Raw genomic sequence first — 57,671 nt, forward strand, 5'->3', positions numbered from 1 at the left:
ATATCCGGCCGCGCAAACGTTTCGACTTCAAGTGCCCCATCGAAATGATGGAAGAGCTGATGGCGAAGTGTCACGAAGGGCCATCATCAATCCAATGACTGTGTTGCACTCAGAACCTGCATCCGCCCACCTTCGGCCCCTTATTATCACAGAACCCTTTCAGCAAGCCGGAAGGGAAATGCTCCGGCGCATGCCCATTGGATGTCATAGAAATCCTGCCATTTTCGTGCGCACTTTTGACATTTTCTCTTTGTTGGCCCCAAGAACGCAGCAACTAATGTCGCAGCGTGCGCCGTATACTGATTTTCGGTATAGCGAATATCGGGTGGGCTGCTACAGGCGATCGGGCAGTGACCGGAGAGATCGCATTGAGGGCCTGGAAGAGTATCTGGAGGCCTGCGTCCTCCTCGGCTTCGACCGACGCTCGATAATCCCGAAATCACATAAGGTCACCTGCCGTGTCACCATCGATAAAGCGCATCCCAAGCGATGAGAATCTTCCTTCCTCGGCTGACGTCGTCATTATCGGCGGCGGCATTGTCGGCGCGACCGCCGCCTATTTTCTGGCCAAGAGGGGCCATTCGGTCGCCCTGATCGAGAAGGGCTATGTCGGCTGCGAGCAGTCGAGCCGTAACTGGGGCTGGTGCCGACAGCAGAACCGTGATGCCCGTGAACTGCCGCTCTCCGGTACAGCCATGCGGCTATGGGGCGAACTCACGACGGAGATTGGCACGGATCTCGGGTTTCGCCGCTGCGGCCTCAAGTACGCCACCGACGATGCCAAGCAACTCGCCGAATGGGAAAACTGGCTGGAGACGGCGCGCCAGTTCGACATCAATACGAGAATACTGAGCCCGGCGGAGGCGACCTCCGCAATCCCGGCCGTGGGGCGCAATTGGCTGGGCGGCGTCCATTCCGTTGACGATGGCAAGGCGGAACCCGCCATCGCGGCGCCGGGGATTGCCGAGGGTGCGCGCGCGCTCGGCGCCAGCATCCACCAGAACTGTGCCGCCTACGGTCTCGATGTGACCAATGGCGCGGTGACGGGCGTGATCACCGAAAAGGGGGTTATCCGGACCCAGTCGGTCCTGTGTGCCGCCGGCGCCTGGGCATCGGCGTTCCTTCGGCGGCACGGGATTCGCTTCCCCCAGGCGAGCGTGCGCCAGACCGCGCTGCGTACGCGCCCGATGCCGAATATCGGGGAGGTGATCTACACGCCGGACTGCGCGCTTACCCGCCGCCTCGACGGCAGTTATACGATGGCCATCAGTGGTAAGGCACGGCTTGAAATCACGCCGCAGGGCCTGCGCTATGGGAAGGCCTTTCTGCCCATGTTCATCAAGCGGTTGGGCGCCATGGAGTTCGGCATCGGCAAATCTTTCGTTCACGGCCCGGAAGGGCTGGCGGGCTGGGATTCGGATAAGCCGTCCTCGTTGGAGCGCATCCGCGTGCTCGATCCCGCGCCCAGGTCCGAGGCCATTGCCGAGATCCTGAAGCGGGTCAGAAAGCGGTACCCGGCTCTGGCGAACGTCGAAGTGGCCGAGTCCTGGGGTGGCTATGTGGATTGCACACCCGATGCCGTGCCGGTGATCTCCGCCGTGGATGGGATGTCGGGTTTCTTCCTTGGGGCGGGTTGTTCCGGACATGGCTTCGGTCTGGGTCCGGGAATCGGCCATTTGGCGGCTGACCTGGTCGCCAACGATACCCCCTGTGTCGACCCCAAACCCTACCGCCTCTCGCGTTTGATCGATGGCTCGAAGGTGGAAGTAGGCGCGCTTTAACTCGGGTCATCCGTGACCAGCGACGCTCTTATCGTCGGCAACGCTATACCAGCGCGGCGTTTTAAACAGGCTGTCAGGCAGCGAAATGTAGAATCAGGAGAGTCAATATAATGGTTAATCAGGCTTCCGTGGAGAAAGCCACGCTTCAAACGATCGAAACCCCATGTCTGATCGTTGATGCGAACCGCATGGACCGCAATGTCCAGCGTCTGAAGTCCCACCTGGCCACCCTCGGGCCCAGGTTGCGGCCGCATCTGAAAACAGCGAAATCGGTGGGGGTGGCCCGCAGGGTCATGATGAGCGACGCGGGTCCGGCAACGGTTTCGACGTTGAAGGAGGCGGAGCAATTCGCCGCAGCCGGTGTGCGTGATCTCATCTATGCCGTCGGTATCGCACCCGGCAAATTGGGCCGGGTGCTGGCCTTGCGCGCCGAGGGTGTGGATCTTGCCGTCATACTCGACAGTGTCGAGCAAGCGCGCCTGGTTGCCGACGCTTCTAGCGAATCGAACACCCGCATTCCCGCGCTGATTGAAATCGATTGCGACGGCCATCGTTCGGGCGTGTTGCCGGACGACGCCGAAAGACTGGTAGAAATCGGCCGCGCCCTCCACGAGGGGGGTGCTGAGTTGCGCGGGGTGCTCACCCATGCCGGCGGCAGCTATTCCGCTCGGGGTCGAGCGGCGCTCGAGCAGTGCGCCGAAGAGGAACGCGCGGGTGCGGTCAAGGCGGCACAAGCCCTGCGTGAAGCCGGGTTGCCATGCCCTGTTGTCAGTGTCGGGTCCACGCCCACGGCCCATTTCAGTCGGGACCTCACCGGCGTTACCGAAGTCAGGGCCGGCGTTTTCGTCTTCTTTGACCTGGTCATGGCCGGCATCGGCGTCTGCACGGTCGACGATATCGCCCTCTCGGTACTAACGACGGTTATCGGGCACCAGCCGGACAAGGGATGGATTCTCGTCGATGCGGGCTGGATGGCCATGTCCCGGGATCGTGGTACCGCGAAACAGGATGTCGACCAGGGTTACGGTCTGGTCTGCGACGTGCACGGCAAGCCCTATAACGACTTGATCGTGGCGGATGCCAATCAGGAGCACGGCGTTATCGCCCTGCGCTCCGGATCAAAGGGCACCCTTCCCGATCTGCCGATCGGCACTCGGATCCGCATCCTGCCCAATCACGCCTGTGCCACCGGTGCCCAGCATGGCAGCTATCATGTGGTTCGCGACGGTTCCGATGTCATTGAGGCCGAATGGCCGCGATTTGGAGGCTGGTGATGAGCGATAACAACCCCTCCGATATTGCGACAGTCCTGACTGATCAGGCCCCTGTGCCGGCCGGCCACTATGTCCAGGCCACGGTCTGTGGCGGGATGGTCCATGTGTCGGGCCAGTTGCCGGTTCGCCCCGACGGTACCCACGCTCCCGAAGTCTCTTTCCAGGATCAGGCACGGCAGGCGCTGGACAATCTGCTGGCGGTGGTAAGGGCTTCCGGCAGTTCGCCGGAACGACTTTTGAAGGTAACCGCGTATATTGTCGGCGTGGAGAATTGGCCACAATTCAATTCGGTCTATGCCGAAGCTCTCGGCGACATCAAGCCAGCCCGCGCCGTGGTTCCCGTTCCCGAACTTCATTACGGCTATCTGGTGGAAATCGATGCCGTCGCGGCCGTCGATTCGACATAACCGGTGAAAGCGGGTTATCCCAACGAGTTGGCGTAACAATGCAGAGGGCCGAAGGTATGACTCGTACCTTCGGCCCTCTGCATTGTCACAGAACCTTTCAGTGCGCCGGAACAAGGCGATGCTCCGGCGCGTTGCGTCTCAGTCGTGGACGGCTTGGACGACATAGAACTTCGCTACTCGCTCTGTGCTTTCCCATCCGACGGATGTGCCCTTGGGCACGAAGAGCGCATCGCCAGCGCCCGCCGTCAGCACGCCGCCGTCGGAGAGGGCAAATTTCACACGACCAGCCACCAGATGCATGAACTCATTCTTGCCGTGAGGTCGAATGATCCGGTGATATCCCGTGGAATCCCAGGTGCCTGCGAGATACTGCGCCTGGTCGTCGGTAAAGACGTTGTCGCTGCGGCATTCCGGGGCCGGGCCAAGCAGGACTTCTGCCGGCAGCGTCGCGGACGGCTTGAAGTCAGCGTCCGGGCTGAGCGGGGTGAGGCCAGGCATCGGCGAAGCGGCCCCGGCAGCCGTACAAAACACGAAGCGGGTGCCGGACTGGGCCTGGATGTGAACCTCCGTTCCGCGTCCCACAACGACGCCCCACCCTGGAGCGACGACCAATGGCTCCGCTCCGGCTTCGGTCAGCGTCAATTCGCCAGTGACGACCACGATCGTTTCAAGGTGCGGGAAGCTCGAAACACTGAGCTCTCCAGCGAAGCTGACACGGCCCGCGGCCATGGCGTCCGGTCCGTCCCAGGCAATTTCACGATGCTGCGCGAAGGGGTCCGCCTTCCCGAATGGCGTCTTGCGAAATGCGGTGTCGATGGATGCGCCGTCGGCGCGATGTAGCATTACGGCTAAGGTCATGATGGCTCCCGTGCTCGATCACACGTGATGATGATGGGTTGATGACCGGCATTGCGCCGGTGCTGTAGTGGTCGTCAGGCCTACTGGAAACCGAGGACGGATTTCGTCTCCAGATACTCTTCCATGCCCTCGATCCCGTATTCGCGACCATTTCCCGAACGCTTGTACCCGCCGAAGGGTGCGTTGGGGTCCCAGGCCGGGTAATTGATGTGTACCTGTCCGGAGCGGATCTGAGCCGCCACTGACCGTGCCACCTCGAGATCCCCGCCTTGGACATGGGCGCCGAGGCCGTAGATGGTGTCGTTGGCAATCGCCACCGCCTCATCGATACTGTCATAGGGAATGACACAGAGGACCGGCCCGAAAATCTCCTCCTGAGCGATCCTCATGTGAGACTGCACGTCGGAGAAGACGGTGGGGCGTACGTAGAAGCCGCGGTACAGACCCTCGGGTCGGTCAGGGCCGCCACAGACGAGCCGTGCGCCCTCGGCGATCCCCACGGCTATCATGGCCTGCACCCGCTCGAACTGGGCGCGGTTCGCCACGGGGCCATGGGTCGACAGCTCTGAACGCGGATCGCCGACGACCATCTCGGATACCGCGGCGCAGGCGAGACGCTCGACCTCCTGGAGGTGCTGGCGGGGCACGATCATGCGCGTTGGCGCGCTGCAGGACTGCCCGAGGTTGCGGAAAGCGGCCGCCACGCCGGGGGCGATGGCACGGCTTAGGTCTGCATCCGGCAGGATGACGTTGGGGGACTTGCCCCCGAGCTCAAGAGCCACCCGTTTCACCGTCGGGGCGGCCGCTTGGCTCACCAGGACACCGGCCCGGGTCGAGCCGGTCAGCGAGATCATGTCCACGTCGGGATGGGCCGACAGGGCAGCGCCAACCCCCGGGCCATCACCGTTCACGAGGTTGAATACTCCCGGCGGTATGCCAGCATCCTGCATCACCTCCGCGAAGAGCAAGGCGCTAAGGGGCGACAGCTCACTTGGCTTTAGCACCACCGTACATCCCGCTGCCAAGGCGGGGCCCACCTTGGCGGTGATTTGGTAGAGCGGCCAGTTCCAGGGGGTGATCAGACCGCACACGCCGATCGGCTCGCGCAGGATGGCCGTGGTGCCGCGATGGGTGATGAAGGGATAGGTGGCCAGATTGTCCCGGGCCACGCAGATGTGCTCCGCCGCAAGCTTTACCTGAGTGCTGCGCGCATAGCCGATGGGCGCGCCCATTTCCAGCGAGAGGGCATGGGCGAACAGTTCCGTCCGCTCGAGGATCAGGGCGTGGATGCGATCCAGAAACTGGGCCCGGCTCTCGGGCGAGGTGGCGGCCCAGCCCGCGAACGCGCGCTTCGCCGCGGCCACCGCCGTGTTGACGTCCGTGCTGCTGCCCAGGACGATCTCGGCGACGGACTCCTCCGTCGAGGGGTCGATGACACCGGTTCGGGCCAAGGGTTCAGATAAGGTCCACTCGCCGCCGATGAACATGCGATCAAGACGGTCTGCGTTCCTGAGATGTGCAATGGGTGAGATCATTGGAATCGATCCTTTAGACGGTAGTAGGCTCCCACGATGGGCAAGAACCACGGAGTGCCGAAGTGGCCGGGTATGGCCGGCCAGTGGAAGTCTTTCCACGGGTTAAGCTCGGCGCGTCCGTCCATCACCTCGGCCATCACCGTCCCCATATAGGTCGACATCTGGGTACCGTGGCCGCTGTAACCCATCGAATAATAAATCCCGTTGCGCTCACCGGCCCGAGGCAGGCGATCGCGAGTCATGTCCACCATGCCGCCCCAGCAATAGTCGATACGCACATCGGCGAGTTCCGGGAACATCTCGCACATCGAATTGCGCAGGATAGCGCCGCTCTCGGCATCCGACTTCGGATTGGAGACGGCGAAGCGGGCGCGACCGCCAAACAGCAAGCGGTTGTCCGGGGTCACCCGGCAATAGTTCACCAGGTTCTTCGTGTCCACCGTCATGCGCCGGGTCGGCAGGAGCCGGTCCAGCACGTCGATCGGAAGCGGCTCGGTCACGATAATGAAGGCCCCCACCGGAACGATGCGGCGTCGGATCCAGCCCAACGGGCCGACATTCGAGGTGCCGCTGGCGAGCAGCACCTGAGATGCGGTGATGCGTCCTTGGGGTGTGGTGACCTCGTGTCCCCCGCCGGGCAGTGGGCGCAGCCCCATGACGGGGGTGTGCTGATGGATCTGCGCGCCGCGACGGGCAGCGGCCTCCGCAAGGCCCGTCACGTAACGTCCGACATGCATGCCGGCGCTCTTCTCGAAGATCATGCCTCCGAAGTACCGCTGCGAGCCCACCTCAGCCGGCAGGTCCGCTCGAGACACCATGCGCGTGTCGGGATCCACCTGGGCGGCGAGCAACTCCTGGGTGCGGGCAAGCTTGTCGTAGTGCTCGGGTTTTGCGGCCAGCTTGAGCTTGCCCGTCCGGGCGAAGCTGCAGTCGATGTCCTCTTCCCGCACCAACCGCTCCACGGTGTCCACTCCCGCATCGAAGGCGCGATAGAGGCGGTTGGCCGTTTCCATGCCCAGCTTCGCCGACATGACGGCGTAGTCCTGAGCGAAACCATTGTTGCACATGCCGCCGTTGCGGCCTGACGCGGCGCTACCCACGGTTTCCGCCTCGCAAAGCACGACGCGCGCGCCTTTCTTCGCCAGGGCCAGCGCGGCCGAAGAGCCGGTGAGTCCGCCCCCCACTATGACCACATCCGCCTTGCCCGCGACCGGCTCTTTCGAGACGCCGGTGAATGCGGGGGCGGTATCCAGCCAGTACGACTTGAGTTTCATAAACCCCTCACTTTCTTTCCGCTGTCAGAGGACACCGCCTCGATCGCGATCAGATAGCCGTGGTGAAGTTCCGCAATCGGCACGACGCTGCGCGCGGGGCGATGTGCGGCGCTCATTTTGAGGTCGGTTCGGAAGCAGTAGGCGCCAATGCGCGTTCCGCAACCGTACAGAACCAGCGCACGCCAAGCGGCAGCGCTTCGTCGTTGAAGTCGTAGCAGGGATGGTGCAGCGCACATTCACCCCCCTGCCCGAGCCAGAGGTAAGCACCCGGCCGCTCACGCAGGAAGAAGGCGAAGTCCTCCGACGTGAACGCCGGTCGCGCCGCGAGGCTCGCCTGCAGCCCCACGGATGCGGCCGCTTCGATCGCCAGCAGCGCTTCGGCCTCGCTGTTCACCGTTGCCGGATAGTAGCGGAGATAGTTCACATCGGCTTCGACACCGTGCGCGAGGGCGATACCTGCCACGGCGTCGCGCAGCGCGCCTTCGATGCGATCCTGCGCCGCAGGGTCGAAGCTGCGGACCGTGCCGGTCAAGGCCACCTCGGCCGGCAGCACGTTGTGGCTCGCCCCGCCGCTCACATGCGTGACCGACAACACCGCCGACTCTGCCGGATCGATGCGCCGCGCGACTATGGTGTTCAGCTGCCCGACGAGCTGGCTTGCGGCCAGCAGCACGTCGGGAGTGAGGTGCGGCTGAGCCGCATGGCCGCCGCGGCCACGCAACACGATATCGAAGCGGTCGGCCGCCGCCATTATCGGACCAACGCGCGTCTGCGCGTGGCCGAGCGGCAGGTCCGGCCAGTTGTGCAGGGCATACACGGCATCGCAAGGAAAGCGCTCGAACAGGCCCTGCTCAACCATTACGCGCGCACCGCCGTGCCCTTCCTCAGCTGGCTGGAAGATGAAGTGCACGGTGCCGTCGAAGCGGCGCGTGCGCGCGAGTTGTCGCGCCGCGCCGAGCAGCATTGCGGTATGACCATCGTGGCCGCAGCCGTGATGCACGCCGGCGTTACGGCTCGCATGTGCGAGACGCGACTGTTCGGTGATCGGCAATGCGTCCATGTCGGCACGCAGACCGATGCTGCGCGTGCCCTGGCCGTGCCGCAGTGTACCGACCACACCGGTGCCCGCGATGCCTTCGTGCACCTCGAGCCCAAGCTGATGCAACTCCGCCGCAACGATGCCGGCAGTGCGCTCTTCCTTGAAGGCCAGCTCCGGATGCGTGTGCAGGTCGCGCCTCAACGCGACCAACTCGGGCAACAGGTCGTCGATCATGTCGGCCGCCATCACTGCCCAGCCTCGACCGCATCGGCGAACGCTAGAGTAGACAAGTTCTCCAACGAATCTCTGGGTTCTGCCCCTTTGACGAGAGGCGACTGAGACGTAACGGTGCTCATTTGGAGTGCTCCTAACCTAATGATTGACTGCAAAGCGCAAACAGACGGGCGTTTCCAGAAGGCTGCGGTGGCGCTCCCCGCACCATGGCCGTCACCGTGTCAACGCGCTTCAAGCCTCTTGTTTCCAGCCATGAACCGAGGTCGGGGGTGGTGGAGATGTCCACCCGTATGAAGGTGTCCGGCAGTTTGGAGATGGCGTCCTCTATGAGGGCCTGTGCGTGCGTAACATCTTCCGCGACCACAGGACCGATCACATGGCCGCGGCCGAAGCGTCGGCAGGCGGCGTAACCAGTCACGACACCGTTGCGGACAATGACGCTCAGCCGCCCTGCCTGCGCCAGACGCTGCAAGAGACGGCCCCTCGGCATGCCAACTGTCTCGCTATCCAGCTTATCGATCATTGGCAGGTCGCAGACCCCGGCGGCCCGGACCCAGCCCAACTCTGGGGAAGACAATCCCGGCGTAGGCACACCTTGATGCTGATACACCTCTCCAATGGGCAGGAACCCGCAGCGACTATATAGCCCCAAACCCTCCCGTGTGGAATTGAGAAGGAGGGTCTGCGGTCCCGCGTCATCCAGAAGCGCGTCGAAGAGGCGTGCGCCATATCCGCGCCCCTGGGACGCGTTCGCGACGATGATCATGCCAAGCGTGGCGAATGCATGACCATACTGCCACCGCATGGCGGTACCGATCAGCCTACCAGCCTGCTCGAGCGCCCAGCCCTCTCCCAGTCCTTGGGCGAAGGCCCAATCCTCCAGCCGATAGGGCCAACCCAACTCGGACGATAGCCCCAACGCCTGTTGCAGGTGCGCGGAAGTGAATCTTGTCAGCTCCGGAGCCCGCACTTCCACTGCCTCGTTAGTTCGCTCTGACATCTCACCGCATCTCTGCCGTTCATTTGTTATCAGTGTACGTGGCCCGGCGATGTCAGTTGTGCTGTACTCGTCCGGATCCGACATATTTTCCGCTGAATTGCGCAATGACGACGAAACAAGATGCCGGAGCATGAGGACAAGACCGAGGCTGTTGCAATCATCCTCGTCCTGTTGCATCAGCGCACGGATCACATACCCCATACTTCTCGATCATGCGACCGAAGCGACTGTTGTTCGGATAGCTCGGCACGCCCTCGAACATCAGGGTGGTGGAGCCGAATGGCGCGTACGGAACTTATTGAGCTGCGGCTTGCATGCAGCGTGTTCTGTACTGACGCGGCGTCATTCCACACAGGCGTTTGAAGTGCCTCGCCAAATGACTTTGGTCGAAAAAGCCGACCTCGCTGGCAACCTCCGTAGGCCGCTGTCCCTGCTCCATCATGAACTGCGCCTGCCGGACCCGTACCTGACAGACATAGCGATAGGGGGAAACCCCGACACGCTGACGGAATTGCTTGGCCAGACTGAAACGCGTCATCCCTACACATTCCGCCAGATCGTCGAGGTTGATCGGCTCGTAGAAGTACTCATCGATATATTGCTTGGCCATCGCGACCGCCAGCGCCGTGTCTTCTTCGGCTCCCGTCCCGTCGGTCACAGAGCCGCCGTCATGCCATGCAGGTGAGCCTCTCCGATTCACGTTCATGTTCAGCACTCTCAAACCAAAGTCACCGGAATCTCCCGTGCGACCGGAAACGGGCACAGTTGCAGCGAAGACCTCAGTGCCCGCGCCAGGTTGTGTCTCAGGCCGCGATCAGAGCCCGACCAGTGCCGGCAGACCGCCGAGATCGCTAATCTCGTGATAGTTGTAGTAGGGAGTCGACGGCTCATGGCCTCGGGCGACAAAAACCTTGTTCTTGATGCCGATATCGTGGGCCGACATCAGGTCGTAACGCAGGCTCGAAGACACATGCAGAATGTCCTCCGGGCCGCAGCCGAGTTGGTCCAACATATATTCGAACGCTTTCAGATGAGGCTTATACGCCTGCGCCTGCTGTGCGGTATAGACGCGATGGAAGGGGGCGCCCAGCTTCTCGATGTTGTGCGGAATCTGCACGTCCATCGCATTGGTCAATGCCACCAGAGGATATTCTTGGGCCAGGCGCGCCAGGGCTTCCGGAACGTCCGGATGCGGCCCCCAACTCGGGACTGCGTCATAGAACTTCATACCTTCGTTGTCGCGGTATTCGATCCCCCAGCGACGGCAGGTGCGCCGTACGGCGTTGCACACCACCTGATCGTAGGGCTTCCAATCGCCGAGGACTTCGTCGAGCCGGTAGGCCGCGAAATCGCGGGTGAACTGATCCATATCGGCCGCCGCGATGCGGTCGGCGAAGATTTCGCACGCTGTAGGGGCCATCTGAAAATTGATCAGCGTGCCATAGCAGTCGAAGCTGATGTATTTGGGCCTCAAGGTGGTCATCTTGGTATACTCCGCTTAATCCATGGGTTAGTGTTCATCCGAAATCCGCTCGCCCGGATTGACTGAATGCTGAAGAGACCCTTCCCCCGGAACCCCGTTCGGTACAGGCCTGCTCCTGTAACAATTACACCACCCTTGAAGAGCGACTTTGCCTCGATTTCACCTCGCTCGGACACAGAAACATTGGTATTCGCCGCACCACACGGCAGAAACTGCCGCGCAGAAAACAAAGGCTATCGATTGCCCGGCTATCTCGCACCAACCCGGCAAGAACGTCCTAGTATTGGTGCCACTCCAATGCCAGACTAAAATCCCCACGGTGGAACCTTTTACACATCACCATCAGTGCCAGTCGTACACCCATAGCCGATCACCGGTGCTGCTATGCCAGCCTGGCAGTCCCAGAAAAGAACTCGTCGAGGAAGTCATGTCAGTGTCCAACGAGATGTCAAAGCGCCTGCAGACCTACGAGCTGACGATAAGAGACATTCAGGAAGCCGATATCGACAAGCTGCATCAGTTGTCGGTGGGTGTCGGCTGGCCGCACAGACCCGACGATTGGCGCCTGCTGCTGCAACTCGGGAAGGGCTATGTCGGTTGCGACGAGATCGGCCGGATCGTCGGCTCGGCGATGTGGTTCCCGATGGGGGACAATTTCGTCACGATCGGAATGGTCATCACATCGCCGCGGCTCCAGGCGTTGGGAGCCGGACGCTGGCTGATGGAACATGTGATGCGAGAGTGCAGTGGCCGCCACATCCAATTGAATGCGCCCCAGGCAGCCCATCGCCTCTACGAATCCCTTGCGTTCAAGCCTGTTGCCGTGGTTCACCAGCATCAGGGCGAGGCGGTCGATCCCGGCGAGGTCCCAATGCCGGCCGGCGCGCAGATTCGCACGCTTGCCGCAACGGATCTGGTGGACATGGCCCAGCTCGACAAAGCAGCCTTCGGAGCAGACAGAACCACCATTCTCGCTGCGCTTCTCGACCGCTCCAACAGCACGGTGCTGATACGCGACGGGGGCATGGCCGGCTTTGCACTGTGCCGCAAGTTTGGCCGCGGCCATGTCGTAGGTCCGGTTGTCGCGAGAGATGCCGCCGACGCCATCGCCCTGACCGCTCCCCATGTGGCGGCTCATGCAGGAAGCTTTCTCCGGGTCGACACGGCCCAGACCATGGGCGGATTCACGGACTTCCTCAACCATTGCGGCCTATCGGAGTTTGACAGGGTGACAACGATGTCCCGCGAGCCAAGGCCACAGGAGGATACCGGAGTCTACACGTTTGCACTCGCGGGCCATACCATTGGCTAGGGCGTGACACGATCACAACGGCCAAGTGTCACTCTGTACATGGCTGATGACAGGGCGAGCCGAGCGCAAACTGATCACCTCGGTTGCAAGTCATCGCCCGCCGAATTTTGTGCCGGAAAGCTGGATGACACTGGCACTATCTGCGCTTCATCCCTCTTCTGCAAAGGTTGCTGCCGAATTGCGCCCAATCCGCGCCATTAAGCAAGAACGTCCTAGTATTCGCTGTTCTCAAACGCCAGAGTAACAAGGGATACGGAGGAACTTGTCATGGAAACCCAAAACTCTAAAACTGAAATTACCTACCGGCGCATGTTGGAAAGCGACCACCCTGCCGCTTATCAGTTGTCGCAGGCGGTGCGCTGGCCGCACCGCCTGGAAGATTGGCAATTCCTGCATCGGGTCGGCAGCGGCTTTGTCGCCGAGCGTAACGGCCAACCCATCGGCACAGCGCTATGCTGGAGCCATGGCGACGACTACGGCTCGCTCGGTATGGTGATCGTCTCACCAGAGGCACAAGGTAACGGCATCGGTGGCGAACTGATGAACCGGCTATTGGTGGAACTCGGCGAGCGCAACACCCTGCTCTGCGCCACCCCTGCCGGGCAGCCGCTCTATGAACGGCTCGGTTTCAAGGCGATCGGCAGGATCCATCAACATCAGGGAACCATCGTTCAGCCCGAAGTCGTGGCACCTCCCGCAGGTGAAAGTATCCGTCCGATCGAGAGCGATGACTGCCCCAGACTGGCAGAACTCGCTGCCCGCGCCTGCGGTATGCCGCGTGCTACACTGCTCAATTCGCTGCTGAACGTCTCCGAAGGTATCGTCCTCGACAATGACGGCGAGCTAACCGGTTTCGCGTTGATGCGCCGTTTTGGACGCGGTTATGTGATTGGCCCGGTGGTCGCGCTCGATGCTGATCGCGCCAAGGCCATGATCAGTTACTTGATTGGCCTCTGTGTCGACTCTTTTGTGCGTATCGACGTGCCTGACTCATGCGAATTGAGCCCTTGGCTCAACGAGATTGGACTCGTGCAGGTGGATACTCCCGTCGTCATGGTACGCGGTGAGCCCCCGCATGCGGATCCCAGCATGCGCCAGTTTGCCGTCAGCGGCCAGGCGATTGGCTAAGGATTATCCCAAAGCTGGGAATGGCCGCAGCCCTCTACCCTGATGACATGGAACTTCGAATGGATGTCGATTATCGACGCCTGCCTGAGAACAATGCCCATGGTGCCCGCATGCCATATCCTCAATCAGGCTATTAGCGAGTCCCTTAGTAAGGAACGATGAGAAATGAGTTTTCTCTACAAGTCCGAGCCAGTCCGCGGCGCCCGCTGGGCGGAACTGTTCGCGGCACAGGCACCGGAGATCGATTTTCATATATGGCCATCCACCGGCGACCCGGCCCAGGTCCGCTATCTAGCCGCCTGGCAGCCGCCGGAACACCTTGCAGATACCTTTCCCAACCTGGAACTGGTGTTCTCGATTGGAGCCGGTGTCGATCAGTTCGACCTTTCCTGCATACCGGCCCATATACCGGTCGTACGTATGGTCGAAGCCGGCCTGGTCGCCGGCATGATCGAATATGCCACGCTGGCCGTACTAGCCGCTCATCGCGATTGGCTTACCTATATCGCCCAACAACGCGAGGGCGTCTGGAAGCCGATGCCGGTCCGCACTGCGAGCTCGCGACGTGTCGGGGTGCTTGGCATGGGCGTCCTGGGCAAAGCGGTGCTCGAGAAACTGCACGGCTTCGGCTTCCAATGCGCAGGCTGGAGCCGCTCCGAGAAAGACATGCCTGGCATTGAATGCTTCGCCGGCGAAGACGGACTGCAGAACTTCCTTGCGCGTACCGATATCCTGGTATGCCTACTACCGCTGACTGCCGAGACTCGCGGCATTCTCTCGCATCAGTTGTTCCGTCACCTTCCGCAAGGCGCCGTTCTGATCAATCTGGGACGAGGCGACCACCTGGTCGAAGCCGACCTGCTGGACGCCCTCGACAACAATCAGCTCTCGGCAGCGATTCTCGATGTCTGTCGCGTCGAACCTTTGCCGCAGAATCATCCTATCTGGCGTCATCCACGCATCCTGTTGACACCCCATATTGCCAGCATGACCCAGCCGGATACGTCCGCCGAGGCCGTGCTCGACAACATCCGTCGCCACCGCGAAGGGCTTCCGCTGATCGGCCTGGTGGACCGAGAACGTGGTTACTGAGTCTGTCGCATCGCCCGGCTATCATCATCGATTCCGTAGTAATTGCAGTATGGCGTTTGTCCAGCGCAGGCGTGCTGCGATACCAGTCGTGAGCGACGCACCGGGTTAATGGTGCGTCGCGCTATCACCTGTTACTATCCGTCTGATCGACTGAACCGACCGGAGTTCTCGATGAGCAGCGCACCTAAACTGGATCGCCTCGATATACGTATTCTGAGCCATCTGCAGCGTCACGGTCGGATTTCGAATGTCGATCTGGCCGATGCTGTCGGCCTCTCCCCCAGTCCCTGCCTGACCCGCGTCAAACGCCTCGAGAAGGCTGGGTACATCACCGACTATAGCGCCAATATTCAGCTCGAAAAGCTGGGCAGCATCCAGAGGGTCTTCGCCCAGGTTACACTGTCCGACCACAGGCTCGAGGATTTCTCCCGGTTCGAGTCCTACATTCGCAAGGTGGACGAAGTCATGGAGTGTCATCTGGTAAGCGGCGGCTTCGATTATCAGTTGACGTTCCTGACCCGCAATGTCGTCCATTACCAGAATGTCATGGAAGATCTGCTCGAGCAGCGCATCGGCATCGATAAGTATTTCAGCTTTATCGTGATCAAATCCCCCATCGTCAAGAAGTACTACCCGATCGAAAACCTGCTCAGCACCAATGAGTGAATATGCGATACGCTGGGTTCCCCCCACCGACCCGGCCACGGCATAAGCTTCCGAATCCTCCCTGGAAAACGCACGATCCTGCGATTTCAACCTCCCATTTCGACAGCCCCAGTCGAGTGGAAATGCCTACCATAGTGTCAACGCTACGGCCTTCACGACCGGGCTGAAACCGGAGGCAGCGACATCCCGCTGCCCCAGTTATCGACTCCCATCCGACATTACAAGGCAGCAGACATGGCTCTCAATCTCGATCGTCCCGACCTCCTGCGCACCAATAACTTTATCGGCGGGCAATGGTGTAGCAGTGTCGTCGGCGCAAGCTATCCCGTCTGCGACCCGGCGACCGGTGAAGCCATAGCGACCGTTGCCGACAGCACAGCAGCAGATGCACAGGCAGCCACTGTCGCGGCACACCGTGCGTTCGACTCCTGGCGTCAGCAGCCGGCAGCGGTGCGTGCGCAGCTCCTCAAACGCTGGCACGCGCTGATCCTGGAACATACCGAGGATCTCGCGCGACTGATTTCCCGCGAGCAGGGTAAGCCGATGTCGGAAGCGCGCGGAGAAGTGGCCTACGGCGCCTCCTACGTGGACTGGTTCGCGGCCGAAGCGGTGCGCAGCTATGGCGACATCATCCCCGCGCCGGTGCGCAGCAAGAAAATGCTGGTCACCAAGGAGCCGGTCGGGGTGGTGGCCGCGATTACGCCCTGGAACTTCCCGCTGGCGATGATCGCCCGCAAGATCGCACCGGCACTCGCCGCCGGCTGTACCGTTGTCGCCAAGCCGGCCGAGGATACGCCCCTGACCGCTCTCGCGCTGGTCGCACTGACCGAGGAAGCCGGGCTGCCAGCAGGCGTGCTGAATATCGTCACGTCCTCGCGCGAACAGGTATCCGAGGTCGTAGGTGCATGGCTGGACGATGCCCGGGTACGCAAGATCACCTTCACAGGCTCGACGGCGGTCGGCAAGCTGCTCGCCCGGGATTCGGCGCCCACACTCAAGCGCCTCTCGCTCGAACTCGGCGGCAATGCTCCCTTCATCGTATTCGAGGATGCCAACCTCGATGCAGCGGTCGAGGGCCTGATGGCTGCCAAGTTCCGCAACGGCGGCCAGACCTGCGTCAGCCCGAACCGGGTCTATGTTCACGACTCGGTCTATGAGGCCTTCGCCGACAAGCTGGTGGCTCGCGTCCAGTCTCTTCGAGTCGGTCCCGGCGATCGCGATGACAGCCAGATCGGCCCGATGATCAACGCCCGAGCCGTCGACAAGATCGAACGTCACGTGCAGGACGCCGTGGCCCGCGGCGCCAGTCTGCTGACGGGCGGCCAGCGCCTGAGCGGCAGCGATACCGATGGGCCGAACTACTACGCCCCCACCGTCCTCGGCGATGCCAGCCACGAAATGGAACTGGCGCAGGACGAGACCTTCGGCCCGGTGGTCCCCCTGTTCCGCTTCCGGGATGAGGAGGAAGTCGTGGACGCGGCCAACGACACGCCCTACGGTCTGGCCGCCTACTTCTACTCCCACGATGTCGCCCGCATCTGGCGCCTCGCCGAGCGGCTGCAAACCGGGCTCGTCGGTATCAATGAAGGCGCGCTCGCCGCCGAGTCGGCCCCCTTTGGCGGGGTGAAGGAGTCGGGCTACGGACGCGAAGGCTCGCGCTACGGCCTCGATGATTACATGGCGACCAAATATCTGTGCCAGGGCAATCTCGCCTGAAACTTTGCGTGCTCGTCATGCCGTCATTGCACCACTTGCGCCCCTGTGTAACGCTCGACCGTTTCGGCAAACTGCTGAGCTGAACGGACAAATAGAGCATTGACGCAGGTAACCGCTTTGGCAGTGTGGCTGTATTCGCTCTGAAGCGGTATAACAATTGATAGCCAGGCCAGGAGACCCCTATGCCGGCTCCCTTGATAACGATTCCGTCCACGCCTGACCTGCCAAAAAGCGCCGATGCGGTCGTCATCGGCGGTGGCATCATCGGCGTGTGCGCGGCCTATTTCATGGCGCGCCAGGGCCTGAATGTGGCCCTTCTCGAGAAGGGTCGCATAGGCGCCGAACAATCCAGCCGAAACTGGGGCTGGTGCCGCCAGCAGAACCGCGACGCGCGCGAACTGCCATTGTCGACCAAGAGCCTCGAACTCTGGGAAGAGATTACCGTCGACCTTGGCGAAGATCTCGGTTTCCGTCGCTGTGGGCTTCTCTACCTCTCGGACAATCAAGCCGAGTTGGACGGCTGGAGCAAATGGCGCGATTTCGCGATCACCCAAGGGGTCACGACGCACATGTTGAGTGCAGCCGAGGCCTCGGAGCGCGGTCAAGCGACCGGCAAGCCTTGGAAAGGAGGAGTGTTTTCACCCTCTGACGGCATTGCCGATCCGTCCCGGGCTGCGCCGCTCATTGCCAAGGGCATTCTCAAGCATGGTGGTACGGTACATCAGTTTTGTGCGGCACGCGGAATCGAGACTGAGGCGGGACGGGTATCGGGAGTGATTACCGAGAAAGGGGTGATCAAAACCACTCAGGTCGTGATGGCCGGCGGTGCCTGGGCCTCGTCCTTCTGCCGCCAGCTCGATATCCGCTTTCCGCAGGCATCGGTCCGCTCCTCCATTCTCTCGGTCATGCCAGGCGCCAAAGGTCTGCCCGATGCTCTGCACACAGCGGAGGTATCGGTCACCCGACGCGGCGACGGCGGCTATACCCTGGCGGTTTCGGGACGGGCCAATGTGGATCCGACTCCCCAGCAGTTGCGGTTCGCAACGAAGTTTCTGCCAATGTTCGCCAAACGCTGGCGCATTCTCTCCCCCGGTGACCTGCAGGGCTGGCTGTCCGGTCACGAGACCCGCAGCAAATGGGCGCTCGACCGCCCCACCCCGATGGAGCGTATCCGCATCCTCGACCCACGCCCGTCGGAGGGAATTCTGAATGAAACCTTGTCCCGCGCACGGCGCCTCTTACCCGCTCTCGGCACTGTGCCGATACAGGCGAGCTGGGCGGGCTATATCGACAGCACGCCCGATGGCGTACCGGTAATCGACGAGGCGTCGAACCTGCCCGGCTTCCTGCTGGCCGCCGGTTTTTCCGGTCACGGCTTTGGTATCGGTCCCGGCGCCGGACGTCTGATCGCCGAAATGGTGATGGGCAAAACGCCTTTTGTCGATCATCGCCAATACAAGCTTGCTCGCCTGAACCAAGGAGCCTGGGGCAAGGTATCCGAGTTCTGACACTTCCCTTGTGATTAGCGGGAGCGCTGCTCCCGCATTTTTTTATCGCACGCACCACCCTGGAAGGAGCAACGCGATATCGACCGGTGGATATCCCATTTATAGACGTTCCACTCTGCCACCTGCCGTTGGCCAAGTGCCATGCAGGTCATCGATCACGATAGGATGGGAGTGACGCCGCCCGAGGGCATCAGTCAGGTGCGGATCATCCAAAGGCAGATCCGCGTGCACATGCTCTATCGTGACGGCCAATCTCGCAGGCCATGCACGCATGGCCAGTAGAGTACCCAGAAGTGCCAGTAGGCACAGCACCAGGAAAGCGGACTCCAGGCCGAACCAAGCGCCTACCACTCCAGCTGTAGGATAGGTTACCAGCCATGCCGCATGGGCAATGGAGAAGTGCGCCGCGAACACGGCTGGGCGGTCAATTTCCCTTGTCGAATGGATCAACACCCGACCTGCGGTAGTCACACCCGCCCCAAGGGCAGCACCCAGTAGTGGCCACAGCAGCAACAAGCTCCACAGGGCTTGAGGGGCCAGTGTCCCGATGCCCAGCGCAACCACTGTGGCGATGCAACCCGCCAGCATGATGGTCCTGTCCTTTACACGATCGAGCAAATGCGGCACCAGCAGCGCCACCGTCATCGAGCCAGCACCAAAACATGCCATGACCAGTGCCACGTCACGTTGACCCAGTTCCAGGATACTCTGCACGTAAACCACGGTGTTCACCGCCACCATGGCGCCGCCTGCAGCAATGGCGAAGTGGATGGCGGTGAGCCCTTTCAAGCTGGGAGTATGGAGGAAGATCTTGACGCCACGCAGTGCGCGGGTGGCGAAGGAACGCTGCTCGGCACGTTCGAAATGGGGAAGTGTCGTCATCGCGATGATCGCGGCCGAAGCAAACAGCCCCAGTGACGTACCGACGAACAATAGGTTGAAGGAAACCAGGGTCAACAGGTAAGCCGCCAGTAGTGGGCTCATCAGGTTTTCCAGGTCGTGCGCCAGTCGTGTCAGGGAGAGTCCCTGGACATAGAGCCGCTCCTCACGCAGAACGCCAGGAATCGTCGCCTGCAACGTCGGTGTGAAAGCCGCCGAAGCGGATTGCAACACGAAAATCAGCACATAGATCTGCCACACCGCGGTGACAAAGGGCAGCAGGAGTACCACGGCACCGCGCAGCAGCTCCAGCAGAATCAGCACCGAACGTCGGGGCAAACGCTCGGCGACGGCTTGAGCCAAGGGCGCTACGACGACATAGGCCCCCATCTTGATCGCCAACGCCGTACCCATGACCACCCCCGCCCGCTCCTCCGCCAGCTCGAAAGCCAGCAGTGCCAGGGCGATGGTGGTCAGGCCGGTTCCCAGCAGTGCGATGCACTGGGCCGAGAATAAACGACGGTATCGCCAGTCGCGCAACGGCTCGAACATGATCTGCGCCGCTAACCGGCCAAGCGTTCGCGGTGGTACACCGGAACGTCAAGCGTGGTGTTCGAGGGCATGAGTGTCGTTCTCTATTCTTGTTGATCCAAGTACAGGGCTGGGGACTACCGCATTTCTGCCATATCCGTACGGTTGGCGAGGCTATCTCCTTCTTCTACAGCGGAATGAAATGGGCAGCGGACCTGGTGCCCATCGCTAATCGCAATCAAATCCGGGAGAGCTCGCGCGCACTCCGGCCTGGCGATGGGACAACGGGGATGGAAACTGCAGCCAGGCGGGGGTGCGACCGGGCTTGGCGGCTCACCACGCGCCGAGGCACACCCTACCAGCCCCTTCTCCTCGAGCATGGAGGCATTGATCAGCGAACGGGTGTAAGGATGACGAGGCTTCTTGAAGAGCTCCTCGCTTTCGGCGATTTCCACGATACGCCCCAGATACATCACGGCGACCCGCTCACACAGGTAGTGCACCACGCGCAGATCATGCGAGATGACCACCAGGGTGAGGTTGTAGCGCTTCTTTAGCGCAGCCAGGAGATTGAGGATCTGGGATCGCATGGATGAGTCCAGCGCCGAAGTCGGCTCGTCACACACCAGCACTTGCGGCTCGAGCAGAAGGGCACGAGCGATCACCACCCGCTGCAGCTGACCGCCGGAGCACTGGCTGGGGAAGCGGTTGATGAAACTCGGATCCAGGCCGACATCGTCCAAGGCGCGGATGATCCGCTGCAGCCTCTCGGGCCTGGTTCCGATGCGGTTCTGGGACAGCGGAGCATACAGGCTGCGGCCTATCGTCATGCGAGGGTCCAGCGCACTGAAAGGATCCTGGAAAACGAGCTGCACGGTGCGCCGCAGCCGCTTGCGCGATTCCCCCCTGACCGATGAGACATCAATGCCATCGATGTCGATATGCCCCGATGTCAGTGACGACATGCCGAGAATCAGACGTGCCAAGGTGCTCTTGCCACAGCCCGATTCACCCACCAGCCCCAGGGACTCACCTGGTGCGACCGAGAGACTGATGCCATCCACGGATCGCACATTCCGACGCTGACGAAAGAGACCTCCACGTAACGGATAGTACTTTACGGCATCCGTTATCTGGAGAATCGGTGACGTGGCGTGGGATGCGGTTCTTGGCTCAGCAGTCATCACGATGGCCCTCCTCGTCGGACTGGCAAATCTTGATAGCCTGTACCTGCATATCATTCGGTGCACCGATCCAGCACCGCGCACAGCAGCCTGGACCCCCATGCTCGACCATGGGCGGAGCCAGTCGTGAGCAGATTTCGGGATGCCCCCACTTTTCGGCGACCTGACAGCGTGAACGGAACCGGCACCCCTCGACCTTGGACAACAGTTCGGGAGGATTGCCGGGAATGGCATACAACTGCCCCGTCTCATCCGCTTCCAACAGGGCGCAGTGGATCAACGATTGGGTGTAGGGGTGCTTCGGGTTACGCAGGATCTCCTGCGTCGTCCCCTGTTCCACGATCTCTCCTGAATACATCACGGCCACGCGGTCCGCTATCGCCGAGACGACGGAAAGGTCATGAGTGATCAACAGGATGGAAAGATCGCTTTCGCGACGTTTGCGATCCAGAAGCTGAAGGATCTGCGCCTGCACGGTGACATCCAAGGCGGTCGTCGGCTCATCGGCGATGAGGAGATCGGGCTCGGCACTCAGGGCTGCCGCAATCATCACACGTTGAGCCATGCCACCGGACATCTGGTGCGGATAACACTTCATCCGTTCTTCCGGCTCGGGAATCCCTACATCGCGGAATAGCTGCAAGACCCGCTCATGTTCTTCGACGGCGGAAAGGTGACGGTGGACATGCAGTGCCTCGGCGGCCTGGGCACCAACGGTGCAAGTCGGGTCCAGCATCACATGTGGCTGCTGAAACAGCATGGAGATTCTGGCGCCACGGAACTCATTGAATTTCTCCTCGGACAAGGAGAGAACTTCATCTCCACAAACCCGTACCGATCCATTGAGAATCGAAATACCGGAAGGCATCAGCCGCATCAAGCTACGTGCAGTCATGCTCTTGCCGGATCCTGATTCACCCACCAGTGCCACGACTTCGCCGCGCCGAATGGTCAAGTTCAAGTCATTGATGATAGCGCCGACGCCAGGAACACCTACCGTGAGGTGCTCGACTTCGAGAACCGGTGCACAGACTTCCGGTCGTGCCTGGTGCTGCATTATTGTTTGATTGACAAGCATCTAGAACCCCCTTGTTGTGATTATGCGGGTGATTGTGTCTAGCCACGCTCATTCAGTTTCAGTTCTGCCGACTCAGCTTTTCTCCGCACGAGTGGCACTCGTTTGTGCCGTTCCTTGTCTCGCTTTTTCCCACGCATTGCGGATGGTCTCGACCGGCTCCTGGAGGTGATCGGCGATCGCTGCTTCTAGTTGCTCCGCATCACCACTCGCTATCAGGTTCGCCAAGTACTCATGCTCTTCAATCAGCCGCCCACGTCCGCGGTATACCCCAAGCAACTGGTTGAGGCAGAGCCCCATTTCCGCCATGAGCGTAGTGAACAAGCGTGACAGCCGCTGGCTGCCGGCAGCATTCACCAGCTCGGAGTGAAAGCGGATATCCTGGGCAGCGACTTCAGCCCAGTCTTCCTGTTCGGCAGCTATGCGCATGGATTCCACGATTGACAGGAGCCGTTCGGAAAGTCCCTGCCTGGCATCGGAGTGGACGATTCGCCGCAATGCCGCACGCTCCACGGCGTCACGAGTAAAGTAGATATCTTCGAGATCGTCTTCGGTGAGTTCCGGTACGAATACTCCACGATGAGGCACACTGATCAGCAACCCTTCCTGCAGAAGACGTTGAATCGCTTCCCTGACCGGCCCACGACTGACACCACAGCTTTCCGCAACCAGTTTCTCGTTCAATTGCATGCCCGGGGGATAGACGCCGGAGAGAATCGCATCACGAATTTGTTCGGTCACCATGCTGGACATGGTCAATCGAAGCACGGGTTTTGGTCCTGAATGTAACTTCATCATGGCGCAATCCTTCATCATCATTAGTGAAATATCAGTCACTTATTATCATGCCGCCACTTCATTTTTTCATCCATGTGTGCTTCAAGGCCTTGTCCGATCAAGGTGACACTCAGTGCGGTAATGAAGATCGCCAAACCGGGAATCAGTACCAGGAAAGGGGCGCGATCCAGGTAGGGCAAAGCTTCCGCGAGCATGGCGGCCCAGTCCGTGTCGGGCGGTTGCACCCCGAGCCCCAGGAAGGACAGGCTGCCCACCGTAATCAACTTGTGGCCGAAACGCAGGAAGGCGATGGTCGCCAAGGGTCGGAGCACGTTCGGAAGCACGTGATACAGGATGATGAAGGTGCGGGAACAGCCGAGTATCTCCGCCGCCCGGATGTAATCCTTGGCATTGATCTCCAGTGCCAGCCCGCGTGTCATGCGCGCAAAGGGCGTCCAGCCAGTCAGGGTGAGCGCCAGGATCAACGTGCCGTAACCGGGCCCCAGAATGGCAACCAGGAACAGCGCCACCAGCACATCCGGAAACGAGATCACCAGATCCACTATACGCATCAGGAATTCGTCAACGGCTCCGCCGATCCTGGCACTGATCGCCCCCAATAGCGTGCCGACCACGGCCGCGATCACCAGGGTAATGGCAGTAATGGAAACCGAGAACTGGCCGCCGTAGAGCAGACGGCTGAAGACATCACGGCCCAGGTGGTCGAGCCCCAGCCAGTGTTCTGCACTGGGGCCCGAAAAACGACCCGAGAGCGTCATGCTCGAGGGATCGTGTAGTGCTATCCAAGGCGTGAGAAGCAACAGTACGATCACTGTGGCGAACACGCTGCTGGCCAGCAACAGCGTACGGTTGTGTTGGGAGAGATGGGCGAGGAAGGACCATGCCATGTGCACGTTGCCCATTCTTGATCTCATGCCTTTCACGATGTCCGGAGACACTGGGGTTTCAAGCTGCGGCATTGTTGAACCTCACTACCGGGTTGAGAACGGTGTAGGCCAGGTCCGTGAGCGTATTGATCAGCACGGCAAAGGTGACGATAGCGACAAGCCCTGCCTGGAGGACGGGGAGGTCGCCATTGACGATTGCCGAGTAAACCAGCCGCCCCATGCCAGGCACCGCGAAGATGACCTCTATGACGACCGCACCACCGAGCAGACCCGCCATCCACACGGAAAACAGCGTGATCACGGGCAACATCGCATTGCGCAAGCCATGGGCGATCAGCGTGCGCCGGATGCTGAGCCCCCGGCTGTGTGCCGCCACGATGTGTGGCGAGTTGAGCACGTCGATCATCGATGCCCGCATGACCTGGGTGAAATAGCCCATGGGACGAAGAGACAAGGCCAGGGCCGGCAGGATCACCGATTCCGGCCCACGCCAACCGGCGGACGGCAGCCACCCCAGGTAGAGGGCAAAGACGAGAATGCTCATGGGGGCAAGCCAGTACTCGGGCACTGCAACGAATGCCTGGTTGAGCGATTTGATGATGGAGTCGAATGCACTGCCCTGACGCAGGGCCGCAATGCTGCCGCAGGGGACGGCTACCGCGAAGGCGAAGCCCAGGGCGGCCAACGTCAACACGATGGACACCTTGAGCGCCGACCAGACTTGCTCGATGACCGGTTCACGGCTCATGTACGAGTTGCCGAAATCGCCGATCACGGCATTACCCAGCCAGTCCAGGTACTGAACCAGCAAGGGACGGTGCATCCCCAGCTCGATGCGCAGCGCCTCGATGGCAGCCGCATCCAGATCCAGACGGCCGAAGCGTGCCCGGGCAAGTGCCCGTACCGGATCCGTTTCACCTACGTAAGGAATCAGGAAGACCAGAAACGATACGACCAATAGAGCCAGTGCAAGCACCGCAAGTCGGCGCAATATGAAAATCCACATGCTGTCAGACCTCCCAATGATCGAATGAACCCCGCTTCGGAGCGGCACAGTGGTTCGGGAAACGCCGACATGCCGTGCTCGCCAGCGTTTCCCTCCCCGAGTGTCACTACTGGGAGTTGATCTTCAGGTCCTTGTGCAAGGCGGTGCGCTCATAAGCATGCACCTGGTAGTTCTCCACGTTCTTGGATACCGCCTCGCTGATGGTCTCGTGGATCAGGAACACATTCACCGCCTCCTCCTGCAGGCGTGCGGCAATATCCCGATAGATGGCATTGCGATCCTCGGGCTCCACCATGGCACCGGCTTTTTTCAACTGTGCGTCCACTTCCGGATCGCAGAACCCGGCCAGGTTATAGCCGCCGTCACAACTGTAGTCCGCTTCCAGCGTGCCAATCGGATCGGCGACATCGGTGAGGTAACCTCGCGACAGCAAGACCATGTCGAAATCGCCTGAGAGCAGTTGCGGCTCGATCGCCCCATATTCAGACACCCGAATGTTGACTTTCATGCCCAACTGCTGGAGCTGGAACTGTATTACCGCGGCAACGTCAGCCAGCGCCGGACGCTCCACATAAGCCAGCAACTCGAACTGAAGCTCACTCGCCGGCACCCCCGACTCAGCCAATAGTTGACGAGCCCGCTCCAGGTCCTGGGGTATGACGGCTGCACTCTCCGGTGCCCAGGGTGTGTTCGGCGAGAACTGCCCCACCGCAGGATTCACAGAGCCTTCATAGACCGCCTCGGCGATACCTGTCACGTCGATAGCACTCTGAATCGCCTGGCGAACCTTCATGTTGTCCAGCGGCGCGGCACGATTGTTGAGGTAGAGCGTGGTGGTCCGCGGCGCCTCGATGGTTTTCACCTCCACCGTCTCCGAGCGCTCCAACTGCGCCAGCGCCGACGCCGGTAGTTGGCGAGCGATATGAATTTCCCCGGTTTCCACCATCACCGAACGCACTTTCCCGTCAGGGATGTAGCGCACTTCCGCTTCAGCCAACTGCACCTCGCCACCCCAATAGTTTTCGTTGCGCTTGAGTTCCAGTCCCTGGCGGGGAAGCTCACGAACGATCTCGAATGGGCCGGTACAGTGCCCTACGGGGTTGATGCGGTCGTTGGCGAACGCCTCTGGTGCCAGGATACCGGTATTGGTGCTGGCCAGACGGTTGGGCACGAAGACATCCGGCCCCTTGGTCACGATACGTACGCTGTGCTCACCTGCCGGCTCCACGGACTCGATCACCTCGGGATTGAATCCCCGCGGCGGAGAAGCCACATTCAGCACCCGGTTGAGGGCATCGCTGACCAGTTGCGGCGTCAACGCGGTGCCATCATGAAATGCCACCCCTTCGCGCAACTGGAACTCCCACACCGTAGGCGACACCTGCTCCCAGGACTCGGCCAGCGCCGGCTTTATCGAGGCGTCGTAGTCCATGTACGTGAGCGACTCCAGGCAGCCGGCCCGCGACAGCACGTAGGAGTCGATGGTCTCCAGCGCCCACCCCGAAGCCGGGGTGAACAGCTCACCAAAGACGACCTTTCCGCCGGAGGCTGCCGAGGCCGAAGCGGCCATAGGACCGATCATGGCAGCGACCGCCACCCCTCGGAGCAGGGAAGGAGCTGTCTTCAGGCAATTTCGAACATTCAACATTGTCTACCCCTCTAGCTTGTTATTGTGCGAAGCAACATGTAGCGAAGAACCTCTCGCGGGGCATCCTGCCTCTCTTGTTCTTATTCTTTTGGGTGTGCCGTGATGGCAATGTTTAGAAACCTAGACCTTCCCATACTGGGAAGGTCAAGAAACCAGGCCGGGCACACCTTGATGTTGTCCAGCGACGCGCGCTGGTGGTTCATATACAGCGGCGTGGTCCACGGCGTCTTGATGATGTGCACCTCTACGACGAGTGCCCTGCATAGCCCCTCCAGGGCGAAGAAACATGAAGCGAAGGGTCTCTCGCAGAACATCCTGCCGGCTATGTTGTTATTTTTTCCCAGATTAGTGGAAAGATAGATTGATTGAGGCATTTTGTTAACATTATTTTGTCTACAATCAGCAAATATCTTCAATGCACAACCGTAGACACAAGTGAGGGAGGGGCACGAAATGGGGAACGACTATCTACATGGGCTGGATCGGGCACACCTGGTACATCCAGTGGTCTCCTGGAGCTCGCACGAGCAACAAGGCGCCACGATTCTCGAATCCGGTAGTGGCGCCTACCTACGCGATAGCGAGGGGCGTCAGTATCTCGACGGTTTTTCGGGGCTGTGGTGTGTCAACATCGGTTACGGTCACGACAGTGTCGTCGAGGCGGCCACCCGGCAGATGCGACAACTGCCATATGCCACCGGCTATTTCCACTATTCCAGCGAGCCATCCATCCGCTTTGCCGAGGCCATCGCCCGACGTACCCCGGGCGATCTCGATCATGTCTACTTCACGCTCGGCGGATCGGATGCCATCGACAGTGCCGTACGCTTCATCCGCTATTACCACAATGTCACCGGCGCGCCTCAACGCAAACACTTCATCGCCCTGGAACGGGGATACCATGGCTCTTCCAGCACCGGCTCGGGACTGACCGCCCTACCGCTGTTCCATGATCATTTCGACGGTCCTTCAGCATTCCAGCACCACATTCCCTCTTACTACCCCTACCGCAACCCCGTTGGCCCAAGCGAGGAAGCCATCATCGCGGAGTCGGTGAGAGCACTGCGGGCAACTGTCGAACGTCTTGGCGCGGAGAACGTGGCAGCCTTCTTCTGCGAGCCCATCCAGGGCTCGGGTGGCATCATCGTCCCGCCACGCGGCTGGCTGAAGGCAATGCACCAGGTATGCCGCGAGTACGGCATCCTGCTGGTGGTGGATGAAGTGATAACCGGCTTCGGCCGTACTGGCCCGCTCTTCGCCCTGGAGGAAGAAGGTGTGGTGCCCGATCTCATGACCATGGCCAAAGGCCTGACTTCCGGCTATGCCCCATTGGGGGCCGTGGTGCTCAGCGAGAGGGTTTACCGGGGCATCGCCGACAACGCTCCAGCAGGCAAGCCCGTGGGACACGGTTTCACCTACTCCGGTCACCCGGTGAGCTGTGCGGTAGGCCTGGAAGTGCTGAGACTCTACGAAGAAGGCGGCCTGCTGGCCAACGGTCAGCGGGTGGGCGACTACTTCCAGCAGCGCCTGGCCGAACTGGTGGAGCACCCCTTGGTGGGCGAATCCCGCGGCCGGGGGCTGCTGGGTGCCGTGGAACTGGTCACCGACAAGACGCGCAAGACCAAATTCGACTCGTCTCTACGACTGCCTGATCGGCTCCTCACCCTGGGCCGGGAGCGCGGACTGATCTTCCGGGCCTTCGCCGACGACATCATCGGCTTCGCGCCACCGTTGTGCTGCTCCCACGCAGATATCGACCTGCTCATCGAGCGTCTGTCCTCGACCCTGGATGCCGTTTTGGAGAAACCGGACGTTCGAGCCGCGCTCAGGCAGCCTGTCTCTGGAAAGAGATCGGTCCAAGCCTCTTGACCTTCCCATCATGGGAAGGTCTAGATTGCTAATCATTGCAATCGCGGCACACCAGAGGAGCCTGGACCATGCCAACCGACGAGATAAGCAAGTTGGAATCGACCAAGGGGCATGCCCCTGCCAGCGGTAACTCATATTCGCTGGGAATCGAGGGCATGAGCTGCGCCTCGTGCGTGGGCCGGGTCGAGAAAGCGATTCGCGGTGTGGCAGGGGTCACCGATGCCTCCGTCAACCTGGCCACCCAACGGGCCCAGGTAGTGTTTGCCGCTGACAAGGAGGATGTCGCCAGTGTCGTGCAGGCAGTGGAGGCCGCCGGCTACCCTGCTGTCACCGATACCATCGAGCTGACGGTCAAGGGCATGAGCTGCGCCTCCTGCGTGGGCCGTGTGGAACGCAAGCTTGCCAGTGTGCCCGGAGTGCTCGACGCCAACGTCAACCTCGCCACCGCGACGGCAACCGTGAAAGTGGCGGCCGAGGCCGTGACCTCCCAACGCCTGATCGAGGCAGTGAAAGCCGCGGGTTACGAGGCCGAAGCCGTCGGCGATACGCCCGACCGCAGCGACCGGGAGCGCGAGGCCCGCGAACAGGAGATCGCCGAGTTGAAGCGCGCGGTCACCATTGCCGGCATATTCACCCTGCCCCTCTTCGTGCTGGACATGGGCTCGCATTTCATTCCCGGGCTCCATCACTGGCTGCAGATGAGCGTGGGTCAGCAGAACCTGTTCTACCTGTTCTTTGCCCTGGCCTCGGTCGTGCAATTCGGCCCCGGGCTGCGTTTCTATCAGAAAGGCTGGCCCGCGCTAATGCGTGGCGGCCCGGACATGAACTCGCTGGTGATGCTGGGCACCAGCGCCGCCTGGGGCTATTCGGTGGTCGCCACCTTCACCCCCCAGGTATTGCCGGCCGGCACGGTGAACGTCTACTTCGAGGCCTCGGCCGTGATCATCACGCTGATTCTCGTCGGCCGTTACTTCGAAGCGATCGCCAAAGGGCGCACCAGCGAAGCCATCAAGGCGCTGATACAGCTTCAGGCCAAGACGGCCCGCGTAGTCCGCGACGGCCAGGAAATGGAGATTGGCATCGATGAAGTACGCCAGGGCGATATCGTGCTGGTTCGCCCCGGCGACAAGATTCCCGTGGACGGCACGGTCGTCGAAGGCAGTTCCTTCGTGGACGAATCGATGATCACCGGCGAACCCGTGCCGGTACGTAAGGAGGCCGGCGCGGAAGTGGTGGGGGGTACCATCAACAAGGTGGGCAGCTTCACCTTCGAGGCCACCAAGATCGGCGCCGATACCCTTCTTGCCCAGATCGTGCGCATGGTCGAACAGGCGCAAGGCTCGAAGCTGCCCATCCAGGCCATGGTGGACAAGGTCACCAACTACTTCGTGCCAGCGGTGATCGCCGCAGCCCTGGTCACGGTCGGCGTCTGGCTGATCTTCGGTCCCGCCCCCGCGCTGACCTTCGCCCTGGTCAACGGCGTGGCCGTACTGATCATTGCCTGCCCCTGCGCCATGGGCCTGGCCACGCCCACCTCGATCATGGTGGGTACCGGCAAGGCGGCGAAGATGGGCGTGCTGTTCCGCAAGGGCGAAGCCTTGCAGTCACTGCGGGATACCAAGGTGATCGCGCTGGACAAGACCGGCACCCTGACCAAGGGCCGGCCAGAGCTCACCGACCTGGTCGTGGCCAAGAGCTTCGACGAAGCGGAAACCCTGCATCTGGTGGCGTCCGTCGAGCGCCAGTCGGAACATCCTATCGCCGAGGCCATCGTCAACGCAGCCAAGGCACGCGGCATGGAACCAGCCACGGTGCAAAGCTTCGAGGCCATTCCCGGCTTCGGTGTCACGGCACAGGTGGATGACCATCGCGTGGAAGTCGGTGCCGACCGCTACATGCGCAAGTTGGGCCTGGACGTAGAGGTATTCGCCAAGATCGCACATCGCCTCTCCGACGAAGGCAAGTCACCGCTCTATGCCGCCATCGATGGCCAGCTGGCCGCCATCATTGCCGTTGCCGATCCGATCAAGGAGTCCACGCCTGCGGCCATTCGCGCACTGCACGAGGAAGGTCTGCAGGTGGCGATGATCACCGGTGACAACCAGCGTACAGCCAAGGCCATCGCCCGCCGTCTGGGGATCGACAAGGTCGTGGCCGAAGTGCTGCCCGACGGCAAGGTGGATGCGGTGAAAAGCCTCCAGAGTGAAGGCGACCGAGTGGCCTTCGTGGGCGACGGCATCAACGACGCCCCTGCCCTGGCGCAGGCCGACGTGGGCATCGCCATCGGTACCGGCACCGACATTGCCATCGAATCCGCCGAAGTGGTGTTGATGTCCGGCGACCTGCGCAATGTGCCCAACGCCATCATGCTGTCGCGGGCCACCATTCGAAACATCAAGCAGAACCTGTTCTGGGCCTTTGCCTACAACACCGTGTTGATCCCGGTGGCCGCCGGCGCACTGTTCCCCGCCTTCGGGATCCTGCTCTCGCCGATCTTCGCCGCCGTGGCCATGGCCGCCTCGAGCATCTGCGTGCTCACCAATGCCCTGCGCCTCAAGGGCTTCCGACCGCCGATCGCGATCGAAGCCAACGACGCCGCGGCGCCGAGCCGCCCGGTCTCGCAAGCCGCATGAATGCCTGAATGACAACGCGCCTCCTGCCTGCAAGACGGGAGGCGCAAAAACGACGTTCGGAGAACAACAAAATGAGCCATGACGTTCAGATCACCACAGCAGGCAAGACCGTCACCGTGAAGGACGGCGACACCATCCTCGATGCCGCCATGATGGCAGGTATCAGCTACCCCCATAGCTGCCGCGCCGGTCGTTGCGGCGCGTGCAAGTCGCGGCTGGTGGAGGGTGAAGTCGAGTTGCTCCCTCACACACGCTTCTCCCTGACCGACGAGGAGCGTGACGCCGGGCTGGTGCTTGCCTGCCGCGCCATGCCGCTCAGCGACTGCACCATTTCCTGGCTGCGCGATGACGAAGCGCTCGCCACTGCTCACCCAGTGCGTAAAGTGAGCTGCACTGTCGTGGAGCTCGATGACCTCACCCACGACATCAAACAGGTCCGACTGCGCGTGGAAAACGGTGAGCCTTTCTCCTTCACGGCCGGCCAATATGCCCAGGTGACCTTTCCGGGTTGTCCGACCCGCGAGTACTCCATGGCCAACCATCCGGACGAGCCCGTCCTCGAGTTCCACGTGCGTCATGTACCGGGCGGTGCCACCAGTGCGCATGTGGCCCACGAGCTGGCGGTGGGAGACACGGTGGAAGTGGAAGGCCCGTTCGGCACCTCGTATCTGCGTGAACGTCATGCCGGCCCCATCGTGGCGGTGGCTGGCGGCTCCGGCCTGGCACCAGTGAAATCCATCCTCGAAGCAGCGCTTGCTGCCGGCATGCGCCAGCCCATCCACCTGTACTTCGGCGCCCGCGACGAGCGCGATGTTTACCTGGAGCCCCATCTCCAGAGCCTCATCGAGCGCCACGACAACCTGAAAACCCATATCGTGCTTTCCGAGCCCAATGGCCCCACCGAGCGCAAAACCGGCCTGGTCACCGAGGTCATGGCCGCCAACTGGGACAAGGTGACCGGCTGCCGAGCCTACCTGGCCGGCCCGCCACCCATGGTGGAAGCGGCCACCGAACTGTTACTGGCGCGAGGCGTGCCAGTGGACAACATCCACGCAGACGCCTTCTACACCTCGGCCGACCGCGATGCCACGGAAACGGAAGCCCCAGCGCCCCAGAGCAATGTCGAGAAAGGCTGTTCGTGCTGCCACACGACGTCTTCGTAACACCACCATCAGAAACAGATGAGTCATGGGGCCCTGCCCCATGGCCTTTATCCCGTGGTGACAGACAACTTGGATGACCGCAGCCACTATGCCGAATGCGCCGTGCGGAACGGCAGGTATTCGATCCTAGACCGCCTCTCCCCTATGGCATAAGCCGCGTGTCTTATTGACACCCCACGTGGCCAGCTTGACCCATCTTTCCATACCCACGACCTGGCCTGCTCCTGGCGAGTCTCGGAAGTACTGAAGCTCGGCATCGTCGGCTTGAACGAAGATTTGATGGTGAAAACTTCCAGCCAATATGACTCGCCGTGGGTTGTGCCAGAAAAGGCCATCAATACGGAGTTTTATGCTTTCACCACCACCGATTAGGCATCATCTGCCTAGCCATGGATGATCTAATCACCCATCGCGAAGTGTCATAACCACCCAGCAGCCCCATCACCTTATATAAGGATAATAAAATGAGCGTATTTAGACCCAAATACATCACCTTCGACTGCTATGGCACCCTGACCAATTTCCAATTAGGCAAGATGACACGCGAGATCTTCGCCGACAGGATCCCCGAACCCGAGCGCATGGATCGCTTCGTAAGTGACTTCAGCGCCTATCGCTATGACGAAGTGCTTGGTGACTGGAAGCCCTATGTCGAGGTCCTCAAGTCGGCCCTCGTGCGTACCTGCAAGCGCTGGGGCATTGAATACGACGACGCCGAAGGCCAGAGCTATTACGACGCCGTACCTACCTGGGGGCCACACCCCGACGTCATCGAAGGCCTGTCGAAAATTGCCGGAAAGATCCCCTTGGTCATCTATTCCAACGCCATGAACGAGCAGATCGACTCCAACGTGGCCAAGCTCGAAGTACCATTTCACAAGGTCTTCACCGCCGAAACCTTCAAGGCCTACAAGCCACGCCTGGCGGCCTTCGAGGCCATGATCGACACCCTCGACTGCGCCCCCGAGGAACTGTTGCACGTCTCCTCGAGCTTCCGCTACGACCTGATTCCGGCACATTTAATGGGCATCAAGAACAAGGCGTTCGTGGCCCGCAATCACGAACCTTACTGCCAGGGCTACGGTGCCACCGAGATTCGCGATATCCGCGAGCTGCCGGCACTGGTCGGCCTCTGAGCCCGGAATGTTGCCCGAGGCACAACGATTCAACGGCAATGCCTCGGATAGCGAAAAAGGGAGGGAATAGCTCCTATTCAGGAGCACTGGCATTGAGGACATGCCCCGGAGCTGGGATCGTCCGGCGTAGATAACTACTTGCCTAGCACGCTGCTCAATGTACCAGCCCTATAAGAAATTCAAACATCTGCTAGCTAGAGGAAGCGTCATGACCAATAAAAAAAATCCCCCCAACATTCTGAGCGAGTCCGAGCAGAGTGCCCGGATCCATGAGGCCATGCGACGTGGAATGTCGCGACGCGATGCCTTGAAGACATTCGGCGTCGCGGGCCTGTTCGCTGCCAGCACCGGCGGACTGCTCGGCAGCAGCCTTGGCTATGCCAGTGAAGGCACCAGTGGGACACCCAAGCGCGGCGGACGTATCCGCGTCGCAGCGCATGCCGCCTCGACCTCCGATACGCTCGACCCGGCCAAGGGATCGACCGCAATCGACTACGCCCGTCATGAGATGTTCTACAACGGCTTGACCGAGTTCGACGAGCGACTCATACCGCAGCCATCGCTGGCCGAGCATTTCGTAACCAGTGACGGCGGCACGACTTGGCTATTCACCTTACGCCGTGGGGTGACCTTCCACGATGGCAAACCGCTGAGTGCTGCCGACGTGGTGTTCTCCATCGCCCGCCACAAGGATCCAGACACCGGTTCCAAGGCGATGTCTCTCGCCACGCAGATCGCCGACGTCAAGGCATTGGGCAGCCAACAGGTGCAGATTACCCTCAATTCGCCCAACATCGAACTGCCGGCGATTCTCGCCGTGTCGCACATGAAGATCGTGCCGGAGGGGACCGTCGACTTCTCCAAGGGAATCGGCACCGGTCCCTTCCGTTGCCAGGAGTTCAGCCCGGGGGTGCGCTCGATAGGCGTACGCAACGACAACTACTGGCGGGAAGGACGTCCCTATCTCGACGAGATCGAGATGGTCGGCATCAGCGACGAGCCGTCACGGGTCAATGCGCTGCTCTCTGGCGATGTACAACTTATCAATGCAGTCTACGGCCGCTCCGCGGAGCGCATCGAACTCTCCACTGGTCATGCGGTCAAGTCGGTCAATTCAGGCAACTATACCGACCTGGTGATGCGTGTCGATCAGGAGCCGACCAGCCGACCGGCGTTCGTGGAAGCCATGAAGTACCTCTTCGACCGCGAACAGATCAAATGGGCGGTGTTTCGCAATTACGCCGAAATCGCCAATGATCACCCGATCGCACCAAGCAATCCCTACTTCTTCGCCGATCTTCCGCAACGCCCCTACGACCCGGATCGTGCCCGCCATCTGCTCAAGCAGGCTGGCGTAGAGGGCGCCCGACTGCCGGTCGTAGCTTCCCCGGCGGCCGATGGCTCCGAGGATATAGCGGTGTTGCTCCAGCAGTCGGCACAACAGGCGGGCCTGAATCTGACGATCAACAGGGTGCCTTCCGATGGCTACTGGTCCAACCACTGGATGAAGCATCCGCTTGGTTTCGGCAATATCAATCCGCGTCCGACCGCCAATATCCTGCTCTCGCAGTTCTTCCAGTCCAGCGCACCGTGGAACGAATCGGGCTGGAAGAACGAACAGTTCGACCAACTGCTGACACTCTCCCGTGCGGAACCCGACCAAGCGGTACGGAAGCAGATGTATGCCGACATGCAGACCCTGATCCACGAGCACTGCGGTATCGGCATTCCTGTGTTCATCAACACTATCGATGGCCGCGACAAGCGACTCAAAGGCTACGACCGGACCATCCCGCTCGGTGGCTTCATGGGCTACACGTTCGCCGAGCACGTCTGGTGGGACGACGCTTGACCCTATCCGCGTGACGCTCGCGGGAGTCTCCCATTAGGATTTGCGGCCCGTCTCTTCGACGGGCTGCCGTCCTCGTACACAGAGTCGGAATCAGGTCATGAACAACTCCATCTTCAAGATAGTGCTCGGTCGGCTGTCGTCGGGGGTATCGACCCTGCTGATCGTCTCACTGGTGATTTTCGCGATCACCGCGCTACTGCCCGGCGACGCCGCGCAGCAGATCCTTGGCCAGTTCGCCACCCCCGAACAGGTCGCCGCACTACGCATCCAGCTCGGCCTCGATCAACCCGCACCGCTGCGTTACCTGAGTTGGCTGGGTGGTCTGCTGAGCGGCGATCTCGGCCAGTCGGTGAGCAATGCCATGCCGGTCAGCGAATTGATGGCGGGGCGCCTGCCCAATTCGCTGCTGTTGGCCGGCATCACCACTGTAATCGCGGTGCCAATCGCCCTACTGCTCGGCATCGCGTCGGCAATGTGCCGCGACCGCTTGCTCGATCGGATACTCAACGTCTGCACCCTCTCCATGGTAGCGGTGCCCGAGTTCCTGGTCGCCACTCTGGCAGTGCTGATCTTTGCCGTGCACCTCGGCTGGTTGCCGGCACTCTCCTATGTCTCGACCGTGGAAGGAGTCGGCGACTTCATCCGTATCTACGCGATGCCGGTGCTGACGCTGTGTGCCGTGCTGGTGGCACAGATGGCACGTATGACCCGTGCAGCCATCATCAACCAACTCGATAGCCCCTACATCGAGATGGCCCGGCTCAAGGGCATCGGCCCATTGCGGCGGGTACTGAACCACGCATTACCCAATGCGCTGGGGCCGATCGCCAACGCGGTGGCCCTGAGCCTCTCCTATCTGCTCGGGGGCGTGATCATCGTCGAGACGATCTTCAACTATCCGGGAATCGCCGGTCTGATGGTCGATGCCGTTGCCAACCGCGACCTGGCTCTCGTACAGGCCTGCGCCATGCTGTTCTGTGCCGCCTACCTGGTGCTGGTGCTTATCGCCGACCTCTGCGCCATTCTCTCCAACCCGAGGCTGAGACACCAATGAATAACTCCCTACTGGATTCACGGCGCCCGTCGTCAGAGCCGGAATCACGGGTTTCGGCCCCGCAGCGGCATGCCAAGCCGTTCAACCTGACACGCTGGGTCGGCGCAACGCTGGTCATCTTCTGGCTGTTGGTGGCAATTTTCGGCCCCATGCTGGCGCCCCATCCGGTCGGCGCCCTGGTCGCCGACAAGATATATTCCGGCGCCAGTGCCGCGTTCCCGCTGGGTACCGATTATCTCGGCCGCGACATGCTCAGCCGAATTCTCACCGGTGCTCGCTATACCGTGGGGTTGGCACTGATCGCGGCGCTACTCTCCAGCCTGATCGGAGCGAGCCTCGGCATGCTGGCGGCACTCGCGCCACGTTGGCTCGATGAATCGGTGAGTCGACTCAATGACGCGCTGATCTCGATCCCCAGCAAGATGCTGGCGCTGGTGATGGTGTCCGCCTTTGGCGCTTCGATCCCACTGCTGATCCTGACCGCGGTGATCAGCTATGCACCCGGCGCTTTCCGCATCTCCCGCAGCCTCGCCGCCAACATCGCGACGTTGGAATACGTGCAAGTTGCCCGTACCCGCGGCGAGGGCAAGCTCTACATTGCCGCCGTCGAGGTATTGCCCAACATGTTCCATCCGGTGCTCACCGACATGGGTATGCGCTTCGTGTTCATCGTGCTGCTGCTCAGCGGCATGAGCTTCCTCGGCCTCGGCGTACAGCCACCGATGGCCGACCTGGGCTCACTGGTACGGGAAAATATCGGTGGCCTGAGCCAAGGGGCGCTGGCGGTGATCGGTCCGGCACTCGCGATCGGCACTCTGACCATTGGAGCCAATCTGTTGATCGACAGCCTCTCCGCGAACCGCGGACAACAGGGAGAGTAACGACATGCTTGGAGAAAGCCTTGAAGTACGCGACTTGTGCGTTACCGCGATAACACCGGATGGCGATGAGATCGAAATCGTCAAGCAGGTGGGTTTTTCCATTGCCCAGGGAGAGGTACTGGCGCTGATCGGCGAGTCCGGCTCGGGCAAGACCACCATCGCGCTTTCGCTGCTGGGCTATGCCCGACGCGGCTGTCGTATTGCCGGTGGCAGTATACGGCTGGGCGATAGCAGCATTCTTGATCTGCCACCTGCGGCCCTGCGGAATTTGCGCGGTCATCGGGTTGCCTATATCGCACAAAGCGCCGCCGCTTCGTTCAATCCCTCTAAACGCTTGATGGATCAAGTGATCGAGGGAGCCTTGCGGCATGGGGTGATGTCTCGCCGTGAAGCGGAAGCGAAGGCGGTCGAACTGTTCCGCGAGCTCGCCCTGCCCGATCCCGAAGGGATAGGTTCACGCTATCCGCATCAGGTTTCCGGCGGGCAATTACAGCGCCTGATGGCCGCCATGGCCCTGATTACCGACCCGGCACTGGTCATCCTCGACGAGCCCACCACCGCGCTTGACGTGACCACCCAGATTGAGGTGTTGCGTGCCTTCAAGCGGGTGGTACGAGAGCGTGGTACCACGGCCATCTACGTGTCCCACGACCTCGCCGTCGTGGCTCAGATGGCTGACCGGGTGCTGGTGCTCAATGGCGGTGAGACCCAGGAGCAAGGCGAGATCGAGCAGATCCTCGACCGCCCCAACCATCCCTATACCAAGAGCTTGCTCGAAGCGGCACGCCCCGAGCAGCAACTCTCACCGCCGCCGCTTGAAAGGGGTGACGAGTTGCTGAGAATCGACGACTTGCAGGTCGGTTACGGCACCCGTGACGCTCAGGGAATCCCCGCCAAGGTGGTACTCGACGACATCATGCTGCGCCTCGAGAGCGGTCAGGCACTGGGGGTGATCGGCGAATCGGGTTCCGGCAAGTCGACCCTGGCCATGGCCGTTGCCGGCCTGGCCGCCCACTCCCGGGGGGAAGTCGTGTTCAACGGTCAGGCGCTCTCAGCCACGCTACGCGGGCGGACTCCCGATCAGTTTCGCCGCATTCAGATGGTCTTCCAGAGCGCCGACAATGCGCTCAATCCCGCGCATAGCATCGAACGGATTCTGACCCGTCCCTTGCGCACTTACTTCAAACTCGACGCAGAAGAGCGCCGTCGTCGGGTACGCGAGCTGATGGATCTGGTGAAATTGCCACACTCGCTGCTCAGCCGCCGTCCCGGGGAACTTTCCGGTGGCCAGAAACAGCGCGTCAACCTCGCGCGGGCGCTGGCGGCGAAGCCCGACCTGTTGCTCTGCGATGAAGTCACCTCGGCGCTCGACACGGTGGTCGGTGCGGCGATCCTGGAGTTGTTGGTCGAGCTCAGGAGCAAACTCGGCGTTTCGTTGCTGTTCATCAGCCACGACATTTCGACGGTGCGCGCGTTATGTGACGACGTGATGGTGCTCTACAAGGGAGACTGTGTGGAGAGCGGCTCCTGCGCGTCGGTGATCTCCTCACCCCAACATCCCTACACCCAGAGGCTGATCGGCTCGGTACCAGAGCTGCGGCGTGGCTGGCTGGAATCACAGCCAAGTTTCGCTTCGCTCGAGCAAGATTGCGTAGCATAGCGACCGTTCCGTGCACGTTCGTGATAAGGCGCTGCGTAAGACGCGGGAATGATCCCCCCTTATCCCGATAGCAGCGATACCCTGATAGATGACGATCAGGGTATCGTCGTAGCACTACGCGCCTTGGGAACTCGATTCGGCAGCCAATCGGCTAAACGTCTCGCCCTTCGCCGCCACGCTGTCGACGATGACTTGCCCGAGCCCTCGCGAGCATGGCTCTATACGTGCCTCGACGTGGTAAACCTCGCGCAAGAGAGCGGAAGTGATCACCTCGGATGAAGGACCGCAGGTGATCAGTTGGCCGTTGGCAATGACCATGGCCTGATCGGCGAAGCGTAGCGCGTGATTGAGGTCATGCAGGGCGATCAGGACCACCATGTCGCGCAGGCAGGCAAGGCTGCGCATATGGGTCAGCACTTCCATTTGCCGCGATAGGTCGAGCGCCGATGTCGGCTCGTCCATCAGCAGGATATCCGGTTCTCTTACAAGCGACTGCGCCAGGCTTACGAGCTGCCTCTGGCCACCGGACAGCTCGCCAATGTTCTTGAAGGCGATAGCCGATATGCCGAGCGCGTCCATGGTCTCGTCGATGTGCTTGAGATCATCGTCACCAACGGACCAGGACGAGCCTTGCTTGCGCGCGAGCAGGATCGATTCGTAGACGGTAAGCACCGAGTTGGCCGAGGTGTCCTGCGGCATGTAGCAGACGGCATCTCGCTCCTGCTTCACCCCTTCGACATGCACCTGCCCCGGCCCTTGCAGCAGTCCGGCGATGCGCTTGAAGAGCGTCGACTTGCCCGCCGCATTGGGGCCGATCACGGCCACTACCTCGCCGCCCGTAAAGGCCGGTGTCGTCACGCCCTGAACCTGGAGTTTCCTGCCGTAAAACGCGCCAAGGTCGTCGAGCCGAAGGGTTACCATGAGCGCCTCGTATTGGAGAGGATAAGGGAGATGAAGAAGGGAATGCCGATGAGCGATGTGACGACACCGATCGGAAAGATGGTTCCGGGCACGAGGGCCTTGCTGAGCACGGAGCTGGCGGAAAGGATAAGTGCCCCGGACAGCGCGGAGGCTGGCAGGAAAAAGCGCTGATCCTCACCAATCAGCATGCGGGCGATATGAGGCCCCACGAGTCCGATAAAACCGATCGTGCCGACGAAGGCCACGGGTATAGCAGCCAGCAGACTCACCATCATCAGCGTTTCCAAGCGCAGTCGCGTAACCTTTACGCCGAAGCTTGCCGCCTTGTCCTCACCCAGCCTGAGCGCCGTCAGCGCCCAGGCGCGTCGTGCAAAGATGGGCAATACGACGAGCAGAGCAATCGTGGTGATGGCAAGCTTCGGCCAGGTCGCCTTGGTAAGGCTTCCCATCGTCCAGAAGACGACCGCGGCCAGGGCCTGCGAGGAAGCGAGGAACTGGACGAGCGCCAGCAGGGCATTGAAAGTGAATACCAACGCGATGCCGAGCAGCACGATGGTCTCGACCGTCACGCCACGCTTGATGCTTAGCAGATGGATGAGAAACGCCGCCAGCATGGCCATGATGAAGGCGTTTATCGGCACTACGTAGGCGATTGCCGCGGGAATGATGGCCACACCGAAGGCCAGCGCCAAGGCCGCACCGAAACTCGCGGCAGCCGAAATGCCAAGCGTGAACGGGCTGGCGAGCGGGTTGTTGAGGATGGTCTGCATCTGTGCGCCCGCCACGCTGAGCGCCGCGCCGACGACCACGGCCATCAGCGCCACCGGCATGCGGATTTCCCACACCACGACGCGCACCTGCTGGCTCACACTGTCGGGAACGAGCAGCGCCCGCACGACCTCGTCGAGGCCATAACGGGCGGGACCGAGAGCGAGATCGACACACAGGCTGAAGATCAGCGCCAAGCCGAGCCCCAGCAGAATCAGTTGCCGCCGTCTGACCAGGGCGCGGTAGCGACTGCGTTCCACGCCTGTGGCCGATCCGGCGCTAGCCATGGGCTCACTCATCGGTTAGCGAGACCCAATAGCCGGGCCGGTAGCTGACCGGGAGGAACCTTTCGTGCAGTTCGCGGAAGGTCGCCTCGGGATCGAGATCGGTGAAGAGCTCGGGATGCAGCCACTTCGCCATCTGCTGGATGGCAACGAACTGATAGGGACTGTTGTAGAACTGGTGCCAGATGGCGTGCATCTGCCCCGTCTCGACGGCCGCCACACCGGTCATCGCCGGCCGTTCGGTCAGCGCTTCGAGCTTGCGCAGCGCTTCTCCCTCGTCGCGGTCAGGACCGACGCCGACCCAGTTGCCGCCGGGTACATAAGCTTCCCAATAACCGCCGGTGACAATGATCTGGTCCGGGTTGGAGGCGATGATCTGCTCGGGGTTGAGCGTACCGAAGGTGCCGGGAATGATGTCCTTGGCAATGTTCTCCCCGCCGGCCATTTCGACGAACTTGCCGAAATTATCGTCGCCGAAGGTCATGCAGCAATCGTCCGAATAGCCCCCGGCGCGATCGATGAAGACGCTGGGACGCTCCGGATCCGCCTCTTCGATGACATCGGTGACACGACGGATCTGGGCAGCGCGCCAAGCGGAGAACTCTTCGGCCCTTTCCTCTTCACCAAACAGTTGGCCGAAAAGACGCATGCTCGGCTCGGTATTGGTGAAGGGATGCTCCCGAAAGTCGACATAGACCACGGGAATGTCGACGGCGGCGAGCTTCTCGATATATCGGGCGTCTTCCGTCGCCTGCTTCGACTCGATGTTCATGATCACCACATCGGGATCGAGGGCAACCGCCTGCTCCACGTCGAAGGTGCCGTCCTTGAAGCCACCGAAGGTCGGAATCTCCGCCATCTGTGGAAATTGCTCGAGATAGATGGCGTAGTTGTCGGGATCGGCCTGGCTAAAATCCTCACGCCAACCGACCACGCGTTCAAAGGGGTTGGCCGTGTCGAGCGCAGCCACGAGATAGATCTGCCGCCCTTCCCCCAGAATGACCCGTTGCACTGGAACATTCACCTCGACCTGTCGGCCAGCGACATCGGTCACCGTGACGGTCTCTGCCTGCGCGTGAAGAGTCGGAGACAAGACAGCAAGAAAGACGATTGCGGCACATGCCGCAAGCTTGCGGAGATTCATGGCGGTCTCACGTGTAATTGGGAAATGCGCGGAACTTTACCCTGAATGCGACACATTCTCAAGCAAAAAAGATGGAAGATGGAAGATGTTGTGTAGTATATGGGGTTCTTCCAGACGCGAAGCGTCGATCTTCAACCTTCTTTCTTTTCCCTATGCTTGCCAATATCCGCATTGTTCTCGTCCAGACCTTCCATCCCGGCAATATCGGGCAAACCGCTCGGGCCATGAAGACCATGGGGTTGACCGACCTGGTGCTGGTCAACCCTCGTTGCTTTCCGGATGACGAGGCGACACGGTTGGCCGCCGGGGCCGAGGACGTCGTCGACGCGGCGCGGGTAGTGGACTCGCTGAGCGATGCCATTGGCGATTGCGTACAGGTGGTGGGCGCCAGTGCCCGGCTAAGAAGTATGCCGTTACCGCACTACGACGAACCGGAAGAGATGGCTCGGGAACTGGTGGAAAATGCCGCTACGGATCGGGTGGCATTGGTGTTCGGTCGCGAACGCTTCGGACTTACCAATGACGAGATCCAACACTGTAGCCACCAGGTCAGCATTCCCGCCAACCCCGACTATGGCATTCTCAACCTTTCACAGGCGGTGCAAGTGCTGGCTTACGAGGTGTTTCGCGCCTGGCGGCATAGTCCCGGCAGCGACTTCATCCAGCAACGGCCACCGCACGACCGCCCGCCGACACGTGAACAGCTTCGTCATTTCCATGACCACCTGTCCCGGGTGATGCAGGCCAGCGGCTTTCTGACCCAACCACATGCCCGCACGGAAGCCCAGCTCCAGGCGCTGTTCGCCCGCGCCCAACCCAGCCGCAAGGAGCTGTCGCTGCTGCGTGGCTTCCTCAGTTCGGTCGAGCCGGAAGATACGGAGAGCTAAATGGTGGTGTTTGTAGGAGCGACCGTGGTCGCGATAGCTTTGGCCAACACCGCCAGAATCACCGCATTCATGCTCTTCTACCGCCAACTTTGATGTGTAAGGCCACAAAGGGCGGCGATTTTACCAGAATGTGATAGCGATGTCGGGATGACCAACCAATCGTTGACTCCTGAAGTACGTTCTCGGGTTCGTCATTTTTTTGTCATCCGTCTACGCTATAAAAGTTCGTGCTCGGGTTCGGCGCCTTCCTGGCGTTATCCCGATGCAAGACAAGGGATACTGTCGTTCAGAGCGTCACGGAAGCGAGGGTACAAGGAGTGCCATAAGGAGTGACGGGAGTCACGGTATCGGGAAGGATGCCCCAGGGAGGGCATGAATGTCGCCACGGAGCCTTTGCTCCGTGGCGCTTTTATATCTCCACTAGATAGCAGTCAACCAGTCACGGAAGCCCGTCAGATCATCACCCAGTTCCGCTCGTGTCACGCGGCGATAGAGATGCTGCAACCGTGCGGTCACCGAATCCTGGTCGATGGTTTCCCCTGCCCTACCGATACGCCGCCCATCGAGTTCACGCAGCGGCAGGATTTCGGCGGCGGTACCGGTCAGGAACGCCTCGTCGGCGGTGTAGAGCTCGTCGCGGGTGATGCGTCGTTCATGCACTTGCAGCCCCAGCACCTCGCGTGCCAAGCGAATCACGCTGTCACGGGTGATACCCTGCAGGCAGGAGGTGACCTCGGGAGTGTGCAACACACCGTCGCGCAGCAGAAAGACGTTGGCTGACGATGCCTCGGCGACATAGCCTTCCGGGTCGAGCATCAGGGTTTCGTCGAAACCGGCCTTGATGGCGGTATTCAAGGCCAGCATCGAATTGACATAGTGTCCGTTGGTCTTGGCCCGGCACAGACTGATGTTGACGTGATGCCGCGCCCAGGACGAGGTCAAGGCACGCAACCCCTGCCGGGCGGCACTTGCCGAGATGTAATCGCCAAGATCCCAGGCCGCGATCATCACGTTGGTGGTCAATCCCGTGGCACGCAGTCCCATACTCTCGGCACCGAAATACACTGTCGGCTTGAGGTAGGCATTGGTCAGGTCGTTGCGCCGCAAGCATTCTCGCTGGGCATCGATGAGTCGTTCGGCCGACCAGGCAAGCGGCATGTCCAGGGCATGGGCACTATCGAGCAAGCGACGAGTATGCTCGGCGACCCGGAACAGGTGGGCGCCGTTTGGACCCTCGTAGGAACGCACACCTTCGAAACACCCCATGCCGTAGTGCAGGGTGTGAGTCAGCATATGGGTCTTGGCCTCGCGCCATGGCAACCAATCGCCATTGTTCCACAACCAGCCTTCGCGTTCGCAGAGTGGCGTCATCCAGGGTCCTCTCGAGTGAACTCGTCAATGGGCAAAGCGACCGGGACGGAAGGGTTCCAGCGACACGGCCGGCGTTTCCCCGTCGATCAGTTGCGCGACCAACTGCGCACTGCCGGCGGATAGCGTCCAGCCGAAGGTGCCGTGGCCGGTATTGAGATAGAGATTGTTGCGCTTGCCTTCACCTATCACCGGCGGGCCATCCGGGGTCATGGGTCGAAAACCGGTCCACGATTCGGCGGCGTCGAGATCCGCAGCCCCAGGAAAGCGGGATTCGATGGCGCGGCGGATCGTCGCCAAGCGACTGCCGGGAATGCGCCGATCCATATCCGCCAGTTCGACGAAGCCGGTGGCCCGGAGCCGGGAGCCAAGGCGCGTCGATACCACTTTGTAGCGATCGTCGATGACCGTGGAGCGAGGCGCCCGTTCGGGATCGAGCAGTGGCGCCGTGAGCGAATAGCCCTTGACCGGGTAGATCGGCAATTTGGCACCGAACAGCTCACCCAGACGCCGCGACTGGGTACCGGCACACAGTACGAAGGCGTCGGAAGCGATGCACTCGGGAACGTCCGCACCATCGTCACTGGGCTTGAGCCGTAGCGCCCGGATATGGCCCTTGTCGCGTTCGGCACCGACGACCTGGGCGCCATATTGAAAGCATACGCCACGTGCCTCGCAGGTTCGGGCCAGGGCCTGGGTAAAGCGATAGCAGTCGCCCGTGCCATCGCCGGGCAGCCACAGAGAACCGACGAGAGGACCATGCTCAGCAAGCGCCGGCTCGCGTTCCAGGGTCGCCGCGGCATCCAGCGACTCGTATTCGATTCCCAGTTCGTTGAGCAGCCCCGCATTGACCTGCAGGGCCTTGGCACTCTGCGCATCGCTAGCCAACTCCATCAAGCCGCGATGGCCACTATCGAAATCCAGCGACAATTCGTCTTCCAGCGCCTGGAAGCATTGGCGGCTATAGCTGCCCAGACGCAACATGGCGCGTTTGTTGGCATCGAATAGCCCCGGCGTCTGGGCGAAGCGCCAGGTCGCGATCAGAAATCGCAGCGTGTCCGCCGTCGGTGGCAGATGCATCTTCAATGGCGCGTCCTGCTGCAGCAGCCAGGGCAGCGCCTTCTTGATCATTGCCGGCGATGCCCAAGGATAGACATAGCCATAACTGCGTTGTCCGGCATTGGCGCGGCTGGTTTCCATGCCAGCTGCATCCAGACGCTCAATGACGGTAACCTGGTGTCCCCGCTGGCACAGGGCATAGGCCGTGGTCACCCCAACCACCCCGGCACCGATCACTGCGATATGCATGGCATGGCACCCCACTTCTTCACCCAGCCATCGATCAGCACTCGCTGAAACGGCTGCAGCTCTTGATACCCCCAGGCAGCGATTTCTTCATTCTGTGGATCGGGCACACCAACATCACTCCCTGCCAGGGCGGCGATCACTGCATGGCCGCACAACGGTACGTAGCCTTCTGAATATCCTCCCTCGTGGATCATCACCAGTCGACCATCGCAGCATCGCTGCGCCAGCACCTTGAGCTGACTGGTCATCTCGGCGAAGGCGGCGCTGTTGAGCAACATCTTGCCTAATGGATCCTTGGCGCAGGCATCGTAGCCACAGGCCACCACGATCAACTCCGGCGCAAAGGCCTCGATGGCGGGAAGCACCAGACGCCGCATGGCATAGCGGTAGGCGCCGATCCCACTACCCGGAGGTAGCGGCAGGTTGAGGTTGGCCCCTAGCCCTTCCCCCGCGCCACGTTCCTCAAAGAAACCACTATCCTGCGGGTAGTTGCCCGCCTGGTGCATCGAAACCGTCAGCACGTCGGGCTCGGTATAGAAAGCGTCCTGCTGGCCATTGCCGTGATGCACGTCCCAGTCGAGGATCGCCACCCGCCGTACCAGACCCTGGGCACGCGCCTGCATCACCGCAACAGGAATATTGCCCAGCAGGCAGAAGCCGCGCCCACGATCGGCCTCGGCATGGTGACCGGGCGGGCGGCACAGCGCATAGGCATTGGTCATTTCACCGTTAGCCACGGCGTCGACGGCGGCAATGGCCAGCCCCACTGACTGCTTGGCGGCAGTCAGGCTACCCGCGGTATAGGGTGCGCAGTCACCGCCATCGCCGATACCCAAACGGCTGCCGGCTTCCAACGCGTCGAGATAGCGCGGGGTGTGGAAGCGCTCCAGCGACTCACGGCTGGCGGGGCCGGCTTTGCGCACATCCAGTTCGTCGATCAGCCCCGAGACCTCGAGCAGGTTCTTCAGGCGCCGCTTGCTTTCCGGACTCTCCGAGGCCGACTGCGGCTGCAGGAACTCGCCGGGGGCCGCAAACACGCCGATGGCCCCTGGATCGTGCCAGAAGCAGCGTTCATGCCAGAAAAACCCGGTGGTTTTTCCTTCCCGTGCGCTCATCACCGTCCCTCGAACCGCTCCCATACCTCGATGGCGGCAGCCAGGTCCTCGAGCGACGTGCCCACCGACTTGAACACGGTGATCGCCTCCGGGCCGCTGCGCCCCGGTTTGTCGCCGCGCATCAACTCCGCCAGTTCGGCACGAATCTTGTCGAAGGCAAAGCGCCCCTCGTCGATGGCCTGCAGAATGTCACCCGCCTCGCCCTTGGCCCCAGCATAGGTGTCGACAAACACCTCGCCGCGCTCGAAACAGACGGCATCGGTTTCGCGCATGGTGGGGCGAAACGCCCCGACCAGGTCCAAATGGGTTCCGGGCTTGAGCCAGTCACCACGAATCAGTGGCTCGCTGGAAAGCGTAGCGCAACTGACGATATCTGACTCGGCGGTCGCCGCCTCCAGGTCACTGACCGCTGCGCAATCGAAGCGGTCGGCATAGACGGTCGCCAGGTTGGCGGCCTTGGCCTGATTGCGTCCCCAGACACGTACCCGCTTGATCGGGCGCACCGCGGCATGGGCCTCGATCAGCACCGGGGCCAGCTTGCCGGTACCCACCACCAACAGGCTTTCGGCATCGTCACGGGACAACTCCCGGGATGCCAATGCCGAGGCTGCGGCAGTACGGCGTCGAGTCAGCTCGCTTCCCTCCAGGCAGGCCAGCGGACGTCCGTGCTCGCCCTCGCTGAGCAGGTAGACACCCGAGATCGCTGGCAGCCCATGCTCGGCATTCTGCGGGAAGACATTGACCATCTTCACACCGATATAGCCACGCGCCTCCCAGGCCGGCATCAATAGCATGGTCGCCTCACCATCATGACGCTGCATGCTGTGGTGATGGCGCGGCGGCGCTTCCACACCATCGCGAAAGGCGCGTCCCAGGCGCTCGACCAGCGCGGTCCACGACAAGGCGGCGGCGACTTGCTCGGCACCGATCATGTGAACGCCCTGCATGCTCATGTCTCACTCCCATTTTCGGTCAATGACCTTCAGTCATTTGGTAGGAGCGGCGAAATCCTTCGAGGAAAGCCGCCAGATTGTGACCCAGGCTGTCGGTGGGGTAGCCCCCTTCCTGTACCAGCACCACGGGTATCGATAGTTGCCCCAGACGCTCGCCGACACGAGTGAAATCCTCGGTCTCCAGGGTCAGACCCGCCAAGGGATCGTCCTTGTGGGCGTCCAGTCCCAGCGCCACCACCACCGCACTGGGATCGAAATCGGCAAGCCGCTCGAGCAATGTTTCGAGCGCCGTCATGAATTCCGCTCCACCGCTGCCCAGTGGCAAAGGCAGATTGACGTTGGTGCCCAATCCCTGGCCGATGCCATGCTCGTCCGCCCCACCCCAGAAGAAGGGATAGAATTCAGAGGGATCGGCGTGCAACGAACCGGTCCACACGTCACCGCGAGCATAGAAGATGTCCTGGGTGCCATTGCCGTGGTGCAGATCCACATCGACGATGGCGACCCGTTCGTGTTCTTCGCGCAGCACCGTGGCAGCGAGTGCCGAATTGTTCAGGAAACAGAAGCCGCCGGCACGATCCGGTCCGGCATGGTGTCCTGGCGGGCGACACAATGCGTAAGCCACGTTCTCTCCATTCAACACCGCCTGGGCAGCAGCCTGAGCCGTCGCCGCACTGGCCAGGATGCCAGTAAAGCTGTCGGCGCCGATCGGGCAGGCCATGTCGTGCAGGTGCCAGCCGGCCTGTCCGACTGGATGTGTCGGATAATGGTGACCACCGCCACAGGGATGCACATTGGGCGCCACCAGCTCGGCAGCTCCCGGCAACTGGCGCCAGCGCGAGTGGATAGTCTCGAGGAAGGTCAGGTAACGCGGTGTATGGAAGCGCGCCAGGCGTTCACGCAATAAGGGAGTATCGAGCGTGGCTGGAGCACGCAGCTCGAGCCCCATTCCGCGAATGGCATCACGCAGGCGCTCGGCGCGCTCCGGACGTTCCGGAGACGGTACCGGCACCCCTTTCAACAGGAAGGTAGCCGGGGCGTGTGCATTCTGGGAATCGCTATAGAACAGTTGCATGGGAATGGGCTCCTTCCATCCTAGTGAAGCAGCGACGGAATCCAGGTCGACAATATCGGAAACGCTGCCAGCAACACGATCACGGCAATGAACGACAGATAGAACGGCAGCGACGCTAGGATCGCGCGTTCATAGGGCACCTCGGCGATGCGCGCCGCCGTCATCAGCGTCATCCCCACTGGTGGTGTGACATTGGAAATGTTCAGCACCACGATCATCAGGATGGCGAAGTGCAAGGGATCGAAACCGAGCTGGATCATCGCCGGCACGATCACCGGTGCCACCACCACCAGAGCCGGCAGTACGTCCATCACCGTGCCGATGATGATCAGTAGCAGGCACACCAGCATCAGTTGGACGAAGGCGGCATCGCTGAACGTCGTGATGATCGAGGCCGCATCGCGGGCGATCCCCGAGCGGGTGACGAACCAACCCAGCACCGCCGACGTCGCCAACAGGAAGAACACTACGCCCGAGAAACGCACCGTGACCACTAGCGCATTCCAGATCTTGGCCAGTGTCAGGTTGCGGTAGAAGAACACGCCGATGAGCAAGGCGTAGACCGCCGCGAAACCGGATGCCTCGGTGATGGTGGTCAGGCCGGACAGGATGCCGCCGAGGATGATCAGTGGTACGACCATCGCCGGCAAGGCCACCAGGAAGGACACGATCGCCACCTTGAAGGGAATCGGTGCCTGCTTGGGATAGCTGCGACGCCAGGCGATGACCATGCTGGTGACCAACAGCGCCGCCGCCAACAGAATGCCCGGCACGATCCCCCCGGCGAACAGATCGATCACCGATATGTCGCGCAAGAGACTGGCGTAGACAACCATCACCACGCTCGGAGGAATGATTGGACCGATGATCGACGAGCAAGCAGTGATGGCGGCGGCATATTCAGCATCGTAGCCCTGTTTCTTCATCTCGGGAATCATGATCTTGCCGATCGCCACGGTATCGGTGATCGCCGCCCCGGTAAGCCCGGCAAAGAATACCGACACGGTGACGTTAACGTGCGACAGCGCACCGCGAACCCGGCCGAACAGGGCGTTATTGAAGTCGATCAGTTTCTGCGTCAATCCCCCCTGATTCATCAACTCCGCGGTGAAGATGAAATACGGCACCGCAATCAACAGAAATCCCGACACCCCCGAGAACATGCGGTCGGCGATGATCCCCAGCATGCGCTCGCCACCGAGGGCGAAACCGCCTGCCAGGCCCGACATGGCCATGACCACGGCCACCGGCGCGCCAATCAACAGCAGCACCATGAAGACGACGATCGCCGATGTCATGAACGCTCCTCCGCCTCGGTAGACTCGATCAACTCGTCAATGAGTGCTTGATCGTCAATGAAGTGCTCCAACAGCGCGAAGCCATGCACGAGATGCAGCAGGATGATCACGCCGCTGACCGGCACCACGATGGCTGTGACGCGATTGGACAACTGGATGTTGTCCGAGATCATGTACAGCTGGGTGGCGTTGAGGAAAAAGCCCCAGCCATACCAGACCAGCAAGATCGCGAACAGAGCGATGACGGCCAGGCAGGCAGCGGCCGCGACCTTGATCAGTGGCCTGGGAAGGCTCCTGACCAGCAGCGTCATGGCGACATGCTCGCCGTAACGCAGGGAAATGGTCATGGAAAGGAAACCGATCCACGGCAGAAAGATGCGCGCCAGGGAATAGGTCCAGCTGAGGGCACTACCGGTCATCAGCTTGTAGAGAAAACCAGTGAAGGAAATGCCCAGCATGGCCAGGATACAGGCCACGGAGAGCACGATGGCTACCTGATTGATGCCATCGCTCAGGCGACGCAGAGGAGCAAGAAGCGACATGACGAGATACCGGAAAAGGTCCTGTAATACCTCGGCGACACGCCATCCTTCCTGACGTATCGCCGAAATCGTGCCGTTGGCAAGACAGGCTTACTTACTGGCCGTAACGCTGGAAGTCCTGCTCGGCGACCTCCTCACCGATGCGCTCGACCTCTGCCAACATGGCCTCGACACGCTCCGCATCCATGCCGAAATCGTTGACGATCCATTCCTTCCAGGCCGGACGAGCGATTTCCGCCATCCGCTCCCGCTCCCCTTCAGGCATGATGTAGCACTCACTGAAGCGCTCGCAGGACTCTTCCCAGCTCGCCGTGGCCAAGGCACCGGACATGCCGTGACTCATGGCGATAGCTTCCCGAGCCGAGGTCACGATGGCGCGTTGATGCGATTCCGGGAGCTCCTGGTACCAGGACTCGCTGACCACCCAGGGGGCGCTGTTGTAGACGTGCCCGGTCAGGGTGGTGTAGTCGGTCACGGCATCGAAGTTGAAGGTGGTATTGAGCACCGGCGCATTGAACTGGCCATCGGCGAGCCCGGTTTCCAGCGCAGTGATTAACTCACCCCAGGGCAAGGGGGTGGCCGACGCCCCCAGCGAACGCATGATCGCCACATGCGCGGGGTTTTCCTCGGTACGGATGTTGAGCCCTTCCAGATCCTCCACGGTGCGGATCAAGCGCTCGTTGTTGGTGAAAGCGACGAAGCCGCCACCATCGTCGAAGGTGCCGAGATAGCGCATGTTGGCCTCATCGATGGTGCCGGACATGAAATCGGCGAACCATTCGCCATCGAAGAACGACCAGGCCTGACGCCAGTTGTTGAACAGGAAGGGAGCCGTGACAAGCTGGTAGTCATCGTAGAAGGACGACATCGCCCCCGCCGACATGATGGTCGACTGCAACGTGCGACCACCCTGTACTTCGGAACCGTTCTCGACCTCGGAACCCAGCTGGCCGCCACCGAAGATGGTGACCTCGAGATCGCCATCGGTACGAGTTTCGACCAGGTTCTTGAAATGCACCAGCGCCGGGTAGATCTCGTTGTTGCTCATGCTTTCCGGCAGCTGGGTGGCAATGACCATCTCGTAGGACTGAGCCTGGACGTGGGTAGTGGCAAGCGCCAGCGGCAAGGCCGCCAATGCTAGCGTGTTGGGCAAAACCGATTTCATTCTCATGCCCCCTTCCTTTATTTGTTTTGGGACCGCAGAGACAACTTACACCCACTGCTATCAGCCTATGACGCTAGTCTTGAGGCTGCTTGCCCGCAACTACGAAAGATTTGCCCCAGACTCAGCCCTGTGTCGTAACCGGGGTACGCAACGGGGCGCGCGCCGGTTCAGTTCAAGGCACGGCGCTCCGCTGTGGGGGGAACCTCGAAGCGACGCCGATAGGCTCGCGAGAAACTGCCCTGATCACGAAAGCCGACCAGCGAGGCAACCTGGCTCAACGCCAGACCGGTGTGGAGGACCATGGAACGTGCATGGTCGAGGCGGCGTCGTTGCACGTATCCCAATGGGGTCATGCCCGTGGCATCGCGAAAGCAGGCGTGGAAATGGCCAGGACTCAGCGCACATAGGCTGGCCAGGGATTCGACACGGATGTCATCAGCCAGGTGCGCATCGATATGGGCATCGATACGCGACAGATCGAGACGTTCTCGGCTTCGCCAGCCAGCCCGAGGATCGACGATATCGGCTGGCAGCCGTTCATCGTGGAGCTCCAGATAGATCGCCCGCAAAATCAAGGCGGCGATTTCACTTTGCAGTTCGGGATAATCTTCGACCTGCTTCATCAATGTGTCGGCGAGCCTGTGCAACTTTGGCGTCACCGTGAAGAAGCGCGGCCGGGCGAACAATCGGTCGACTTCATCGACACAGGAAAGTGCCGACAGGCTGGCCAACGGCACATCGAGCACCAAGGTACGGTTGAGACCGTCCCCTTGGTACTCGTGATGATAGGTGGTGGGAATCAGGCAGCCCCGTTCGCCGGTCACGACTTCACCACGCCCTTCGATACTGAGCTCAGTGCTGCCCGATGTCGCCAGGATCAGTTGGTGAAAGCCATGCTCATGGGAAATATACTGACGGCTCAGGGTGCAGGCACGTAGATGGAAGAATGACATGGCGCAGGCGGTTCCCGTGTCATCATGACCTCTCCACCTTACGCCAGCCGGCTCTCGATGCCAATCGGCGACTCAGCAGCGCCCCTGCATCCTCAGCCCCGGTGGGCAGAAACCCCGACGGCGATCGTCGTAATAGTAATACTCGTGATAGTCGTGGTAGCCGCGATGCCGATGACCGTGCCCCCCATCGATCTCGATCAATGGCTCGGTACGGATCTCAGCCGGGGTGAACCGTGCCGGCTTGTAGCTGCAGCCGGCCATCAACAACGCAGCGCCGAGCACGACCAGAGTGACTAGCTGCATGGAACCTTTCATGAATGAGTGCCTCGTGAGGATCATGGAAACAACTCCCGTCCCCTGCGTTCTTCATCGGTTGCCTTCTCATGTCCGTTCCAGAACGACGAGGCTCTCGCCACCGGGCAACTCGAACAGTGTTTTTTTACAGTATATCCGCTCGTTGGGGAAGCCCCCAGCCAACAATGCGCAAGAATTGCGCAACCTTGTACCTACATGTAAGAACCATCAAGGGCACGCGGTCGGCGTGCCCTTGATATCTGGTCACGATCGCTCGGCCTTCAGCAGTTGCCTTTCTTGGCCTGCCCGGGTGGACAGAAGCTGCCATCATGATGCCTACGGTCATCGTCGATCACGATCAGCGGCTCGGACTTGATGCGGGCGGGCTGGTAGCTGCAACCTGCGACAAGCAGTGCCGAAAGCAACACGATGGTCAGGGTGATCAAGGGCTTGTTCATGGAACGTCCATTTCCTCCAACAGTAAAAGGTGATAGGCATCATTCTAGCGAACGCAATGCCTGGACGAAAATGTCGCCGAATACCAACGGTACCGATCAAGCAGCCACAGCTACCTTCCTGGCGCCCATCGTCTTGGCGAAGGTAGGGGTCTCGTCATCCAGTTTGGATACCGACGTTGCTGGCCTGTGCATGGGGGCGTCTGATGCCGGGGTCTTCTTCACGCCCGGGACGCCTGGCAGTTGCCGTCATCATTCCCCATAACCAACCGATCTTGTAGCGCTCGACATCCACACCGATGAATTCCGCCCCGACGAGCAAGTCACGGCACTCATCACTGCGGTAGGTACGGAAATGCCCAGGGTCGAAGGCTCGCAGGAATACATCGCAGAAGCGGCAAGTCAGGTAGTCGTCGCACCAGTCGACGATGACCAGGCGTCCGCCTGGTTTCAGGACGCGATACATTTCCCCCAGCGCACGCTGGGGCTCGCGAATATAGTGGAATACGCTGGTCGATACCAGCGCATCGAACTCCGAATCACCGAAGGGCAAGGCCTCGGCGGAGGCCTCCGCCAGCTCGACGTTCGCCCCGACCCTGCGACGTGCGATCGCCAGCATCTCGTTAGAGAGATCAATGCCTGCCAAGCGGATACCGGGCATCTCGCGCGCCAGGGATGCCAACAACACCCCTGTGCCACAGCCGACGTCCAACACCCGGTCGCCGTTATCCAGTTCGAGACAACGTTGCGCCTCCCGAACCGACGCTTCGATATAGGTGTTCCAGCGGATATCGTAGCGTTGCGCCAGGCGTGCGTATTCGCGGCGCAGTGATTCGTATCGATGGCGCTTCATGGTGGAGACCCGCTCTTACCGCAAGCCGAGAAACGGCAAGGTCGACAACGCCAGTACAATGGCGGCCGCCACAGTGAAGAACAGGACACGCAGCGGCTGCCTGGCCAGCTTACGCCATAGTGTCGGTGCCCTGCCCTGCGCCGCGAGCTCTGCATGCTCCCGGCGAACGCGAGCCGTGAGTTCCGCCTGATACTCGTCGATCACCGCCCGCGCCGCTGCCGCCTGTGAATCGTCCTTGAGCCAGATGGCGGCGACCGACAAACGCCAGCGCCCAGCGCTGGTTTCATAGAATTCAAATTCGTGCTCGCACAACAGCCGCCGGACTTCCTCGGCCTCTTCTTCCGGCACATTGTTGAGCTTGAACAACAAGACCGCCATCACCGCTCCCGCACTAACCTTGTCCTCATGACCATGGCATCGATGCTATCCCGGACGCACTGCCAACGCTAACCGTGGCGGTTTTTTGTTATCCTGACGGGTAGTTGGAAACCTAAGGAAGCGCTGAATAGATCGACGAGCAACTTCAAGCACAAGGCGCCCGGAGCGCAGCAACCGGAGCATATGGGGTATATGTGAGGCTTGCGAGCACCGCGTAACGCAGTGATTGAGCTGCGCAGGCATTTATTCAGCGTTTCCCTAACAACCGGAGGCTCCGTACCCATGGCCGTGACACCATCAAACATGATCGAACTGGGCAGCCCCCTACCGGTATTCCGTCTCCCCGACCCCAACGGCGCGGAGGTCGACAGCGAGCAGTTCCGCGGCAACCCCTTGCTGGTGGTCTTCATGTGCAATCACTGCCCGTTCGTCAAGCATATCGCTGACGCTTTCGCCGACTTTGCCCGTGAATACGAGCAAAAAGGCCTCGCAGTGGTCGGTATCAACAGCAACGACTTCCAGTCACATCCGGACGACCGCCCCGAACGCATGATCGAGGAAGCCCGTATGCGCGGCTATACCTTCCCCTACCTGGTGGACGAGACCCAGGAGGTGGCCCGGACCTTCCAGGCGGCCTGCACGCCGGACTTCTTCCTCTTCGACCGCAACCACCGACTAGCCTATCGCGGTCAGTTCGACGATAGCCGCCCAAGCAAGGACACGCCGGTGACCGGTGAGGACCTGCGCGCCGCCGCCGATGCGGTATTGGCCGGGCAGGCACCGGATGCCAACCAGATGCCGTCGATGGGCTGCAACATCAAGTGGAAATAATGTGGTCCTTGGGGTCAACGACAAGCAGATCCCCCGCCAAACACACAAGTGACTGACCACACAGCGGCGCCTTCTGGCGCCGCTGTCATGAAAGAAGCTTATATAAAGTCCCACTCAACAATGAAAAACAAGGATGCTATGATGCTGCTCGCCCGGGCATGCTCATCGGCTATACCGGGCTCTATTCAGCAATGACCCTCGTTGGGGAGTAGCCGGCTCGCGCCAAGGGCGCGAGAGCGGATGTCAACACATTCGGCCATATGCCGTGGCATCCGCGCCTTCGGGTAGGCGAGACCATCGACGGTACGACGCTCGTGGCCGGGCGTGTCGTGCCGTCGTGGTGAATCGCCCGGCCCGGATGAAAGCGGATGACTCCACTTACCACCCTCCTTCTGGCCTTCTCCATGTCCGCGGATGCCTTTGCCGCCTCGATCGGCAAGGGTGCCATGATCGAACAGCCGCGCTTTCGCGAAGCGCTGCGCACCGGGTTGATCTTCGGCACCGTCGAGGCCCTGACGCCATTACTGGGCTGGGCCCTCGGGGTCGCCGCCGCCCACCATGTCGAAGCTTGGGACCACTGGATTGTCTTCACGCTGTTATTGATCATCGGCGGGCACATGATCGTGGCCAGCTTCTCCGTAGAGCATGAGGAGAGCGAGCGACCACGCCGCCGCACCTGGTGGCTGCTGGCCGCCACCGCGGTCGCCACCAGCATCGACGCCCTGGCGGTCGGCATCGGCCTGGCCTTCCTCGATATCAATATCCTGGTGACGGCGCTGGCCATCGGCATGGTAACCACGCTCATGGCTACGCTTGGCACGCTGCTGGGGCGACACCTGGGCGAGCTGATCGGGCGACGCGCAGAGCTCCTGGGAGGATTGATCCTGATCGGCATTGGCAGCGGGATTCTTACAGAGCATCTGGGTATGTGGTGACTGGGGACGCCACCAAGCCAATGTAACGTGACAGGTGTTACACGACTGTATCCTCTGTGACAGCTGTCACGCTATCTCCAACCTCGATAAACGCAATCAAGCCGGTTAGGTGCAAGAACTTCCAGCCTCGCCATCACTTGGCATGGCCATTGCTCCTCTCGTTCGGGTGACGGTCGTCACCGACAACGAACAACAAACCTTGGAGTCATGACATGCCCAACACTTTCAAGCGCACCACCTTGTCCCTGGCCCTGCTGCTGGCCAGCCATGTCGCTCAGGCCGAAATGCCGGGAATGCATGGCACCCAGCACTTCGGCTTCACCGTGCCCGATCGTCAGGCAGCAGTGGACTTCTTCGTCGACGTGATCGGGTGCGAGGCGTTCTTCACCATCGGCCCTTTCGGGCCCTTCGATGACGATTGGATGAGCGAGAACCTCGACGTACATCCCGAGGCCACCATCCCCGCTGCCCACCTGGTGCGATGCGGCAATGGCACCAACCTGGAAATCTTCGAGTACACCGCCCCCGACCAGCGTACGGAACAGCCGCGCAACAGCGACATCGGCGGCCACCATATTGCCTTCTACGTGGACGACATGGACGAGGCTGTGGCCTATCTCGAGGAACATGACGTGGATGTGCTCGGCGAGCCCAAGACGTTTACCGAAGGCCCCATGGAGGGGCTGAGCTGGGTCTACTTCATGGCGCCCTGGGGCATGCAGTTGGAAATCGTCAGCGTACCCTATGGCATGGGTTACGAAGCCGACAACCCCAGCCGTCTCTGGGATCCTCGCCACTGACCCTCGTCCGATTCGGCCCATCGTTCAATACCATGACAGCGGCGCCTAAAAGCGTCGCTGTCGTGCAGCCAGGCAGTTGAGCCGCTTCTGGCCTGAAGGTCGATGCCACGAGCATCGTGGACCACACGAACCCCTTTTCTATACTGTCGATTCCTACCTTCCCCAAACGATTAGTGGATGTAGACACTGGTCGGGTGTGACCGGGTAGCCCTGCAATGTTCTGGAGATTGCCTTGGAGGAAACATGAACGGACATCCATATTTCGAGATTCAGGCCGATGACACCCAGCGTGCGGTCGATTTCTATAGCGCCGTGTTTGGCTGGCAATTCAATAAGGTCGAAGGGCTTCCCGTCGAGTATTGGCGTATCGATAACGGAGGGATGGGAGGCGGTTTGCTCCAGCGTCCAGCACAAACGCCACCGACCGAATGCGGAACGAACGCCTTCGTCTGTTCATTCGAGGTGGAAGACTTCGATGATGCAGCCCAGCACATCGCAAGACTTGGCGGGCAAGTCGCCCTACCCAAGTTTGCCGTGCCCGGCCGCTGCTGGCAGGGCTACTTCCTCGATACCGAGGGCAATACCTTCGGCATCTTCCAGGTCGACGAAACGGCAGGATAGCAGCAAGCTATAGCGTCATTCATTTCCTGGCCGACTTCCGCTTGCCTGCCTGGGCGCGCAGGGCGGCTTCGAACGAACGTCGCGCCCAGGCCGCAGCCAGCTCGTGATCCTCGAACAGCTCTTCCGGGGCCTGGTAGTAAGCTATCCGTACCACTTTACC

53 protein-coding genes (1 of these 53 running past the window's edge) are annotated in these 57,671 nt (G+C 61.0%); 22 read left to right on the top strand and 31 right to left on the bottom strand.

The window, feature by feature from the left end; translation table 11 throughout:
• Positions 1 to 458: 458 nt before the first annotated feature.
• The 3 genes from IE093_RS15750 (at position 459) to IE093_RS15760 (ending at position 3,462) form a co-directional block, all read left to right on the top strand.
• Positions 459 to 1,781: an NAD(P)/FAD-dependent oxidoreductase gene (locus IE093_RS15750; protein WP_189470834.1), complete on the top strand. Its 1,323-nt coding sequence runs from the start codon at positions 459 to 461 to the stop codon at positions 1,779 to 1,781.
• Between the two features lie 110 nt (positions 1,782 to 1,891).
• Entirely contained in the window at positions 1,892 to 3,055 is a 1,164-nt protein-coding gene (locus IE093_RS15755; protein ID WP_189470835.1) for a DSD1 family PLP-dependent enzyme, read from the top strand.
• Positions 3,055 to 3,462 (top strand): RidA family protein, encoded by a 408-nt coding sequence (locus IE093_RS15760; RefSeq protein ID WP_189470836.1) that lies wholly within the window; start codon positions 3,055 to 3,057, stop codon positions 3,460 to 3,462. Before IE093_RS15755 ends, IE093_RS15760 begins: the two co-directional genes overlap by 1 nt.
• Before the next feature lie 138 nt (positions 3,463 to 3,600).
• On the opposite strand, the gene IE093_RS15765 is transcribed toward IE093_RS15760, so the two are convergent.
• The 7 genes from IE093_RS15765 to IE093_RS15795 form a co-directional block, all read right to left on the bottom strand.
• Positions 3,601 to 4,320: a cupin domain-containing protein gene (locus IE093_RS15765; protein WP_189470838.1), complete on the bottom strand. Its 720-nt coding sequence runs from the start codon at positions 4,318 to 4,320 to the stop codon at positions 3,601 to 3,603.
• Between the two features lie 80 nt (positions 4,321 to 4,400).
• The gene (locus IE093_RS15770; RefSeq protein WP_189470840.1) at positions 4,401 to 5,855 is read right to left on the bottom strand and encodes an aldehyde dehydrogenase family protein; all 1,455 of its coding nucleotides are present in this window, start codon (positions 5,853 to 5,855) and stop codon (positions 4,401 to 4,403) included.
• Complete coding sequence (locus tag IE093_RS15775) at positions 5,852 to 7,129, bottom strand: NAD(P)/FAD-dependent oxidoreductase (RefSeq protein ID WP_189470842.1); 1,278 nt, start codon at positions 7,127 to 7,129, stop codon at positions 5,852 to 5,854. The genes IE093_RS15770 and IE093_RS15775 overlap by 4 nt, the downstream gene beginning before the upstream one ends.
• Positions 7,130 to 7,241: 112 nt before the next feature.
• Positions 7,242 to 8,402, bottom strand: a complete 1,161-nt coding sequence (locus tag IE093_RS15780; RefSeq protein ID WP_229803643.1) for a M20 aminoacylase family protein — start codon at positions 8,400 to 8,402, stop codon at positions 7,242 to 7,244.
• Between the two features lie 133 nt (positions 8,403 to 8,535).
• Complete coding sequence (locus IE093_RS15785; protein WP_229803645.1) at positions 8,536 to 9,603, bottom strand: GNAT family N-acetyltransferase; 1,068 nt, start codon at positions 9,601 to 9,603, stop codon at positions 8,536 to 8,538.
• Positions 9,604 to 9,697: 94 nt separating this feature from the next.
• Positions 9,698 to 10,108, bottom strand: a complete 411-nt coding sequence (locus IE093_RS15790) for a helix-turn-helix transcriptional regulator (protein WP_189470846.1) — start codon at positions 10,106 to 10,108, stop codon at positions 9,698 to 9,700.
• A 108-nt stretch (positions 10,109 to 10,216) separates the two neighbouring features.
• Positions 10,217 to 10,885: a haloacid dehalogenase type II gene (locus IE093_RS15795; protein ID WP_189470848.1), complete on the bottom strand. Its 669-nt coding sequence runs from the start codon at positions 10,883 to 10,885 to the stop codon at positions 10,217 to 10,219.
• 427 nt (positions 10,886 to 11,312) lie between these two features.
• Here IE093_RS15795 and IE093_RS15800 point away from each other — a divergent pair, with 427 nt between their 5' ends.
• The 6 genes from IE093_RS15800 to IE093_RS15825 all read left to right on the top strand — a co-directional run bounded on the left by IE093_RS15800 (position 11,313) and on the right by IE093_RS15825 (position 18,307).
• The gene (locus IE093_RS15800; RefSeq protein ID WP_229803647.1) at positions 11,313 to 12,197 is read left to right on the top strand and encodes a GNAT family N-acetyltransferase; all 885 of its coding nucleotides are present in this window, start codon (positions 11,313 to 11,315) and stop codon (positions 12,195 to 12,197) included.
• Between the two features lie 267 nt (positions 12,198 to 12,464).
• Complete coding sequence (locus tag IE093_RS15805) at positions 12,465 to 13,325, top strand: GNAT family N-acetyltransferase (RefSeq protein ID WP_229803648.1); 861 nt, start codon at positions 12,465 to 12,467, stop codon at positions 13,323 to 13,325.
• A gap of 165 nt (positions 13,326 to 13,490) precedes the next feature.
• Positions 13,491 to 14,417, top strand: coding sequence for a 2-hydroxyacid dehydrogenase (locus IE093_RS15810; RefSeq protein WP_189470850.1), 927 nt, complete (start codon positions 13,491 to 13,493; stop codon positions 14,415 to 14,417).
• A 171-nt stretch (positions 14,418 to 14,588) separates the two neighbouring features.
• Positions 14,589 to 15,083 carry an Lrp/AsnC family transcriptional regulator gene (locus tag IE093_RS15815; RefSeq protein ID WP_189470851.1) on the top strand — a complete coding sequence of 165 codons (495 nt, stop codon included), beginning with the start codon at positions 14,589 to 14,591 and terminating at the stop codon, positions 15,081 to 15,083.
• A gap of 234 nt (positions 15,084 to 15,317) precedes the next feature.
• Complete coding sequence (locus IE093_RS15820; protein ID WP_189470853.1) at positions 15,318 to 16,799, top strand: NAD-dependent succinate-semialdehyde dehydrogenase; 1,482 nt, start codon at positions 15,318 to 15,320, stop codon at positions 16,797 to 16,799.
• A gap of 182 nt (positions 16,800 to 16,981) precedes the next feature.
• Complete coding sequence (locus IE093_RS15825) at positions 16,982 to 18,307, top strand: NAD(P)/FAD-dependent oxidoreductase (RefSeq protein WP_189470855.1); 1,326 nt, start codon at positions 16,982 to 16,984, stop codon at positions 18,305 to 18,307.
• A 99-nt stretch (positions 18,308 to 18,406) separates the two neighbouring features.
• On the opposite strand, the gene IE093_RS15830 is transcribed toward IE093_RS15825, so the two are convergent.
• From IE093_RS15830 to IE093_RS15860, 7 genes are all read right to left on the bottom strand, one after another.
• Complete coding sequence (locus IE093_RS15830) at positions 18,407 to 19,738, bottom strand: MFS transporter (RefSeq protein ID WP_189470857.1); 1,332 nt, start codon at positions 19,736 to 19,738, stop codon at positions 18,407 to 18,409.
• A 116-nt stretch (positions 19,739 to 19,854) separates the two neighbouring features.
• Positions 19,855 to 20,781, bottom strand: coding sequence for an oligopeptide/dipeptide ABC transporter ATP-binding protein (locus tag IE093_RS15835; protein WP_229803649.1), 927 nt, complete (start codon positions 20,779 to 20,781; stop codon positions 19,855 to 19,857).
• 109 nt (positions 20,782 to 20,890) lie between these two features.
• Complete coding sequence (locus IE093_RS15840; RefSeq protein ID WP_189470861.1) at positions 20,891 to 21,979, bottom strand: ABC transporter ATP-binding protein; 1,089 nt, start codon at positions 21,977 to 21,979, stop codon at positions 20,891 to 20,893.
• A 72-nt stretch (positions 21,980 to 22,051) separates the two neighbouring features.
• The gene (locus IE093_RS15845; protein WP_189470863.1) at positions 22,052 to 22,813 is read right to left on the bottom strand and encodes a GntR family transcriptional regulator; all 762 of its coding nucleotides are present in this window, start codon (positions 22,811 to 22,813) and stop codon (positions 22,052 to 22,054) included.
• On the bottom strand, positions 22,810 to 23,676 hold the full coding sequence (locus IE093_RS15850; RefSeq protein ID WP_189470865.1) for an ABC transporter permease: 867 nt from the start codon (positions 23,674 to 23,676) through the stop codon (positions 22,810 to 22,812). Before IE093_RS15850 ends, IE093_RS15845 begins: the two co-directional genes overlap by 4 nt.
• Before the next feature lie 43 nt (positions 23,677 to 23,719).
• Positions 23,720 to 24,667 carry an ABC transporter permease gene (locus IE093_RS15855; RefSeq protein ID WP_189470867.1) on the bottom strand — a complete coding sequence of 316 codons (948 nt, stop codon included), beginning with the start codon at positions 24,665 to 24,667 and terminating at the stop codon, positions 23,720 to 23,722.
• Between the two features lie 106 nt (positions 24,668 to 24,773).
• The gene (locus IE093_RS15860) at positions 24,774 to 26,249 is read right to left on the bottom strand and encodes an ABC transporter substrate-binding protein (RefSeq protein ID WP_189470869.1); all 1,476 of its coding nucleotides are present in this window, start codon (positions 26,247 to 26,249) and stop codon (positions 24,774 to 24,776) included.
• Between the two features lie 519 nt (positions 26,250 to 26,768).
• Between IE093_RS15860 and IE093_RS15865 the strand changes: the two genes are divergently transcribed.
• The 8 genes from IE093_RS15865 (at position 26,769) to IE093_RS15900 (ending at position 38,563) form a co-directional block, all read left to right on the top strand.
• Positions 26,769 to 28,184, top strand: a complete 1,416-nt coding sequence (locus IE093_RS15865; RefSeq protein ID WP_189470871.1) for an aminotransferase class III-fold pyridoxal phosphate-dependent enzyme — start codon at positions 26,769 to 26,771, stop codon at positions 28,182 to 28,184.
• A 68-nt stretch (positions 28,185 to 28,252) separates the two neighbouring features.
• Positions 28,253 to 30,817, top strand: a complete 2,565-nt coding sequence (locus IE093_RS15870) for a heavy metal translocating P-type ATPase (protein ID WP_268247406.1) — start codon at positions 28,253 to 28,255, stop codon at positions 30,815 to 30,817.
• Positions 30,818 to 30,888: 71 nt separating this feature from the next.
• Positions 30,889 to 31,980, top strand: a complete 1,092-nt coding sequence (locus IE093_RS15875) for an NADH:ubiquinone reductase (Na(+)-transporting) subunit F (protein ID WP_189470873.1) — start codon at positions 30,889 to 30,891, stop codon at positions 31,978 to 31,980.
• Between the two features lie 464 nt (positions 31,981 to 32,444).
• The gene (locus IE093_RS15880) at positions 32,445 to 33,116 is read left to right on the top strand and encodes a haloacid dehalogenase type II (protein WP_189470875.1); all 672 of its coding nucleotides are present in this window, start codon (positions 32,445 to 32,447) and stop codon (positions 33,114 to 33,116) included.
• Positions 33,117 to 33,324: 208 nt separating this feature from the next.
• Positions 33,325 to 34,968, top strand: coding sequence for an ABC transporter substrate-binding protein (locus IE093_RS15885; RefSeq protein ID WP_189470876.1), 1,644 nt, complete (start codon positions 33,325 to 33,327; stop codon positions 34,966 to 34,968).
• A 97-nt stretch (positions 34,969 to 35,065) separates the two neighbouring features.
• A complete protein-coding gene (locus IE093_RS15890; RefSeq protein WP_189470878.1) occupies positions 35,066 to 36,022 on the top strand; it encodes an ABC transporter permease in 957 nt (318 codons plus the stop codon).
• Complete coding sequence (locus IE093_RS15895) at positions 36,019 to 36,903, top strand: ABC transporter permease (protein WP_189470880.1); 885 nt, start codon at positions 36,019 to 36,021, stop codon at positions 36,901 to 36,903. Before IE093_RS15890 ends, IE093_RS15895 begins: the two co-directional genes overlap by 4 nt.
• A 4-nt stretch (positions 36,904 to 36,907) precedes the next feature.
• On the top strand, positions 36,908 to 38,563 hold the full coding sequence (locus IE093_RS15900; RefSeq protein WP_189470882.1) for an ABC transporter ATP-binding protein: 1,656 nt from the start codon (positions 36,908 to 36,910) through the stop codon (positions 38,561 to 38,563).
• Between the two features lie 114 nt (positions 38,564 to 38,677).
• Here IE093_RS15900 and IE093_RS15905 read toward each other — a convergent pair whose 3' ends face one another.
• From IE093_RS15905 to IE093_RS15915, 3 genes are read right to left on the bottom strand one after another with little or no spacing between them, the layout of a single operon-like run.
• On the bottom strand, positions 38,678 to 39,484 hold the full coding sequence (locus IE093_RS15905) for an ABC transporter ATP-binding protein (RefSeq protein WP_189470884.1): 807 nt from the start codon (positions 39,482 to 39,484) through the stop codon (positions 38,678 to 38,680).
• Positions 39,478 to 40,539, bottom strand: a complete 1,062-nt coding sequence (locus IE093_RS15910) for a FecCD family ABC transporter permease (RefSeq protein WP_189470886.1) — start codon at positions 40,537 to 40,539, stop codon at positions 39,478 to 39,480. Before IE093_RS15910 ends, IE093_RS15905 begins: the two co-directional genes overlap by 7 nt.
• A gap of 4 nt (positions 40,540 to 40,543) precedes the next feature.
• Complete coding sequence (locus IE093_RS15915) at positions 40,544 to 41,680, bottom strand: ABC transporter substrate-binding protein (protein ID WP_189470888.1); 1,137 nt, start codon at positions 41,678 to 41,680, stop codon at positions 40,544 to 40,546.
• Positions 41,681 to 41,832: 152 nt separating this feature from the next.
• Between IE093_RS15915 and IE093_RS15920 the strand changes: the two genes are divergently transcribed.
• Positions 41,833 to 42,567, top strand: a complete 735-nt coding sequence (locus IE093_RS15920; protein ID WP_189470890.1) for an RNA methyltransferase — start codon at positions 41,833 to 41,835, stop codon at positions 42,565 to 42,567.
• 420 nt (positions 42,568 to 42,987) lie between these two features.
• Here the strand turns inward: IE093_RS15920 and IE093_RS15925 are convergent, their stop codons facing one another.
• The 13 genes from IE093_RS15925 to IE093_RS15985 form a co-directional block, all read right to left on the bottom strand.
• The gene (locus IE093_RS15925; RefSeq protein WP_189470892.1) at positions 42,988 to 43,938 is read right to left on the bottom strand and encodes a branched-chain amino acid transaminase; all 951 of its coding nucleotides are present in this window, start codon (positions 43,936 to 43,938) and stop codon (positions 42,988 to 42,990) included.
• A gap of 24 nt (positions 43,939 to 43,962) precedes the next feature.
• Complete coding sequence (locus tag IE093_RS15930) at positions 43,963 to 45,243, bottom strand: D-amino acid dehydrogenase (RefSeq protein ID WP_189470894.1); 1,281 nt, start codon at positions 45,241 to 45,243, stop codon at positions 43,963 to 43,965.
• On the bottom strand, positions 45,228 to 46,358 hold the full coding sequence (locus IE093_RS15935) for a class II histone deacetylase (RefSeq protein WP_189470895.1): 1,131 nt from the start codon (positions 46,356 to 46,358) through the stop codon (positions 45,228 to 45,230). The genes IE093_RS15930 and IE093_RS15935 overlap by 16 nt, the downstream gene beginning before the upstream one ends.
• Positions 46,358 to 47,311, bottom strand: coding sequence for a bifunctional Delta(1)-pyrroline-2-carboxylate/Delta(1)-piperideine-2-carboxylate reductase (gene lhpI / locus IE093_RS15940; RefSeq protein ID WP_229803650.1), 954 nt, complete (start codon positions 47,309 to 47,311; stop codon positions 46,358 to 46,360). Before lhpI ends, IE093_RS15935 begins: the two co-directional genes overlap by 1 nt.
• Positions 47,312 to 47,330: 19 nt before the next feature.
• Positions 47,331 to 48,386, bottom strand: a complete 1,056-nt coding sequence (locus tag IE093_RS15945; RefSeq protein WP_189470897.1) for a histone deacetylase family protein — start codon at positions 48,384 to 48,386, stop codon at positions 47,331 to 47,333.
• A 20-nt stretch (positions 48,387 to 48,406) separates the two neighbouring features.
• Positions 48,407 to 49,684, bottom strand: a complete 1,278-nt coding sequence (locus tag IE093_RS15950; protein WP_189470899.1) for a TRAP transporter large permease — start codon at positions 49,682 to 49,684, stop codon at positions 48,407 to 48,409.
• On the bottom strand, positions 49,681 to 50,226 hold the full coding sequence (locus tag IE093_RS15955) for a TRAP transporter small permease (RefSeq protein WP_189470900.1): 546 nt from the start codon (positions 50,224 to 50,226) through the stop codon (positions 49,681 to 49,683). Before IE093_RS15955 ends, IE093_RS15950 begins: the two co-directional genes overlap by 4 nt.
• A gap of 94 nt (positions 50,227 to 50,320) precedes the next feature.
• A complete protein-coding gene (gene dctP, locus IE093_RS15960; protein ID WP_422730990.1) occupies positions 50,321 to 51,391 on the bottom strand; it encodes a TRAP transporter substrate-binding protein DctP in 1,071 nt (356 codons plus the stop codon).
• 167 nt (positions 51,392 to 51,558) lie between these two features.
• Positions 51,559 to 52,344, bottom strand: a complete 786-nt coding sequence (locus IE093_RS15965) for an AraC family transcriptional regulator (RefSeq protein WP_189470904.1) — start codon at positions 52,342 to 52,344, stop codon at positions 51,559 to 51,561.
• A 72-nt stretch (positions 52,345 to 52,416) separates the two neighbouring features.
• On the bottom strand, positions 52,417 to 52,659 hold the full coding sequence (locus tag IE093_RS15970) for a hypothetical protein (RefSeq protein ID WP_189470906.1): 243 nt from the start codon (positions 52,657 to 52,659) through the stop codon (positions 52,417 to 52,419).
• 260 nt (positions 52,660 to 52,919) lie between these two features.
• Positions 52,920 to 53,096, bottom strand: a complete 177-nt coding sequence (locus IE093_RS15975; protein ID WP_189470908.1) for a hypothetical protein — start codon at positions 53,094 to 53,096, stop codon at positions 52,920 to 52,922.
• A gap of 154 nt (positions 53,097 to 53,250) precedes the next feature.
• Positions 53,251 to 53,946: a class I SAM-dependent methyltransferase gene (locus IE093_RS15980; RefSeq protein WP_189470910.1), complete on the bottom strand. Its 696-nt coding sequence runs from the start codon at positions 53,944 to 53,946 to the stop codon at positions 53,251 to 53,253.
• A 15-nt stretch (positions 53,947 to 53,961) separates the two neighbouring features.
• Positions 53,962 to 54,324 (bottom strand): DUF6164 family protein, encoded by a 363-nt coding sequence (locus IE093_RS15985; protein ID WP_189470912.1) that lies wholly within the window; start codon positions 54,322 to 54,324, stop codon positions 53,962 to 53,964.
• A gap of 282 nt (positions 54,325 to 54,606) precedes the next feature.
• On the opposite strand from IE093_RS15985, the gene IE093_RS15990 reads away from it, so the two are divergent.
• From IE093_RS15990 to IE093_RS16005, 4 genes are all read left to right on the top strand, one after another.
• Complete coding sequence (locus IE093_RS15990; protein WP_189470914.1) at positions 54,607 to 55,155, top strand: thioredoxin family protein; 549 nt, start codon at positions 54,607 to 54,609, stop codon at positions 55,153 to 55,155.
• Positions 55,156 to 55,523: 368 nt separating this feature from the next.
• Entirely contained in the window at positions 55,524 to 56,090 is a 567-nt protein-coding gene (gene mntP / locus IE093_RS15995; RefSeq protein ID WP_189470916.1) for a manganese efflux pump MntP, read from the top strand.
• Between the two features lie 212 nt (positions 56,091 to 56,302).
• Positions 56,303 to 56,890 carry a VOC family protein gene (locus tag IE093_RS16000; protein ID WP_229803651.1) on the top strand — a complete coding sequence of 196 codons (588 nt, stop codon included), beginning with the start codon at positions 56,303 to 56,305 and terminating at the stop codon, positions 56,888 to 56,890.
• A 243-nt stretch (positions 56,891 to 57,133) separates the two neighbouring features.
• Positions 57,134 to 57,511: a VOC family protein gene (locus IE093_RS16005; protein WP_189470917.1), complete on the top strand. Its 378-nt coding sequence runs from the start codon at positions 57,134 to 57,136 to the stop codon at positions 57,509 to 57,511.
• Between the two features lie 19 nt (positions 57,512 to 57,530).
• On the opposite strand, the gene IE093_RS16010 is transcribed toward IE093_RS16005, so the two are convergent.
• Positions 57,531 to 57,671: the 3' portion of a TfoX/Sxy family protein gene (locus tag IE093_RS16010; RefSeq protein ID WP_189470919.1), read on the bottom strand. It continues 207 nt past the right edge of the window; the window shows 141 of its 348 coding nt (coding positions 208-348); its start codon lies beyond the right edge, outside the window; it ends in the stop codon at positions 57,531 to 57,533.

It is taken from the genome of Litchfieldella qijiaojingensis (genome assembly GCF_014651875.1).
GTDB lineage: Bacteria > Pseudomonadota > Gammaproteobacteria > Pseudomonadales > Halomonadaceae > Litchfieldella > Litchfieldella qijiaojingensis.

Bases quoted from the DNA above. Each gene is read 5' to 3' on its own strand.
- IE093_RS15755 (WP_189470835.1), top strand. From the start codon at position 1,892: ATGGTTAATCAGGCTTCCGTGGAGAAAGCCACGCTTCAAACGATCGAA.
- IE093_RS15760 (WP_189470836.1), top strand. From the start codon at position 3,055: ATGAGCGATAACAACCCCTCCGATATTGCGACAGTCCTGACTGATCAG.
- IE093_RS15765 (WP_189470838.1), bottom strand. From the start codon at position 4,320: ATGACCTTAGCCGTAATGCTACATCGCGCCGACGGCGCATCCATCGAC.
- IE093_RS15770 (WP_189470840.1), bottom strand. From the start codon at position 5,855: ATGATCTCACCCATTGCACATCTCAGGAACGCAGACCGTCTTGATCGC.
- IE093_RS15775 (WP_189470842.1), bottom strand. From the start codon at position 7,129: ATGAAACTCAAGTCGTACTGGCTGGATACCGCCCCCGCATTCACCGGC.
- IE093_RS15780 (WP_229803643.1), bottom strand. From the start codon at position 8,402: ATGATCGACGACCTGTTGCCCGAGTTGGTCGCGTTGAGGCGCGACCTG.
- IE093_RS15785 (WP_229803645.1), bottom strand. From the start codon at position 9,603: ATGGGGTATGTGATCCGTGCGCTGATGCAACAGGACGAGGATGATTGC.
- IE093_RS15790 (WP_189470846.1), bottom strand. From the start codon at position 10,108: ATGAACGTGAATCGGAGAGGCTCACCTGCATGGCATGACGGCGGCTCT.
- IE093_RS15795 (WP_189470848.1), bottom strand. From the start codon at position 10,885: ATGACCACCTTGAGGCCCAAATACATCAGCTTCGACTGCTATGGCACG.
- IE093_RS15800 (WP_229803647.1), top strand. From the start codon at position 11,313: ATGTCAGTGTCCAACGAGATGTCAAAGCGCCTGCAGACCTACGAGCTG.
- IE093_RS15805 (WP_229803648.1), top strand. From the start codon at position 12,465: ATGGAAACCCAAAACTCTAAAACTGAAATTACCTACCGGCGCATGTTG.
- IE093_RS15810 (WP_189470850.1), top strand. From the start codon at position 13,491: ATGAGTTTTCTCTACAAGTCCGAGCCAGTCCGCGGCGCCCGCTGGGCG.
- IE093_RS15815 (WP_189470851.1), top strand. From the start codon at position 14,589: ATGAGCAGCGCACCTAAACTGGATCGCCTCGATATACGTATTCTGAGC.
- IE093_RS15820 (WP_189470853.1), top strand. From the start codon at position 15,318: ATGGCTCTCAATCTCGATCGTCCCGACCTCCTGCGCACCAATAACTTT.
- IE093_RS15825 (WP_189470855.1), top strand. From the start codon at position 16,982: ATGCCGGCTCCCTTGATAACGATTCCGTCCACGCCTGACCTGCCAAAA.
- IE093_RS15830 (WP_189470857.1), bottom strand. From the start codon at position 19,738: ATGTTCGAGCCGTTGCGCGACTGGCGATACCGTCGTTTATTCTCGGCC.
- IE093_RS15840 (WP_189470861.1), bottom strand. From the start codon at position 21,979: ATGCTTGTCAATCAAACAATAATGCAGCACCAGGCACGACCGGAAGTC.
- IE093_RS15850 (WP_189470865.1), bottom strand. From the start codon at position 23,676: ATGGGCAACGTGCACATGGCATGGTCCTTCCTCGCCCATCTCTCCCAA.
- IE093_RS15855 (WP_189470867.1), bottom strand. From the start codon at position 24,667: ATGTGGATTTTCATATTGCGCCGACTTGCGGTGCTTGCACTGGCTCTA.
- IE093_RS15860 (WP_189470869.1), bottom strand. From the start codon at position 26,249: ATGATCGGTCCTATGGCCGCTTCGGCCTCGGCAGCCTCCGGCGGAAAG.
- IE093_RS15865 (WP_189470871.1), top strand. From the start codon at position 26,769: ATGGGGAACGACTATCTACATGGGCTGGATCGGGCACACCTGGTACAT.
- IE093_RS15870 (WP_268247406.1), top strand. From the start codon at position 28,253: ATGCCAACCGACGAGATAAGCAAGTTGGAATCGACCAAGGGGCATGCC.
- IE093_RS15875 (WP_189470873.1), top strand. From the start codon at position 30,889: ATGAGCCATGACGTTCAGATCACCACAGCAGGCAAGACCGTCACCGTG.
- IE093_RS15880 (WP_189470875.1), top strand. From the start codon at position 32,445: ATGAGCGTATTTAGACCCAAATACATCACCTTCGACTGCTATGGCACC.
- IE093_RS15885 (WP_189470876.1), top strand. From the start codon at position 33,325: ATGACCAATAAAAAAAATCCCCCCAACATTCTGAGCGAGTCCGAGCAG.
- IE093_RS15890 (WP_189470878.1), top strand. From the start codon at position 35,066: ATGAACAACTCCATCTTCAAGATAGTGCTCGGTCGGCTGTCGTCGGGG.
- IE093_RS15895 (WP_189470880.1), top strand. From the start codon at position 36,019: ATGAATAACTCCCTACTGGATTCACGGCGCCCGTCGTCAGAGCCGGAA.
- IE093_RS15900 (WP_189470882.1), top strand. From the start codon at position 36,908: ATGCTTGGAGAAAGCCTTGAAGTACGCGACTTGTGCGTTACCGCGATA.
- IE093_RS15905 (WP_189470884.1), bottom strand. From the start codon at position 39,484: ATGGTAACCCTTCGGCTCGACGACCTTGGCGCGTTTTACGGCAGGAAA.
- IE093_RS15910 (WP_189470886.1), bottom strand. From the start codon at position 40,539: ATGGCTAGCGCCGGATCGGCCACAGGCGTGGAACGCAGTCGCTACCGC.
- IE093_RS15915 (WP_189470888.1), bottom strand. From the start codon at position 41,680: ATGAATCTCCGCAAGCTTGCGGCATGTGCCGCAATCGTCTTTCTTGCT.
- IE093_RS15920 (WP_189470890.1), top strand. From the start codon at position 41,833: ATGCTTGCCAATATCCGCATTGTTCTCGTCCAGACCTTCCATCCCGGC.
- IE093_RS15925 (WP_189470892.1), bottom strand. From the start codon at position 43,938: ATGACGCCACTCTGCGAACGCGAAGGCTGGTTGTGGAACAATGGCGAT.
- IE093_RS15930 (WP_189470894.1), bottom strand. From the start codon at position 45,243: ATGCATATCGCAGTGATCGGTGCCGGGGTGGTTGGGGTGACCACGGCC.
- IE093_RS15935 (WP_189470895.1), bottom strand. From the start codon at position 46,358: ATGAGCGCACGGGAAGGAAAAACCACCGGGTTTTTCTGGCATGAACGC.
- lhpI (WP_229803650.1), bottom strand. From the start codon at position 47,311: ATGAGCATGCAGGGCGTTCACATGATCGGTGCCGAGCAAGTCGCCGCC.
- IE093_RS15945 (WP_189470897.1), bottom strand. From the start codon at position 48,386: ATGCAACTGTTCTATAGCGATTCCCAGAATGCACACGCCCCGGCTACC.
- IE093_RS15950 (WP_189470899.1), bottom strand. From the start codon at position 49,684: ATGACATCGGCGATCGTCGTCTTCATGGTGCTGCTGTTGATTGGCGCG.
- IE093_RS15955 (WP_189470900.1), bottom strand. From the start codon at position 50,226: ATGTCGCTTCTTGCTCCTCTGCGTCGCCTGAGCGATGGCATCAATCAG.
- dctP (WP_422730990.1), bottom strand. From the start codon at position 51,391: ATGAAATCGGTTTTGCCCAACACGCTAGCATTGGCGGCCTTGCCGCTG.
- IE093_RS15965 (WP_189470904.1), bottom strand. From the start codon at position 52,344: ATGTCATTCTTCCATCTACGTGCCTGCACCCTGAGCCGTCAGTATATT.
- IE093_RS15970 (WP_189470906.1), bottom strand. From the start codon at position 52,659: ATGAAAGGTTCCATGCAGCTAGTCACTCTGGTCGTGCTCGGCGCTGCG.
- IE093_RS15975 (WP_189470908.1), bottom strand. From the start codon at position 53,096: ATGAACAAGCCCTTGATCACCCTGACCATCGTGTTGCTTTCGGCACTG.
- IE093_RS15980 (WP_189470910.1), bottom strand. From the start codon at position 53,946: ATGAAGCGCCATCGATACGAATCACTGCGCCGCGAATACGCACGCCTG.
- IE093_RS15985 (WP_189470912.1), bottom strand. From the start codon at position 54,324: ATGGCGGTCTTGTTGTTCAAGCTCAACAATGTGCCGGAAGAAGAGGCC.
- IE093_RS15990 (WP_189470914.1), top strand. From the start codon at position 54,607: ATGGCCGTGACACCATCAAACATGATCGAACTGGGCAGCCCCCTACCG.
- mntP (WP_189470916.1), top strand. From the start codon at position 55,524: ATGACTCCACTTACCACCCTCCTTCTGGCCTTCTCCATGTCCGCGGAT.
- IE093_RS16000 (WP_229803651.1), top strand. From the start codon at position 56,303: ATGCCCAACACTTTCAAGCGCACCACCTTGTCCCTGGCCCTGCTGCTG.
- IE093_RS16005 (WP_189470917.1), top strand. From the start codon at position 57,134: ATGAACGGACATCCATATTTCGAGATTCAGGCCGATGACACCCAGCGT.